Raw genomic sequence first — 57,671 nt, forward strand, 5'->3', positions numbered from 1 at the left:
AAACGGCCGAAAAACTCACCGGCGTTACTGCTAAATCGTGGGGCGCATTCTACACTGAACCGCCACCTTGTCAACTGCTTTTTGAAGAATCTTTAAAACGTTTTCTTCAAATCTTTCAAGCAGTTACCGCTTCGTTGCTGATCGTGTTTAGTGGCTAGCCCCTCAAGCGAGATGCGCATTCTACAGACACCCACCGAGGAGTCAACAGGCTTTCTGAAGAAAACTCATCACCCTTCGGTTTCCACCTACTCGCTCGCCCAAAACATGAACAGAACGATCAAATAACAGGCGATTTCAGGCCTTTTTTAACGGCAGCAGTGACGACACTCCAAACCAATACACCCGAGCCAGCAGCAATAGCATCAACACAACCCCGTAAATCACCATTTCCAATACATCACTTCTTGCTTGCCAGAGAAAGTGCAACCATACAAAGACAGACGACAAATAAATAAGTCGATGTAACGGCTTCCAGCTTCGCCCCATTCGCTTCATCATTTTTTGTGTCGAGGTCAACGCCAACGGCACCAGCAACAGGAATCCCGCAGCACCCATGATGATATAAGGGCGACGCGTAAAGGTAGCCCACAAATCCCCCCACCCTAAAATCAACTGTAAGAAAGCCACCACATGCAGGACGGCATAAAAGAAAACAAACAACCCCAGCATTCGCCGACACCGGATCCATCCCGACCAACCGGTCAGTTTTCGTAAAGGCGTTATCAACAAAGTTGCCAATAGCAACTGAAACGCCGCCTTACCCAAGCTTTCAGTAATCGCCTGAGCGGGATCTGGTCCCAAATCCCCAAGGACAATGCGCTGAGTTAACAAGAACAGCGGAACCAAAGCCGCAAGGAAAAGCGCTACCTTCACCGCACGAAGAGTGGTTGTTTTACTCCAATTAGCCAACATCAATAGAACTTCGCCAAATCCATACCCTTGTATAGGTGCGCTACCTGCTCGCCGTATCCGTTGAACTTTTCAGTTTCCCGCCAATTCGGGCTGAAGATACCTGACGGCAGTCTGCGCTCTCGCTTTTGGCTCCAGCGCGGATGATTAACCTCCGGATTTACATTTGCGTAGAAGCCATATTCATCCGGGGCGATCATTTCCCAACTGGTTTTTGGCCGCTGCTCCATAAAGCGGATCCGGACAATCGACTTAATACTTTTAAACCCATACTTCCAAGGCACCACCAAGCGAATGGGCGCGCCGTTCTGATTCGGAAGCTCTCGACCATACAAGCCAACCGCCAAGAACGGCAGTTCGTTCATAGCCTCATCCATTCGCAGGCCTTCCCGGTAGGGCCAATCGATCGTACTGAACAAAGATCGCTGTCCAGGCATTTGCTCCGGACGCTCAAGGGTTTCAAAATAAACGTACTTCGCTTTTGATGTTGGTTCTAATTGTTTCAGCACATCTGCCAGGGGAATTCCCACCCACGGGATCACCATCGACCAAGCCTCTACACACCGCAACCGGTAGATACGCTCCTGATAGCTGTGCGGTTTTAATAGATCTTCCAACCGGTAGCGGCCGGGCCGCGCGCACTCACCCTCAACATCAATAGACCAGGGATCAACCACCAACGGATCGGCATGACGAGACGGATCTTCCTTGCCCGGCCCAAACTCATAGAAGTTGTTATATCGAATAACATCTTTATACGGAGTGAGGTCTTCGTTCGGTGCGTAAGTGTCGGCCTTTCGATAATTCAGGGCGGGCAACTTCTCATGCGAGTCTGCCAAAACAAGTCCAGGGGCCGCCAATGCAACAGCGGATACGGCAACACCCGACATAAATTTACGACGATTCAGGTAGACAGATTCGGGCGTGACTTCGGATTCGGAGATAGCCCAGGATGGGCGTTTCTTGAAATGCATTTGCAGGCTCCAGATGTCGTGGTTCTATCAGTAGACCACACTTTTCCGGAGAAATTCCCGCCCAATGACAATGGGCGGGAATGATTGATCAATTAAGCGCGCTTGCCTTTGCGGCGAAACAGTGCCCTTACTGGCCCCGAGGCCGCATAGATCAAAAACGCAGAGAACAATACCGTAGCCGGATCAAGCGCAATCACTACGAAGATGAGCACGACCAGTAGAATGGCAGCAAAAGGCACCCTGCCCCGCAAATCCAAATCCTTAAAACTTCGGTATAGAATGTTACTGACCATCAGCACACCTGTCCCACCAACGACGATCATGGTCAACGCCGTCAACCAGGCCGCCGGCTCAAACGTGTGAAAGCTCCAAACCAGGCCTGCAACACAGGCAGCAGCGGCCGGGCTCGCCAAACCGACAAAGTATTTCTTGTCTACAGACCCTATCTGGGTGTTGAAACGCGCGAGTCGAAGCGCCGCGCCAGCTACATAGATGAAGGTAACGGCCCAGCCCAACTTGCCCATACCATTCAGCAACCAGAAAAACGCCACCAGCCCCGGCGCCACTCCGAAAGCGACCATATCGGCCAAGCTGTCGTACTCTTCACCGAATTTGCTTTGAGTATTAGTCATCCTCGCAACCCGACCATCGAGACCGTCCAGAATCATGGAAACGAAAATCGCGATAGCGGCATTATCGAACACCCCGTTCGAGGCAGAAACGATTGCGTAAAAACCCGAAAACAGCGATGCAGTTGTCAGGGCATTCGGCAGTAAAAAGATACCTTTCCGCCGCACCTTGGCCCCCTCTACTACTTCTTCTTCGATAACCTCCCCTGCTTCAATTTCTGCTTCGGCAGCGTGGTGAGGGTCAGTTTTGCTTGTCGATGTATTCTGTTCTGTCATTCCTTCAACTCCGGAAAGCATTTGTGCGGAGTATATACGAAAAACGCGGCCACTAGGGCCGCGCTTTCAAACCGTACCGGAAATTCCGGATCAGTTCTTATCTTTGTCCACGATTTTGTTCGCGGAAATCCACGGCATCATGGAACGCAGCTTTTCACCAACCACTTCAATTTCGTGAGCGGCGTTTTCACGACGACGAGCAGTCATTGACGGGTAGTTCAGAGCACCTTCAGAGATGAACATCTTGGCGTATTCGCCACTCTGGATGCGCTTCAGAGCGTTACGCATCGCTGCGCGGGACTCATCGTTGATCACCTCTGGGCCGGTTACGTACTCGCCGTACTCAGCGTTGTTAGAGATGGAGTAGTTCATGTTGGCGATGCCGCCCTCGTACATCAGGTCAACAATCAGCTTCAGCTCGTGCAGACACTCGAAGTACGCCATTTCCGGAGCGTAACCCGCTTCGGTCAGGGTTTCGAAACCGGCTTTAACCAATTCAACCGCACCACCACAAAGAACAGCTTGCTCACCGAACAGGTCGGTTTCAGTTTCATCTTTGAACGTGGTTTCGATGATACCGGTACGACCACCGCCCACACCGCTGGCGTAGGACAGAGCAACGTTCTTGGCGTTGCCAGATGCGTCCTGGAAGATCGCGATCAGATCAGGAATACCGCCGCCTTTGGTGAACTCGGTGCGTACGGTGTGGCCAGGCGCCTTCGGAGCAACCATGATCACGTCCAGATCTTTACGGGGAACGACCTGGTTGTAGTGGATCGCAAAACCATGCGCGAAGGCCAGAGTGGCGCCCTGCTTCAGGTTCGGCTCAATTTCGTCACGGTACAATTCAGCCTGGAATTCGTCTGGAGTCAGAACCATAACGACTTCAGCAGAAGCGACCGCAGAGGCCACGTCACTGGTCTTGAGACCGTAGGCTTCAGCTTTGGCAATTGAAGAAGAGCCTGGACGCAGACCAACAACAACGTCTACGCCAGAATCTTTCAGGTTGCACGCGTGGGCGTGGCCCTGTGAACCAAAACCAAGAATGGCAACTTTTTTGCCCTGGATGATGGAAAGATCACAATCTTTATCGTAATAAACCTGCATTTCAAACCTCAATTTTTAAAAGTATTGGCCACGAACGGCCATGGCATTCAATTTGTTTTCCAGCCTATCAGAGGCTGAGCACCTTTTCGCCTCGCGCGATACCGGATACACCGGTACGCACCACTTCCAGGATTCCAGACGTGCCAACAGCTTGAATAAAGCCGTCAAGCTTACTGCTATCACCCGCCAGTTGGACGGTATAGACCGAGCTGGTGACGTCAACGATCTGGCCACGGAAGATATCCACAGTGCGCTTGATCTCGGCACGCTGAGAGCCTGTCGCTTTCAGCTTAACCAACATCATTTCCCGCTCGATGTGGGCACCCTCGGTAAGGTCCACCAGCTTTACCACTTCAATCAACTTGTTCAGCTGCTTGGTGATTTGCTCGATAACCTTGTCGGAACCGGACGTGGTGACGGTCAGACGTGACAACGTAGGATCTTCAGTCGGCGCAACCGTGAGCGTCTCGATGTTGTAGTTTCGCTGTGAAAACAACCCAACCACTCGGGACAATGCGCCTGGCTCGTTTTCCAACAATACAGAAATGATTCGACGCATGATCACACCCTCTCCGTCTTGCTTAGCCACATGTCTTTCATTGAACCACGGGCAACTTGCATGGGGTACACATGCTCAAAACGATCGACATAAATATCTACGAACACCAGTTTGTCTTTCATCGCCAGAACTTCTTTCAGCTTGGGCTCAAGATCTTCTTTGCGATCAATGCGCACGCCGACATGGCCATAGGCTTCCGCCAGCTTGATGAAGTCCGGGAGCGATTCCATGTAGGACTGCGAATGGCGAGACTCGTAGTTCATATCCTGCCACTGCTTCACCATGCCCAGCGCCTGGTTGTTCAGGTTAATGATCTTGACCGGAAGATCGTACTGCTTACAGGTAGACAGTTCCTGAATGTTCATCTGGATACTGCCCTCACCGGTGAAGCACAAGACTTCTTCATCCGGGTGGGTCAGTTTGACACCCATCGCTGCTGGCAAACCAAAGCCCATCGTGCCCAGACCACCGGAGTTAATCCAACGATTCGGCTTATCGAACTTATAGTATTGCGCCGTAAACATCTGATGCTGGCCAACATCGGTCGTCACGTACGCGTCACCTTTGGTGAGCTTCCAGAGCATCTCAACGACTTCTTGCGGCTTGATGACATCCGGGCTGGTTTCGTACCGCATACCGTGGAAAGCGCGCCATTCGTCGATTTGCTTCCACCAGGACGCCAAGGCATCGGCTTCCGGCTTCTCTTTGGACTCTTTTACCAAAGACAGCATTTCTTTCAGCACGGCATCTACCGGACCAACGATCGGCACATCAACATCAATAGTTTTGGAAATCGATGCCGGATCGATATCGATGTGGATAATTCTCGCCCCCGGACAGAACTTCTCCGTCGCGTTGGTTACCCGGTCATCGAAACGGGCGCCTACGCAGAGGATCAGGTCGGAGTGGTGCATGGCCATGTTGGCCTCATAGGTCCCGTGCATGCCAAGCCAGCCCAAATGCTGCTTGTCTGTTGCCGGGTAACAGCCAATGCCCATCAAGGTGTTGGTAATCGGGAAGCCAAGCTTTCGGGTCAGTTCGGTAATCTGGTCGGAGGCCTTACCAAGAATGACACCACCGCCGGCATAGATCACCGGGCGCTTGGCAGCCATCAGCATATCAACGGCTTTCTTGATCTGCCCAGCGTGACCACGTACTGCCGGATTGTAAGAACGCAGCTTGACCTTTTTCGGATACGAATATTCGAAACGCTCGTTGGGCGCCGTCATATCCTTAGGAATATCGACAACAACCGGGCCGGGACGACCTGTTGAGGCAATGTAATAGGCCTTGCGGATAATTTCCGGGATTTCCTCCGGGTGCCTAACGCTGAGGTTGTGCTTCACCACAGGACGAGAGACACCGATCATGTCGGTTTCCTGAAAAGCATCCTCGCCGATCAATGTGGATGCAACCTGCCCACACAGAACCACCATCGGAATTGAATCCATAAATGCGGTGGCAATGCCAGTAATCGTGTTGGTAGCGCCAGGGCCAGAGGTCACCAGGACAGTTCCTGGTTTTCCGGTTGCACGGGCATAACCATCGGCCATATGGACCGCTGCTTGCTCATGTCGAACCAGAATGTGTTTGACTTTATCCTGCCTGAACAGCGCATCATAAATATGAAGGGCTGCGCCACCCGGATAGCCGTATACGTGCTCGATACCTTCATCTTCAAGGGACCGGATCAACATATCGGCACCAGACAATAACTCCACGTTTTCTACCCTCTTCTACAAGTGAATGAGCCGGGATTCGTCCCGGTTGCCTGGATCCACGGTTAACCAGCTTTTTGTGAAAGCGGTACCGGCGTACTCCTACACACCAATTCCTTAGAGGTTGTCTCTTGGCCAGCCGCACTCCTGAGGGTTGCGGAGAACGGCCGGCAACGGGTTGCAACGTTAGCAACAACCATCGCCCGCCTAGTAATGGCGCACTCGGTGTGGTGATTAACGGGGGATACTTGTTCGGGATTGCCGAGCCGTATTTATCCCTATCTTCAGGCAGATGGTAATTCTGACAGCGGGAAACTCGCTGTCAATAGCCGTTGTGGCTTAATTGGCACCATTTTATGCTCTTCTCTGCCATACTGCGCAAATATCCATGCTAGAGTTTTGAACCAGACGAAAGAAAAACCTTTGCACTGGTGGCACCATCTACAGGCGATAAACGAACAACGGGCAACGACATGAACCGAAAGATACTGATATTTTCTATTCTGATGGCCGCGACTCCCGGCCTGGCCGCTGATAGTTCAGTATACAAATGGACGGACGACAACGGCGTAACCCATTTTGGCGATCGACAACCAACCGGCAAGAAAGCCCAGCAGGTCAATGTTCGCTCGGGCACCAGCCGAAACACCAGTTCGAACCGAGTGACCCCGCAAGAACGCCTGAACCAGCTTGAAGAGCAACAGCAGGCAACCGCCGAACGAAAGAAAGAATCCGCGGTTGAAGAAGCCAATCGCAAGCAGCGCGAGGCCAACTGCGAAACCGCCAAAGCTAACCTGAAAGTGATCAGCAGCAACGCGCGCATTCGGGTTGAAGAGAATGGCGAGCAGCGTTACCTGAGCCCGGAAGAAATCGACGTGCAACGGGAAAAATTCGAAGCGTTTGCAGAAGAGAACTGCGGCCCAGCTCCGGATAACAACACGGACCAGTAACGTGCATCGATAAAAAAGCCAGAGGACTCACAGCCCCTGGCTTTTTTATTACGGTCAATTCTGGCTGACAGCTTATGCTTTCGTAAACGTTAGCTCACTTCCATCCACCTTGGCTTTGACTGTATCGCCAGACACAAACTCTCCTTGCAGCAGCTTCTGCGCCAACGGATTTTCGATTAAACGTTGAATCGCTCGCTTCAACGGACGTGCGCCATACACCGGGTCGTAACCCACCTCCGCCAGCAAATGCAGAGCCTCTTCACCCAGCTCCAGATTCATATCCTGTTCCTTCATACGTTTCGCCAGATTCTCAATCTGAATGCTCGCAATACCCTGAATCTGGCTCTCGGCCAACGGATGGAACACCACCACGTCGTCAACACGGTTGATAAATTCCGGCCGGAAGTGGGTGCCAACGACCTCCATGACCGCGGACTTCATGTCTTCATAGTTCTCTTCGCCGGCTTTCTCCTGAATGATGTGAGAGCCCAGGTTCGAGGTCATCACTACCACCGTATTGCGGAAGTCCACCGTACGCCCCTGACTATCCGTCAGACGACCATCGTCCAGCACTTGCAACAGAATGTTGAAGACATCCGGGTGCGCCTTTTCCACCTCATCCAACAAGAGCACAGAGTATGGCCGACGGCGAACCGCTTCGGTCAGGTAACCACCCTCTTCGTATCCTACGTACCCTGGAGGCGCACCAATCAAGCGAGCCACGGCGTGCTTCTCCATGAACTCGGACATATCAATGCGCACCATGGCGTCTTCGGTATCAAACAGGAACGCCGCCAAGGCTTTACACAGCTCGGTTTTACCGACACCGGTCGGCCCAAGGAACAAGAAAGAACCGTTGGGGCGGTTGGGATCAGACAAACCGGCACGGGAACGACGCACGGCGTTAGAAACCGCTTCCACCGCTTCGTTCTGACCAATCACCCGGCCATGCAGCGCCTCTTCCATACGCATCAGCTTGTCGCGCTCACCTTCCATCATTTTGGAAACGGGGATGCCGGTCCACTTCGACACAATCTCGGCAATTTCTTCCTCGGTGACGCGGTTGCGAAGCAGTGTCATCTCCATCATTTCAGCTTGGCTCGCCATATCCAGTTGCCGTTCAAGCTCTGGAATCTTGCCGTACTGCAGCTCCGACATTTTACCTAGGTCGCCACTACGGCGAGCATTTTCTAAATCAATTCGGGTTTGTTCCAGCTCGCTTTTGATTTTCTGAGAACCGTGTAGAGCGGCCTTTTCCGTGTTCCAAATTTCTTCCAGATCCGCGTACTCACGTTCGACATCGCCAATCACAGACGACAACTCTTCCAAACGCTTTTTGGAAGCCGCATCGGTTTCTTTTTTCAGCGCTTCGCGCTCAATTTTGAGCTGGATCAGGCGTCGCTCGAGCCGATCCAGCGCTTCCGGCTTGGAATCCATTTCCATACGGATCTGACTGGCGGCTTCGTCTACCAAATCAATGGCCTTATCCGGCAACTGACGATCGGTGATGTACCGGTGCGACAATTTAGCCGCGGCAATGATAGCCCCGTCTGTCACCTCCACCCCATGGTGAACCTCGTAACGCTCCTTAAGGCCCCGAAGAATGGCTATGCTGTCTTCTTCGGTCGGTTCAGTGACCAACACCTTCTGGAACCGACGCTCCAAGGCTGCGTCTTTCTCAATATTCTCTCGATACTCGTTCAGGGTGGTAGCACCAACGCAATGCAGCTCACCTCGCGCCAACGCGGGCTTGAGCATATTACCTGCATCCATCGACCCTTCCGCTTTACCGGCACCAACCATCGTGTGAAGCTCATCGATAAAGAGAATGATCTGACCTTCCTGTTTCGACAGTTCGTTCAGAACCGCTTTCAGACGCTCTTCAAATTCACCGCGAAACTTGGCTCCGGCGATCAACGCTCCCATATCGAGCGACAGTACTTTCTTCTCTTTCAGACTGTCCGGCACTTCACCATTCACAATACGCTGCGCCAAACCTTCGACAATGGCGGTTTTACCGACCCCCGGCTCACCGATGAGCACCGGGTTATTCTTACGGCGACGCTGCAATACTTGAATGGTGCGGCGAATTTCGTCGTCCCGGCCAATCACCGGGTCCAACTTGCCGGCAACGGCCTGTTCGGTCAGATCGATGGTGTACTTCGACAACGCCTGTCGATTTTCTTCCGCCCCGGGATCATTCACAGCTTCACCACCTCTCACGTCATCGATGGCCTTTTCCAAAGCCACTTTGTCTACACCGTGCTCACGCAGGATACGGCCGAGCGACCCTCGGTCTTCAACCGCTGCCAGCAAGATCAGTTCACTGGAAATAAACTGATCGCCACGCTTTTGGGCCAATTTGTCGGAAATGTTAAAAAGACGCCCCATGTCGTTGGACATGGAAACATCCCCGCCGTTACCTTGCACTTCTGGCAGGGTTTCAATTTCACTGGCAGCGGCCTGACGCACCCGGCTGGGCTCCACACCCACTTGCTGCAAGAGTGGTTTGACGGATCCGCCCTGCTGGTCGAGCAAAGCCAGCATCAAATGCACGGGCTCAATAAAGTTGTGGTCTTTTCCGACTGCAATCGACTGAGCGTCTGCGAGGGCGCCCTGTAACTTGCTGGTCAACTTATCAATTCTCATAGCCATTTTTCCCCGATTAGCTTCTGCGCGCCGAAATTTCCACACATAGATAGGGGCGCGGAACGAAAGGCATTCGCGATGTCTTGTTAACTAATGTAGGGGCTAGAAAAGAGACTTCAAGGAAGGCAAACGAAATAATGTCAGAAAATTGACGCCCGTCAGGCAAGCCAGACCAAAGTTGCCATACGGCCTGTCTGGCCGTCTCGGCGATAGGAATAAAATCGCTCAGGATCATCCACTGTGCACAATCCTCCCCCGGAGATATCGGAAACCCCTGCGCGGGAGAGACGCAAACGGGCTAATTCATAAATGTCTGCGATAAAATGCCCGGGGCGTGCACCTTGTTCGGAGAAGGCGTAGGCCGACTCGGACTGCTGCTCGACGAACGCCGCTCGCACCTCCGGGCCCACTTTGAAGTTCGCTGGCCCTATTGATGGCCCGAACCACGCGGTCAGCTTTGATGGCTCCACCGCCATGGCACGAATCAGATTTTCCAGCACACCGCCGCATAGGCTCCGCCAACCGGCATGGGCAGCACCAACCACCCTTCCATCACAGTCAGCCAAAATCACCGGCAGGCAATCCGCCGTTAGAATAGCGCAAACCACGCCTTGTTCACGGGTGAAGCTGGCGTCGGCATCGGGGCAGTTGTTCAAGTTATCGCGTGTGAGCTCTACCACCCGCGTGCCGTGCACCTGATTCAGCCACCCAAGCTGATCGGAGTTGACACCCATGAACGTGGCCAAGCATTGACGATTCCGGGCCACGTCAACCGGGTTATCGCCCACATGCACACCCAGGTTTAACGATTGCCAAGGCGATTGACTCACCCCACCTTTTCGGGTGGTACAGAGTGCCTGTACCCGCGCAGATACAGGCCAGTCAGGCCGGAGCAGATTGCTTTCAGAAATCATTTTCTTCCAGTTCTAGGGCGTGCTTACGCAATGCCGCTATGAGCTGAACCATATCTTCCGGCAACTCGACTTCCCAACTCAAGGTTTCACCGGTTTCCGGGTGCTCCAGCGTCAACTTGCGAGCGTGCAAAGCTTGACGATTGAACGCGGCCAGCTCAACCCGAAGCTCCTCGGTTGTGCCCTTGGGCAGGCGCAGGCGGCCGCCATACACCGGGTCACCCACCAGCGGGTGCCTTACATGAGTCATGTGCACACGGATCTGGTGCGTTCGGCCACTTTCCAGTTTACAGCGCACATGAGTATGGGCTGCAAAACGCTCGATCAAACGGTAGTGGGTTACCGCAGGTTTGCCGGATGACACCACCGCCATGCGCTTGCGATCTTGCGGGTGACGGCCAATGGGTGCGTCCACCGTGGCGCCACCGGTCAACGAACCCACCACTACTGCTTCGTATTCCCGACCCATGGTGCGTTCCTGGAGCTGGTTTACCAGCGAGGTGTGGGCAATCAAACTTCTGGCCACGACCATAATGCCCGACGTGTCTTTATCCAGACGGTGCACAATACCGGCACGAGGCAGGTTTTCGACCTCGGGCGCGTAGTTCAAAAGCGCGTTCACCAAAGTGCCGTCGGCATGACCCGCTGCCGGGTGCACTACCAAGCCAGCCGGCTTATTGATGACCAGCAAATGCTCGTCTTCATAAACGACATCGAGCGTGATGGGCTCTGCTTCCCACGTCACTTTGACTTCCGGCTCGGCATCCAGCTCAAGCACATCGTTGAGCATCACCTTGTCTCTGGGCTTGCAGGTTTTGCCATTAACCGTCAGTACGCCGCTTTTAATCCACGACTGCAAACGGGAGCGGGAATGCTCGGGCATCAACTCGGCCGCCGCCTGATCGAGTCGTTTATCGCTCAAACCCGGAGGGATTTTGAACTGGCCGGTGATTCTGTTTTCGGAAGACATCAAGCCTCGCTTCGCCACTATGCTTTCAAATGTAAGGACATCGGCTTAGTACCGATGTTACGTTTCAGTCAGATTAGCCGGAGATACTTGCGTTAACACTGCACATGGGCAGCCTTCCCCGTTACAATGGCCAATCCAATCATAAGTCTGACCATTATACGGGATTCCGGCATGAGATCAGTTGTCCGATTACTGCTACTTTCCACAATCATAGCGCTGGCTGCCGGCTGCGCCTCCAACAAAGACGTGGAAGTGCTACCGGAACAAACCTACTACGAGAACGCGCGTAAGGCCATGAACGCCGGCAACTTCAACGAAGCCGAGCAAAGCCTGGATGCCCTCGAAACGTATTACCCTTTCGGTCGTTATGCAGAACAGGCACAGCTGGACCTGATCTACGCCCGCTACCAGAACCTTGATCTTGAAGGCGCCCGGGCCGCAGCCGACCGCTTTATGCGCCTGAACCCGCAAAGCGAGCTACTGGACTACGCCCTTTATATGCGCGGTTTGGCTTCCTACAATCTGGATCTAGGCCTCGCCGCCCGCTACTTCCCGATCGATGCTTCCGCACGTAATCCGGGTGAACAACTTCAGGCGTTCCGCGATTTCTCGCAGTTGCTGAGCCGCTTCCCTGACAGCGAGTACGCCCCAGATGCCCGCCAACGCATGATCTCAATTCGCAACCGCATGGCCGAATTGGAAATACACGCTGCACGCTACTACATCAAACGAGAAGCCTATGTGGCAGCCAACAACCGCGCACGCTACGTTGTCGAGAATTACCCGTCTTCGCCGGCGGTTGAAGATGCACTGATCATTTTGGCAGACACCTTCCTGTTTATGGATCTGAGGAAAGGCGCCAGTGATGCCATTGCCACGCTGCGAAACAACTTCCCGGAAAGTGAAGCCTTCGACAGCAACGGCAAGTTTCAGGCAAACCAGTTCGAACGGCAAAACCGCTCGCTCCTGAACGTTGTCACCTTCGGGCTATTGGGCGGCAAGTAAGGCCTAACGCCTTACTTGCCGATTTTCCAGCCGTTGGTAATCGGATACCGGCGGTCTTTGCCAAAGCCGCGCTCGGTAATCCGCACGCCAATCGGCGCCTGCCGGCGCTTGTACTCGTTGATATCCACCAAGCGAGTCACCCTTTCCACATCGGCACGCTCATACCCTTCCGCCACGATCGCTTCAGCGCTGTAATCCCGCTCAACGTAGAGATGCAAAATAGCATCGAGCGTGTCGTAGCCGGGCAGACTGTCTTCGTCTTTTTGATCCGGAGCCAGCTCGGCCGAAGGCGGCCGGGTAATCACCCGCTCCGGAATCACCGGCGCCAAGGTGTTTCGATAACGGGACAAACGAAACACCAGCGTTTTCGGCACGTCTTTAAGCACATCAAAACCGCCAGCCATATCGCCGTATAAGGTGGAATAGCCCACCGCCAGCTCGCTCTTGTTGCCGGTCGTTAACACCAGCGAACCAAACTTGTTGGACAGCGACATCAACAATACTCCGCGCAAGCGGGCCTGCAGGTTTTCCTCGGTGGTATCCGGCTGAGTACCTTGGAACGGCGTTTCCAGAGTTTTCATGAACACGTCGTACATGGGTTCAATAGAAAAAACGTCATACTGTACGCCCATGGTAGTGGCCTGAGCTTCCGCGTCTTCCAAACTCGCACTTGAGGTGTAGCGGAACGGCATCATCACTGCCCTAACACGCTCTTTGCCTAGCGCATCCACCGCAATCGCCAGGGTCAGGGCCGAATCGATCCCCCCGGATAATCCCAGCACGACAGATTTAAAACCGTTCTTGTTCACGTAATCCCGCACGCCGATTACCAAGGCGTTGTATACATTAGCCTCGAGCGAAGGCTCGGGGCACGGCAGTTGCGACACAGGCTGGCAATGGTGCTCGCATAAGAACTCGACCGGAAACAAACCTTCTTTAAATTGTGGGACTTCAGCGGCAAGCGTGCCCGAATGGTCAACCACCATTGAACCGCCATCAAACACCAGCTCGTCTTGGCCACCCATCAGATTGACGTAAACAATGCTCACATTGTTATTGGCAGCCTTACGCTCCAGCAGCGCTTTACGACGGGCCTGTTTATCGATGTCGTACGGTGAGGCATTCAGGTTCAAAATGAGCTGAGCTCCCGCCGCCGCCGCATCTTCAACCGGGCCATCAGCCCAGATATCCTCACACACCGTCAGGCCAATCTGTACACCTTTGATGTTCAAGACTTGGGCATTCTGTCCTTCGGCGAAATAACGCTTTTCGTCGAACACCTGGTAATTGGGCGGGCACCGTTTGAAATACCTCCCTACTAAAGCACCATCTTCGATAACCAGAGCTGCGTTGTAGAGCAAACCACCCGAACGCACCGGCGCCCCAACAACAATCGCCGGCTCCAGCTTCGCCTGCTTAAGCTGCTCAATAGCCTCCGACACACGAATGCCCAAGCTTGGGCGCAGCAGGAGATCTTCCGGCGGGTAGCCGGTTATACACAGTTCCGGAAAGACCACGATATCGGCCTGATGCTCTTGCCAAGCTTCACGCGCGGCCTGAATAACCCGCTCGGTGTTACCTGGGATATCTCCTACCAGAAAATCCAATTGGGCCATTACCACCTGCAACTTTTTCACGGGGCTAGCTTCCTCGGATACTTTACCGGGTGCCGTCATGCAAAAAGGCTCCTGTAACTTATTGCCGTTAAAAGGCTATTATAACCACGCACCGACGAGGAATTCTCCTGACTGACAACAGATAACTTCCGATATGGCTTCAGACACCCTCACAAGCACTGCCCACTCGCCTTTCGGGCCCCATGCAAAATACCAACAAGTCAGATTATTTCGGGTCTATAACCACTATCGGCTCGTGATCAGCATTTTGCTGGCCGGCCTGCTGTTTGTTGAACCCTTCATGGCGGAAGCAAAGTTCCGCTGGCTGAACACCTACCAAATAGGCGCACTGTCCTACTTCGCCTTGAATGGCTTCCTTGCCCTGTTACTTTTAGCAGGGTTCCATCCCCGTCGACGGCACATCACCTTATCCGTTCTGGCCGACATACTGATCATTCACGGCTTATTGCTGGCCAGTTCCGGCATCACCAGCGGCTTGGCCAACTTAGTCATTGTATCGGTAGCGGCGGGCAATATCCTTGCCCCGAACCGCCTAGGCACCTTCTACGCGGCGCTTGCGACCATCAGTTCGCTGGGCATATCTATCTGGGCCACCCTGACCCTTAATGCCTCTGCTGACGACATTGTTCTCGCTGGTTCTTTAGGCATTCTGTATTTTGCCGCTGCTTTTGTCTTACAGGGTATTTCTAAACGAGTGATTCGCAGCGAAGCACTGGCTACCAGCCGCGCCAAGAGCATTGCCGAGCTTGAGCAAATTAACCAACAAATCATCCAGCGCATGCGCACCGGTATTCTCGTGCTGGATCAATTCGGACAAATTCGATTGGCGAATGCCGCTGCCGAAGAAATGTTATTCGAAGAAGCCGCTACGCATCCCTATGGCATGCGCCAAACCCGCGCGCTTCCTGCCCCCTTGAAAGACGGGCTGAACACTTGGCTAAACGATCACCACGCAAAAATTGAACCGTTCCAAGCCACCCCAACCTCCCCGCTTCTACAGGCCAAACTTACCCAGCTCGATCACGTCCGAGGTGATCTCATCCTCGTTTTTATTGAAGACATGAGCAAAATCACCCAACAGGCCCAGCAGATGAAACTGGCGTCTCTGGGACGGCTAACCGCAGGTATCGCTCATGAAATCCGAAACCCGCTAGGTGCCATCAGCCATGCGGCCCAGCTCATGGAAGAATCGCCACACATAGACCCCAGCGACCAGCAAATGCTCGACATCATTCGACGACACTCCAAGCGAGTTAACGGTATTATCGAGAACATTCTGGACCTGTCGCGGCGGCGTATCGCCAACACCGAACTGGTCGATGTTAGAGTGTGGTTAACCGGCTTTTGCAACGACTTCCAACAAACTCAGGCCGACAGTGCTCCAGCCTCGATTGAGCTGCAGATTGAAGAGGAGGTTCCCGGCGCACGCTTTGATAAAAGCCAGATTGAACAAGTGATGGTCAACCTTTGCGACAATGGATTGCGGTACAGTGAGCAGAATACCGGTGAAAAAAGGATACAATTACTGGTTGGCACAACCCCCGACGGAGAACGGGCCCAAGTTGATATTCGGGATTTTGGTGCGGGCATAGCCCCGGAGTATCGTAACTCAGTATTCGAACCGTTTTTCACCACGGATAAGAACGGGACCGGGCTTGGGCTTTATCTCGCAAGAGAACTATGCGAAGCAAATCAAGCGCACTTGTCGCTGGTTGAAGACGACGAGCCAGGGTGCCGCTTTCGCATCACATTCGCTCATCCGGGGCGAATGATTTAGGTAACAACGACCATCGGGCGTTAGCAATTCAACAGGGAACCGGTAGCACACCATGAGCAATCAAACAGCGCTGATCGTAGACGACGAACCAGATATCCGCAGCCTTCTTGAAATCACTCTGGGGCGTATGGGCATTACCACCTACACCGCCGCTGATCTGACCAGCGCGCGCGCTCTGTTAGAAGAATACAAACCTCAGTTGTGCCTGACAGACATGAACTTGCCAGACGGCAACGGCATTGAACTCGTGCACTGGATCCAAAAACACAGCCCCAGCACCCCCGTGGCCGTTATTACCGCTTATGGCAGCATGGATACCGCCATTGAATCGCTAAAAGCAGGCGCGTTTGATTTTGTATCCAAACCGGTAGAGCTGCCCCGGCTCCGTGAGCTGGTAAACAGTGCGCTAAAACTGTCGGAACCCAAAACCCAAATTACCGCAGAGGCTGACAACCCGGGCCTGTTGCTAGGCAACTCCCCCGAACTGCGCAAACTTCGCAATCAGACTCGCAAATTGGCTCGCAGCCAGGCACCGGTATTTATAAGTGGCGAATCCGGTAGCGGTAAAGAACTGGTCGCCCGAATGATCCACCTGCAGGGCCCACGCGAGGAAGCGCCGTTTATTGCTGTTAACTGTGGCGCGATCCCTTCAGAACTGATGGAAAGCGAATTCTTCGGCCATAAAAAGGGCAGTTTCACCGGAGCCGTTGAGAACAAAGACGGGCTGTTCCGAAGCGCCGATGGAGGCACCCTCTTCCTCGACGAAGTGGCAGATTTACCTCTCGCCATGCAAGTAAAACTGCTGAGGGCCATTCAGGAAAAAGCCGTGCGGCCGGTTGGGGACACAAAAGAGATCCCGGTAGACATTCGCGTGCTGAGCGCCACTCACAAGAACCTACCGGAATTGGTGCTGTCCGGAGACTTTCGCCAAGACTTGTTCTATCGCATCAACGTTATCGAACTGGCCGTACCGGCACTTCGCGAACGACGAGATGATATTCCTCTGCTGGCAGCGCACATACTTGAACGCATTGCCGGAGAGTATGAATGCGATCCAGCCACACTGACCTCTGCCGCTATCGATCGACTGAAAAGCTACGACTTCCCGGGCAACGTGCGAGAGCTTGAGAACATCTTGGAGCGGGCGTTTACGCTTTGTGATGAGGACCGAATTGATGCGGAAGACCTGCATCTTGGAAACGGCGTGGCGCACGGCAGCGCCGCGCGAGGGCCTGATAATGGTGACGAAGGGTTAGTGCCGGAAGGTGAAATTGATCTGGAAGACTATCTTGAGAGCATCGAACGGCAGGCCATTGAGAAGGCGCTTGAGGCTACGCGCTGGAATAAGACGGCGGCCGCCAAGAGGTTGGGAATTAGTTTTCGGGCGATGCGGTATCGGTTGAAGAAGTTGGGGATGGAGTGAGCAGCTCTAGCCACTCCATCGCTCCCGAAACATTACAGTAACGGGCATGTCCCGGCAAAATCAGCATGCTGCATTCGAACCCGGCCACTGATTGAAATAACGAGTTCACGCGCATTCGGAGCTATATCCCGCGCCACACACACCCTCAAGCGACCGGCACCAAAGGCTCCGCTGATTCGCTCAGCATGGCCTAGGGGTGAATACACCAACGCAGATCGAAGCGGCCCATTCCCGCTCATCGAGACATTGCGACCGGCACCAGGAATACGCCCATGCTGTAATACGGTTTCTCCGTTGTCGATATCACCGCTATGATTAGCATCGCGGAAGACAATCCACTCTCCGCTAGACCAGTCTCCACTACACCCCGTTGCTGGCTCACCTGCACACAATGAAACTGGCTGTCCTCGCATGACCGAGGCTTCTCTGGCAACCATCAGTGCACCTCGCGCAGCATTAGTCGCCACAGCCAGCTCGTTTCTCGCCATCATATTGGAAAATGCAGGAATAGCTGTTGCTAACAGGATGGACGCGACAGCTATGGCTAGCATCAGCTCAATTAGAGAAAAACCTACTGAAAGGCTATGTCCACGGTAAAAAGAAACAGCCCGAGCTCGGGCATTTCGCTCATCCTTGAGCATGAAGAACTCCCTGTTATTTCTGAAAATACGCAGCCCAATTCCTTTGGATATCCGCGCATCTAGTTAATCAATTAACAAACTCAAAAGTTAATCACCAGCACTCATCAACACTACCACCCGCACCGCGCGTGCCTTTCTGATCAAGCGTCAACGTGCCACATTTACCACTATCGTGACTGGATTGCGCGCCCTTAGGAGCCGCACTGATCGTATATGTGGTCCTTGTTAATGGATTGATTGTATAGCTGTAATCAGTTCCTGTTTGCGCCTGAGTCATGCAAGCAAGCTCCAAAGGGTTCTTGGCCGCTTTAAAGGGATTGTCTTTTCCTGCCTGATCTTTGTCATACCGCATATTAGTGGAGTAGAACCGCTCCATATAACTTGCTTGTTCTACCAAGCAAGCTGCCGCTGCCGCTCGCTTGGTTTTCACCACCTGACTGGTGTACGACGGGTAAGCGATCGCCGCAATAATCCCGATGATCGCTACCACAATCATTAATTCGATCAAGGTAAATCCGGACTCAGCGCCGCGGTGCCGAAGGTTCGGCATCGCGGCGACTTGGGCATTCAAACCCGAGCGAGCAGGAGTGGAGTTTTTTCTCATTTCATTCAACTGCATGTAATTCTCCATACCTGCTTTAATTGACTATTTCATGCCAGTTCAGGCGCTCAACATTGCCCGCAGAAGCCCCGCCGGTAGTACCGATATCCCTAAACCCGGCATCAAGCCCCTGACCGAACAGGCGAATATTGCCACTTCCGTCTCGTTTAGCAGTGAAAGTCCCCGAAACACCAACCTCATACCGCTGTGAATTAAAGAAATAGATCGTTCCCTTAATGTTTACAGAATCATCATTATCGACATCAGTATCACCATCGGCATCCAATAAGGCTTCTGCGGGGTTGGCTCCGGAGAATGGATCAACGATCAGAGTGGCTCCCTCTGGCGACGTATTACACGGGTTACTCGATTCAGGTATTAGGGTATTTACCATTAACCGTCCGGCAATCAACTGAGTCTGATAAACAATCCGCTCACCTTCCTCCCCTTTGCTTGCCACGGGAGAAACCAGATCCATGTACCATCCGACCTTACCATCATCGGTTAAATCCGAGAACTGGCCTGTACTTGTCACCCTAAAGACGCCTCCGCCTTGCACTTTTTCGTCTTCATAAATAATATCCCGCTTTTGCAGATTACCGCGCGAATGTGTTTTGACGACCTCTGCGTAACCTGAAGGCCCCGCCAAGGCCCGCAAGCCATACCAAGTTTGCACTCCTGAGTCGGCGAGGACATCGCTATTTTTAGACAAGAAACGCCCAGTTCCAAAAAACACCCAGATCGCCCCGGTCTCTTCATTCTTCGTAGCAAGCATATCGGCAGTGATGGGCTGGCGTTTGCCAGAACTATCCATCGCTATGTATATCGGATCGCTGACGTCTTTACCACTGGAGCTCAAATCAAACTGCCAAACATTCCCTTGAAGATCTCCAGCAAAGGCGTACTCACTCACACCGTCACTATCATCACTCTGGATAACATAGGGCGCTGCCAGACCATTAGAATTCATTGAGCCAGCCTTGTAGACCGACAATGTTCCGTCAGCAAGATCAAATTGCAGCAAAGCCGCCTTGCCCTTTGCACTATTAGGCCCGTTCCCAAGGTGAGCAACCCATTTTCCTTTGTTGCCACTTCCTTTAATTAACGAAATCGTCGGCTTACCCAACGCCATCCCTATCCAATCGGAGTTGGCCTCACCATCACCGGCTGAACGCTCCCATAGAATGGCATCCTCGGCTTTCGCCGGGTCTGCCAAAACAGCAGGGTCTGTTATATCCAGAGCATAAACGGTTCGAGACTGACCCCGGCCCGTTGTTCCGACTAAGATAGTTTTCCATTCATCGTCTAGGTATACATTCTGAATGGTCAACTTACCATCGTTGTAATATTGATGTGGCACAGGTTGTGAGCCATCTACAGGGTTAATAACGCCATACTCTGGATTTGCAAGTCGAGCCAATGACCCATCACCAGTTGCACGAAGAAGGGCTCGCGGAATATAGGCAAACTTCTCTACGCCCGTATCCGCATTGAAAGCGTGCAGCATGCCATCATTGGCTGCTACGTAAAGCATAGGTGTTCGGCTAGAGTTATCTGCAGCGAATTCGTTGTAAAGCTTCTTTTTGTTTTTCGTTAGGCCTTCGAAGTAAGTGTCGTCAATCACGTGTTCGTACAAATCTACCGTTGGACTTTCGATAACAACCGGTGTGGAATTCACAATATCTCCCAGTAGCGAATCTCGCTTGCGAAACACACCGGTATTCTCGTCGACCTTATCTCCGCGCAAATAGCTCACAATACGCTTACCCCAATCTGCGCCTTTTGCATCAGATGGGTAAATATTGTTACCTAGTGTTGACAGATAGTCGGTCAAGTTAGGGCTTTGGTCATCGTGCTTGAATTCGACTGCATCACCATTTACTTTCATCGTCCAAATGTTCCTCTGATCGGCACTGGGCAACATGGATGCAGCGTTCCATAGAGGCACATTAAACTCACCATCCGTTTTACTGTATTTGGTCGCTTTAAGCTCCCCACTCCACGAACCTGTCATATAACTCGCGGCATATTGCGTTGTTTCGTTAGTCAAGTATTCTCCGCCACCAACGAAAGGGGAGCTGCCTGCTCCTGGAGTGGCAGCTATGTCAGCCAACGCTTGCTTAATGCCATCAGCAAACTGCTTCGGGTCTCGGGCCGAGAAAAAATTCCCGTGGCCATTAATCGCGGCGTGGAGCATGTCGCTAACGTTTTCGGATTCTCCGCTACCGCCTCCGTTACCGGGAACCGGCCAGCCCCCCCAATTCTCAACGGATCTTCCGCCCCGAGCCCAATTGAATAATTCTGCCTGTGTCGCACCCAAACCACTTACTTCCAGCCCTAAGCCGACAGTGAAAGTAGTCATATGCTGCCAAGTAGCCGGATCGTTCGCTGTAGGTGAGACTTCATCACTGGCAGTACGCAAGTCTGTCTTCCAGTAGTAATTTGCCACATCCGCGAGCGTTGCATTTTCCACGTTCCTTGAGCAGCGCCAGCCGCATGATTCCCTATCTAAACTATTACCGCCCGTAAAAGGTGCAACAGCATCGTAGTTATCCGTCGACGTGTTATCCGCACGCTTTAGAGAGCTAGATGGTGCCGAACCACTCCAGTAACCATCAGAAACCAAGATAGTATAAGACGCTCGGCAGGCGTATTCTTTCCCCGACTCCGTCCAAGGCTGAGGCGTCTTATAATATTCACCCGCACTTTCCAAAGCTCTGCGCAACGGTGTCCCGCCATCGGAATCCACTCCGTTAAGCCACGACCAAAACTTGGCCTTATTTGTCCCGTTGGAGCCGTCGCCAAATGACTCTACCTTTTTAATTGTCATATGCTTGGTGTAAGAATTTGACTCGGTAAATCCCGTCAGATTGGAATTGTTTATCGAGCCATACCCAAATCGGAATTTTGGATCCAACTCAGAAAATGCGGCCATAATTCCGCTCTTCGCAGCCAATTTTCGTGTACGGTAGTAACTGTAATAATTTGCAACATTCTGGCCGTAGGTAGTCGAAATTGTTTCGCCATCAACCTCAAACTCTAAGGCATCACTTGCATGGTGGCAGTTACTTAAACCGGCGCAACTATCTCCGTCTTTCACTACATGATTTTTGGCGTTTCCATCGAAATAAACGAAATGGCCATTAACAAACTCACAATCATAATAATAATAACGGCCACGATGCTTGTAATACCTTGGTTTACCGCCATTATCTTCACAGCCATTAGCCGAATTATAACTATTGCTGTAGGTGATAGTAGTTTCCGAATAATCTGAATCGGAAATAATATTATTTTTGTTATTAGAATTGAATGGGTCTACGTATCCATCTGGGAATGTCGCTGCGCTGTAAAAACTACCGTCAGCTTTCGGTGGTGCGGCATATAGAGTTTCCGGGTTGTAGTACTGGCGATTCTTGCTGAATTTACGAAAATCATCGCCGGATGTGGAGGCAGTATCGGGAAGATAATTATACCCCATAGATCCCGAATCATCGTGCAAAAGCACAATATTCGGAGGCAAAGGTTCACTGACCGTTAACGGCGTTTGATCCACTTGAACCGCAGCCGAGACCGAAGCGTTCACCCCCAATAGGGACGCCAGAACAAAAACGGTCATAGCTACTGACGACCACCTCTGCCTTTGGAAACGAGATGGGCATGTAGAAGCGAGAAAACCGTTTCCTTCAGAACTAAAGCTTTTAAGTTTCATTTTGGTATATCTCATGGTGGAGATCTCCTACATCCGGTAGGTCGCTTGGAGAATAACCTGCGCCCGTTCCGCATTGTCATCTTCAGTGGGATCAATTGCCCGCGCCGTTATACGGTAGCAAGTACCTGGTGGGCGGCTTAGCTGTTGCCCTTTCGGGCCAGCTTCGTTTTGATCCGTCGTGCCGGTAAACCCGGAGCCGCGTATACCGCCAGATTCACAAGCTCCTAACAACTGCACTAAATACTGGGGAGCGTTGGCTGAATCTATCGCCGTAAATTTGTCGTTTGTGTTCCCTGATGGTACGTCGTTCCACAAACTATCAAGGGTCGTTTCGTTGCTAGGATTGGAAGCACAACTCTTATCCCTGCAATCCAGAGCGGAATTGTTGTCAATTCTTTGTAGCCATGTCGATTGATCAGCAATAAAGTCTCGTGCACCTAGGACCAAAGCAGCTTCTGCTGCTTGGAATGCCGTTTCACGGTCATACGCTCCGCCAGCCATGCGTTCCTGCATTATCGTGCCCCTCATGCCAGCAAGACCAACTAAAGTAACGACAACTAGCAAAACCAACGAAACGACAAGAGCGATACCTTGCTGGCGCCGCTGACAGCGAATATCGACTAGTCTTTTTTCCTGATTGAAGGCCATAATCTACTGCCCGATATTTAGTTAATGTTCAGCCGATTACGAATGGCCACTGTCGAAGTGAAGGTTCGTTGCAGTGGCTGATTATCAGTGCCCGCACCTGCAGCATTGCCAGGTTGCGTTCCCCCACTCTGCACCGTTAGCATAAGCCGAACTGCGTCCACATTGTCCCAATTACCTACGTTGGTCGCCGTAACATATGCGTTGCCACCTTGCTCGTGGTATCGAGCGGTCATATTCCATACTCCGCGCACCATTTCCATCGGCTCAGAACTAGCCCCCCCACCCCAGCCGAACCGGAACAGGGAACGCCCGCCGTCACTGTTTGTACCGATATACCAAATGTAGTTCACTGGAATTGCTAGATATGAAGTAGGGCTAAAAGAACTGCAGTCTACGCCCGAGCCCGGCTGCATAGGCACGGGGTGATCTAAACACTTCGTCTGGTTGCCAGGTCCGGTCTTCACTTGGCCGGTGCCATGTACCACCGTCCTGTTACTAGAGTTATAATTGGTTACCTGAAAAATCGTTGCTTTATCGATATCACACAACATCAAAATATCTTCTGCACTAATAGCCGTAGTAGAGGAATTAAGTTTCACGTTCGCTCTCGGCCCGGTTACAGCCTCAAGGTCCAGTCCGGAGCCTTTGGCAGAGGCCAAACGAATGGCATCGCCCCCTCCCGCTACTGGTAAGCCGGGAGCGCTGGGTGGCAGCGCAGCAACCGTCGTTGCATCGTCCCACCCTTGAATTGGCGCATTATCGTACAACATTGCGTTACCGCCAGGGTTTAACACGCTTGCAACATTAGAAGTACCACAAGGATTAGCCCCCGCAGCCCTAATCTCCCTTGCCAGAAACTCGAACGAAGTGCGAGCCCCCTCCTGCACTTCACCCAGAGCCACATTGCTGCGATAGGCGGTCTGATTGGCCAGAAACACACTGCCCACCCCAGCAACAACAAGCAAACCGAGCACAAGAGCGATCATTAACTCGACCAGAGTAAAGCCAGCAGCTCCTCGTGGCTGAACCGAAATCTGACTGTATGGTTTGCTCGTCATCATAATTTCGCTCGCGTGATCATGGTTTGGCCGGCTACTCCGCCTGTCGCCCGTTCGTCGTTAAAGGTAATGGTGATCGTGTAATTACCGCCTCCGTTAGCCGCAATCTCACCTGCCGTACCCGGCCCCATCAAACTTCCGAGGTCATCGCACCATTGATTCTGGTTCAATTTAGCCAATGCGCTTCCCTTCGTTGCCACAGAACAATCACCCGGAGCTGCCCAGTCTGAGGGAACAGTCACTTTCAATCCGTCGTAATCACCGTCTCGAACGCCTGTTAAATCAACCCTCATAGCATCTACAATCGAGTAACTCGCAATCGTTCCTATGCTGCGGACCATGGCGCTGTTGTTATTACTGAGCGCTTTTGACTGCAGTGCAGCCATGCCCAAAAAACCAATCGACAGCACAAGAACAGCAATCAACACTTCGATCAAGCCGACGCCTGTCTGCCGACCACGGCACTCCGCTCGATGTCGCACTAATGTATGATTGGCCATACGCAACACTCCACTCTGACGAACATCCTTCATAAACCAGCTCATTTGCAATCTGCTTTCGTTGACGTTGTCACCTGCACTGTGCTCCCAGCGATCAAACCAATACTGCGAACGTTGTCATTCGTGAGTGCGGAATTGCATAATTCCACTACTGAGGGATCCCCTCCGGAAGCTGTGTTGTACGGGGTCATCGTGTTATCGCCAAGATAACCTATCCCATCGCCCCGAAAGCGCACGGTTGTCGACGAAAGAACTTGCAAAGGCTGGTCAATCGAAGCGGCCAGCGCTGGGTGGAGCGCCTCAGCGGCTCCGCCATCTCGAGGCAAGTAGCGGACTTCTCCTGCGATAGCAGCCTTACAATTTGATCCAACCCCACTTTTTGGCGCGCTATCTTTACCACACAGGGCCACTGATTGATTACGTTTCACGGCTTCAGCACGCGCCGCAGCGATAGCGCCAACCCATGCATTGGTCGTCGTAATTAACTCGTTACGCGCAAGCGTATCCCGAAAACTCGGAATGGCAACGGTTATCAATATTGCTGCCACCGCCAAAGTAATCATCAACTCAACCAACGTAAAACCGCCGTCACTCCGGACACGCATAAAGCAAACCTCTTGTTATCTCAATTTCAGCCTACGAAACTCTGCGAAGAACACCCACCACTAAACGACAAACGGTGAGAAACCGGGCGTGAGCGGTATCCAGACAACAAAAAAGCGTGATCGAAATCACGCTTTTTTGTTGTCTGGGCAAGACGTTTGCCCTTAGTCGTCAATGCTCGCTATTGAACATTCACCGCATCAATCCGCAATTCCTTTGGCATAGAAAACACAATATTCTCTTCCCGCCCGGCAACCTCCTGCGGCTCTTCCCCACCTAATTCCTTCAAGCGGTTAATCACATCAGCCACCAGCACTTCAGGCGCCGAAGCCCCAGCCGTCACACCCACAGCGGTCTTACCTTCCAACCACTGCTTATCAATTTGCGCAGCTTCATCAATCAAAAAAGCTGGTGTTCCCATGCGTTCCGCCAGCTCGCGCAGGCGGTTGGAGTTGGAACTGTTCGGGGAGCCCACTACCAGCATCAAGTCGCAGTCGCCGGCTAGCTGCTTCACGGCATCCTGGCGATTCTGCGTGGCGTAGCAAATGTCGTCTTTACGCGGACCTTCAATTTTCGGGAACTTGGCGCGCAGTGCGTCAATCACCCGAGCGGTGTCGTCCATGGAGAGCGTGGTTTGAGTGACATAAGCTAGACGCTCAGCATCTTTCACTTCGAGCTTTTCAACATCGCCTTCGTCTTCAACCAGATAGATATTACCGCCGTTGCTATGGTCGTACTGGCCCATGGTACCTTCGACTTCCGGGTGACCATGGTGACCAATCAGGATGCATTCACGGCCGTCGCGACTGTTACGCATGACTTCCAAATGCACTTTGGTCACCAGCGGACAAGTCGCGTCAAAGACCTTCAAGCCCCGGCGAGCGGCTTCGTTTTGAACGGCCTGGGATACGCCGTGGGCGCTGAAGATCACTAAGGTGTCGTCAGGCACTTCATGCAATTCGTCAACAAACACTGCACCCCGATTGCGCAGGTTATCCACTACAAACTTGTTGTGAACAACTTCATGGCGCACGTAGATCGGCGCACCGAACACGTCGAGCGCGCGGTTTACGATTTCTATGGCACGATCTACACCGGCACAGAAGCCACGGGGATTTGCTAATCGGATTTGCATATCTTTACCCTTCAGTGTGTTTGCCCAGCGGGCTCCACATCGATGATCTGTACTTCAAAGCTCAGTGTACGCCCTGCCAACGGGTGGTTGAAGTCGACTTCCACTTCATCACCTTCCACTCGGCTGATCACGCCGGGTAGCTCCTGCTGCCGCGCATCGGCGAAGGAAATTACCACGCCCTTCTCCAAGACCATATCCGCGCTGAATTCGTGGCGTTTGAAGGTCTGAAGATTACTGGGATTGTGCTGCCCAAACGCTTTTTCGGGTGGCACTTCGAAGGTTTTGTGATCCCCGGCCTTCAGGCCCATCAAGTAGGCTTCAAAATTCGAAGGCAGGTTTTCATCGCCGATTGCCAGCGTAGCCGGCTCTTTGTCGAAAGTGGAATCCACAATTTCGCCATCTTCAAACTTGAGAGCGAAATGCAAGGTTACTCGGGTACCCTTGTCGATTGGCAGATCGTTCATAGGCTTAATTACTCCTGTCGGCATCCCCGCCGTCTTCAGCGGGTTTGCGGAATGCATCAAGTACCATCATAGCTGCGCCGATGGTGATGGCGGTGTCAGCCAGATTGAAAGCGGGGAAATGCCAGTCCTGCCAGTAAAAGTGCAGAAAATCGACCACGTAACCGTGAACCACACGGTCGTACACGTTGCCGATAGCGCCGCCCAAGATCAGCACGATGGCGATGGCGGTCCAGGTTTCGTTGGCTTTGAGTTTTTTCAGCCAACCCGTCAAAACCACACTGACCACCAAGGCCAAGGTTACGAAAAACCAACGCTGCCAACCGGCGGCCTCAGCCAGAAAACTGAAGGCCGCGCCGGTATTGTGCAGCAAGGTCAGATTAAAGCTGGGGATCACCGGAACCGGGTTGCCGTAGGTCAACATGGCGGTGGCGAGGTACTTGGTCCCCAAGTCCACCGCGATCACCAGCACGGCCAGCCATAACCATTTCAGTTTGCCGCCTTCTCGCTCATCAACCATGACCGCGTCCATCAAGCGTAGGCACGGGTTTCACCCGAGCCTTCCACGTTGCTAACACAGCGCCCACACAGGTCGGCATGATTTTCATGCTGGCCAACGTCTTCGCGGTGGTGCCAGCAACGCTCGCACTTGGCGTGAGTGGCCGGGGTCACCTTCACCAGCAAGCCTTCATGGCTGGTTTGTTCGGCACCGTCTGCTTCGCTGACCGGCTTCACCGTTGCTTCGGAGGTGATCAGCACGAAACGCAGCTCTTCCCCGAGGAAGTTCAGGCGCTCGGCCAAGCTGCCCTCGCAATACAAGGTAACTTCAGCGCTCAAAGAACCTTTGATATCACCGCGGGCACGAACGTCTTCGAGGCACTTGTTGACCGCTTCTTTCACACTGTAGATTTCACGCCAGTAGTCGCGACCCAGCTCGGCATCTTCCGGCATTGCGGTCAAACCTTCGTACCAGGTTTCGTAGAACACGGTTTCGCCACGCTTGCCAGGCAGATGCTGCCAGATCTCGTCAGCGGTAAAGCTGAGGATCGGCGCAATCCAACGCACCAGCGCTTCCGCCACATGATAAAGCGCAGTCTGGCACGAACGGCGCGCCAAGCTATCGGCCTGAGTGGTGTACTGGCGATCTTTGATGATATCCAGATAGAAGCCGCCCAGCGTCGCTTCACAGAAGCTGTACACCTTCTGATAGATACGAAGGAAGGCGTAGTTTTCGTAGTCTTCTTGCAGCTCGTTTTGCAACTGCAAAGCGCGATCAACCATCCAACGGTCGAGGGCGATCATGTCTTCCGACGCTACCATGTGCTGATCCGGCTCAAAACCGTTCAGGTTGCTGAGCAGGAAGCGCGCGGTGTTCCGGATACGACGGTAACCATCTGCTGTCTGGCGCAGGATGTCTTTGGATACCGACATCTCACCGCTGTAATCGGTGGCAGACACCCACAAACGCAGGATGTCCGCACCCAGTTCGTTCATGACTTCCTGCGGCGCGATCACGTTGCCCATAGACTTGGACATTTTGTAGCCTTTGGCATCCACAGTGAAGCCGTGAGTCAACACCTGCTTGTAAGGCGCTACGCCGTTCATCGCGATGGACGTTTTCAGGGAAGACTGGAACCAGCCTCGGTGCTGGTCAGAACCTTCCAGATAAAGATCTGCCGGGAACTGGCCCAGTTCTTCCCGTGCTCGCAGCACGGATTCGTGGGTCACACCGGAATCAAACCAAACGTCCAAGGTATCGAGCACCTTGTCGTACTGATCTGCATCGTCACCCAGCAATTCGTTTTGATCAATGTCGTACCACGCGTCGATACCACCAGCTTCCACCGCTTGCGCGACTTTTTCGATCAACTCTTGGGTGTTCGGGTGCAGGTCCTGAGTTTCCTTGTGAATAAACAAGGTAATGGGCACGCCCCAAGTGCGCTGACGGGAGATACACCAGTCCGGGCTCTGCTGGAACATGGCTTCAATACGGTTCTGGCCCCAGCCCGGCACCCAACGGATACCTTTGATGGCTTCCAGTGCATCGGCGCGCAAGTTGAGTTTGTCCATGCTAATGAACCATTGCGGCGTTGCACGGTAGATCAACGGCGTTTTGGTGCGCCAGCAATGCGGGTAGCTGTGACGGAACTTCTCGGCACGCACCAGTTTGCCTTCACGCTCCAGCGCGGCGCTGACCGGCTCGTCGGCTTTGTACACGTGAATACCGGCGAACTCGCCTGCTGCATCGGTATAGGTACCATCGGCTTTGACCAAATTGATGGTTTCGATACCGTAGGCTTTGCCCACTTCAAAGTCTTCCATACCGTGGTCTGGCGCGGTATGAACTGCACCGGTACCGGCATCCAGCGATACGTGATCACCAAGGATCGCGGGCACCTGCTTGTCGTAAACCGGGTGCTGCAGCAGCTGATTTTCAAGCGCGGAGCCGCTGACGTTGGCCAGCACGCGGAACTCTTCCACGCCCCAGCGAGCCATGATGCCTGCAACCATATCGGTGGCCAGAATCATCCGCTCTGGGCCGTTGCCGGTATCCACCTGCACCAAAGCGTATTCCAGATCTGCACCCAAAGAAACCGCTTGGTTGGCCGGAATGGTCCAAGGCGTGGTGGTCCAGATAACCACAGAAACGTCACCCTCACCTTCGTCGGTACCAAACAGCTTGAGCACAGCCGCCTGGTCAACAGCCGTAAAGCGCACGTCAATCTGGGTAGAGGTCTTGTCCTGATATTCCACTTCCGCCTCTGCCAGTGCGGACTGACCAACCACACTCCAGTAAACCGGCTTGAAGCCACGAACCAGGTGACCTTTGGCCACAATCTTGCCAAGGGCACGAACGATACCTGCTTCTACTTTCGGATCCATGGTCAGGTAGGGTTTATCCCACTCACCCATCACACCCAAGCGAATGAAGTCAGCCTTTTGCCCTTCAATCTGCTTGGCGGCGTAATCACGACAGGCCTGGCGAAAGGTTTTGTAGTCCACTTTCACACCGGCTTTGCCGATTTCCTGCTCGACCTTGTGCTCGATAGGCAGACCGTGACAGTCCCAGCCTGGCACGTAGGGCGCATCGTATCCCATGAAACTCCGGGATTTGACGATCATGTCTTTTAGAATTTTGTTTACCGCATGCCCGATATGAATGCTGCCGTTCGCATAAGGAGGGCCATCATGCAGGATGAATTTTTCCCGGCCTTCGCGCTGCTTGCGCAGGTTGCCGTAGACATCGAGATCCTGCCAGCGCTTGAGCATATCCGGCTCACGCTTGGCCAGGTTACCGCGCATCGGAAAGGCGGTTTCCGGCAGATTCAGGGTATGCTTGTAGTCGCTCATGTTTGTGTGCGCACTCTCTGGTTGGTCAGTTAAATCAGTTAAAGGGCTGAGCGGAATTGTCCGCCAGCCAGGCCCGGGCATGCCCGAAATCCCGAGCGATCTGTTGTCGCAACTCATCAACAGAATCGAATTTCACTTCGTCCCGCAAGCCGTGGCGGAACACAACGTTCAAATGCTGGCCGTAGAGTGTGCCAGCAAAGTCGAACAGGTGCACTTCCAGCGCCGGCCGCTTGCCGTCTACCGTTGGTCGAAGGCCAATATTTGCAATGCCGTCTTGCCATTCACCCGTCTCAAGACGGGCTCGAACTACATAAACACCGCGCAACGCGGGCATGCGATTCAGCAAAATGTTCGCAGTGGGCGCGCCCAGCTGGCGACCGAGCTGCCGGCCGTACACCACTCGGCCATGAATCCGGTAAGGGTGCCCCAAAAGACGCTCCGCTTCCTCTAGGCCGTTCACATTCAGAACCTTGCGAACCCGAGTGCTACTGACGCGTTCACCATCAACCGTCACGGTGCGGGTGTTCTCGACGGTGAAATCGTGTTCCTGCCCCACTTGCTCCAGCAGACGGAAGTCTCCCGCCCGGTCACAACCGAAACGGAAATCATCTCCCACAACCAGATGGCGCACGGCCAAGCCGTGAATCAGTACGTTTTCGATGAAATCCATCGCCGAGAAGCTGCGGAAGGTGTCATCGAAACCAATGCACAGCACTATGTCGATACCTTCAGCCAACAGCGCTTCGTACTTCTGCCGGAAAGGCATCAAACGGGGCGGTGCTTCACTGCCCTGAAAAAATTCCCGTGGCTGCGGTTCGAAAAACATCACCACCGAGGGCACACCCAGCTCGACAGCCTTTTGCCGTACCTGTTCGATAATCGTTTTGTGGCCTAGGTGTACACCATCAAAATTCCCAATGGTTGCGACACAGCCACCGGCGAGCGGCGAGTCCGCAGACGCGGACAAACGCTTAAGATTGGTGAGGCCTCGGATCAGACGCATCTACTGCGAACCTTTACTTGCCAGCTGGCTTTGGGTGCACACACCTACGGCATATGCACTGGTGAGAAAACGCGCGATTATACCCCAGTCGCGAGTGTGGTAAAAATCGTGAAGACGCTTACTTCTGCCGGAACTGGCGAAGGCGCACGCCACACAGCACCAAAGTCACGAAATACGCCGCTACACCAGCCGACACGATCACTGCCATATCGGCCGTTCTTTGCAGACCACCCGCGTTTAGCCAATCCGCCACCGGGGCGTTCAGCCAAAGCACCACAGCGGCCAACGCCGAGTTAGCCACTGCTAACTGAATTAGAAACTTAGGCCAGCCCGACTGACTCTGCCACGCCCCATCTTTGCGTAAGCCACGCCACAGGAGGTAACCGTTCAACCAAGCTGACATAGACGTCGCCAAGGCCAGCCCGGCGTGGGCTAGCGGCACAATCAAGGCCAGGTTAAACGCCATATTGGCGACCATCGCGATGATGCCTATCTTTACTGGGGTTTTGGTGTCCTGCCGAGCGAAAAAGCCCGGAGCCAGCACTTTTATCAACATAAACGCCAAAAGCCCGGCAGAATACGCCCTCAAGCTCTGGGCCGACATGGCCACATCACGGCCTGTCACCTCGCCGTAATGGAATAGCGTGGCAATCAAAGGCTCCGCCAGCAGCGCTAAAGCCAACGCCGCCGGCACCCCGATTAACAAAACCGCCCTAACCGCCCAATCCAGCGTCGCGGCAAACTGGTCTTTTGATTCTGCGGCATGCTTGCGAGACAGGCTGGGTAAAATCACCGTCGCAATCGCAATGCCAAACACCCCCAACGGCAATTCTGACAAACGATCGGAATAATACAGCCACGACACACTGCCGGTTTGCAGGAATGAAGCCAGCACGGTATCCAACAACAGGTTGATCTGACTCACCGACACCCCGAACAAGGCCGGCATCATCAGCTTCAAGATCCGGCTCACCCCTTCATGGCGATAATCCACCCTCGGCCGCGGCATCAAGCCCAGCCGCATCAGAAACGGAAGCTGGAAGAACAACTGCAACGCACCCGCAATAAACACCCCCCAAGCGAGCGCCATCACAGGCTCGCTCATCAGCGGCGCGAGGAAAATAGCGGCAACAATCATCGCCAGATTCAGCAGTACCGGCGTGAAGGCCGGCACAGCGAAACGATCGTAGCTGTTGAGAATGCCACCCGCGAACGCAGTGAGTGAGATCAGCAGAAGATAGGGAAAAGTAATGCGCAGCATGTCGCTGGCCAGCGCAAACTTCGCATCATCCTCAAGAAACCCGGGGGCAAAGATTGCGGTCAATACCGGCGCGCCTAGCATAGCCACCAGCGTCACCGCTAAAAGCACCAACCCCAGAGAGCCGGCCACTGCATCAACAAGACGCTTCACCTCAGAAATGTCGCCCTTTTGGCGATAAGACGACAACACCGGTACAAATGCCTGGGAGAAGGCCCCTTCGGCAAACAACCGACGCAGAAAATTCGGAATCTTAAAGGCGACAAAAAAGGCGTCCGCTGCGGTTCCGGCACCGAAATAACGGGCGATGACCATATCCCGCACCAAACCCAGCACCCGAGACAGCATGGTCATAACGCCAACCACGCCGGACGAACGCAACAAACCGGGCGGTTTAGGTGGCTGTTTTTGGGGCGACGGCGCGCGCGCTGGTTGCGGTTCGGCGGACATGTTGCGAGAATCCAATTTCAGAGTTCAAGCCTGAGCGGCGTTTCGGTATTCCACAGGGCGGGCCTAAGCGCCGCAGTATGCCCCGTGTAGCGATGCGCGAGTGTACCACAGGCCTGCAGCACGCGGGGATTACTGCGCCGACAACCTTGACATTTCAAGCGTACGGCGGCATAGTTCCGCGTCATTTATATCGACGCGCTCGTTATGGCGCGCCCGCGATCTAAACATATTCCGTTTTTATAGCAACGAATTCAGGAGTTTTACGGTGGCAAATTCCCCGCAAGCCAAAAAGCGCGCTCGTCAAAACGAGAAAAACCGCAAGCACAACGCTAGCCTGCGTTCTATGGCACGTACCTACATGAAAAAGGTTGAAGCCAAGATCAAGGCCGGTAACTACGAAGAAGCCCAAGCAGCCATGAAAGAAGCACAGCCCGTTCTGGACAGCATGGTCAACAAAGGCATCTTCGCCAAGAACAAAGTTGCTCGTCATAAGAGCCGTGTGAACACAAGAATCAAGGCTCTGAAAGCAGCCTAATTGTTGTGATCAATAAAAAAACCGGCTAACAAGCCGGTTTTTTTTATGTCTGAATTTTAAAGCATCTCGCTTAGAGCTATACAACCACTAGATTGTCTCGATGAATCATCTCTTCATCGGACACATACCCCAACAACTCAGTAATGCGATCACTGGAATGGCCAGCAATAACACCCGCCTCATCCGCATCGTAGTTGACCAACCCACGGGCAATCTCACGCCCGGCCAAATCCACGCACATAACCATTTCACCGCGGCGAAACTTTCCGCTGACGGCCTTTACACCAACCGATAGCAAGCTACGCCCACCCTGGCGCAACACCTTTACCGCCCCATCATCCAAAACCAGCGTGCCACGAGTCTGCAAATGACTGGCAATCCACTGCTTCCGAGCCGCCAACCTGCCGTGCTCCGGCAGCAGCAAGGTGCCAATGACATCTCCTTGCCGCAATCGATCAATCGCATTCTCGATGCGACCACCCACAATCACAGTAAATGCACCTGAACGCGCGGCCAACCGAGACGCCCGCAACTTGGTTAGCATGCCACCACGCCCCAACGCACCAGCACCGCCACCAGCCATCGCATCCAGATCTGGATCTTCCGCCTTACGCTCAGTGACCAGCTCAGCATCTTCGTGCTTACGCGGATCTTTGGTGAACAAGCCCAACTGATCAGTAAGAATAATCAGGCCATCCGCCTCGACCAGATTCGCAACCAACGCTCCCAGCGTGTCGTTATCACCAAAACGGATCTCATCGGTGACCACGGTATCGTTTTCGTTAACGATCGGCACCACTCCGTAATCCAGAAGCGTTCGCAGCGTACTACGTCCGTTCAGGTAACGTTTTCGATCGGAAAGATCATCGTGAGTCAGAAGAATTTGCGCTGTATGAATACCGTGACGCTTGAACTGAGCCTCCCAGGTTTGCACCAACCCCATTTGACCCACCGCAGCTGCCGCCTGAAGTTCGTGCAAATGTTGCGGCCGCGCACTCCAGCCCAGTCGACTCATACCCTCTGCCACAGATCCTGAAGACACAACCACAACTTCAACGCCACTGCGTATCAGCCCGGCAATCTGATCAACCCAATGACCCAGCGCGGTCACATCCAGCCCTTTACCATCATCGGTCAGCAAAGCACTGCCAATTTTCACCACCAATCGGCGGGCTTTCTTTAGCTGGATGCGTTCACTCATGACAGCAGCAATATCTCTTTGGCTTCTAGTTATTCGGGCGCGTAAACGACTTCGACATCATCATCGTCGTCGTCAAAATCGTCCTCGTCGCCTTCTTCACGAGAAGCTCGACGAGCATTGCGGTCCGCCTCAATTTTGGCGCGCGCCTCTTCATCCATCTGGCGACGACGAGCAGCTTCCTTCTCGGCAATCTCAGGATTTTCAGCCTCTTCTTCGGCCTGCTCTTCGATCCAACGCATTACGGCCTGAACCAACGGCTTAGTACCTTCGCCGGTAAGCGCGGACACAACAAAAACCGGACCATCCCAAGCGAGCTCATCGATGATCGCCTGACAATGCGCCTCTCGGTCTTCCTCCGGCACCATGTCAACTTTATTAAGCACCAGCCAACGCGGACGATTTGCCAGGGTTTCACTGAACTTTTCCAATTCGTACGCAATCGCTTTAACGGCTTCCACAGGAGACGAGCCGTCATAGGGCGCCACATCGACCAGGTGCAACAACAAACGGGTGCGAACCAAGTGCTTCAGGAAGCGAATGCCTAAGCCAGCACCTTCTGCCGCTCCCTCAATCAGCCCCGGAATATCCGCGATCACAAAGCTTTGGTGCGCCTGCACACTGACCACGCCCAAATTCGGAACCAACGTGGTAAAGGGATAGTCCGCCACTTTTGGCTGCGCCGCAGACACGGAACGGATAAACGTAGATTTACCGGCATTGGGCATACCCAGCAACCCAACATCCGCCAGAACTTTCAGCTCCAGGCGCAAATTTCGAGCTTCGCCTTCAGACCCTTTACTGGTTTGACGCGGGGCCCGATTGATTGATGATTTAAAACGGGTGTTCCCAAGACCATGAAAACCGCCCTGAGCCACTTTCAGACGCTGCCCTTCTTTGGTCAGATCACCCAAAACCTCATGGGTGTCCATATCCACCACCGTGGTACCAACAGGTACTGGCAACTCAAGATCATCACCTTTGATACCGGTACAGTTTCGACCCGAACCTGGCTGACCGTTCTGCGCTTTGTGTTTGCGCTGAAAGCGATAGTCGATCAGGGTATTCAGATTACCGTCCGCTACCAGATAGACGGAACCGCCATCCCCGCCGTCACCGCCGTCGGGACCACCCTTGGGTACGTATTTTTCACGCCGAAAACTCAGGCAACCATGGCCGCCTTTTCCCGCTTCAACAATGATGGTGGCTTCGTCTACAAATTTCATACGTCAAATGCCTTTGCATAAACTAAAAAGCCCCGCAGCCTCATGGAAGCTTTGCGGGGCTCCGGATTCGCCTGAAGACTGATTAAATCAGCATATCAGGAAATCCAAGGTTCGACAGAACCGGAGGATCGCCGCTGCTTACGCAGCCGGAACGATGCTCACGAACTTACGGTTCTGCGGGCCTTTAACTTCGAACTTCACCTGACCTTCCGCTTTCGCGAAAAGGGTGTGGTCCTTGCCAAGGCCTACGTTGTTGCCAGCGTGAAAACGAGTGCCGCGCTGACGAACGATGATGCTACCTGCAGATACAGTCTCGCCGCCGTAGCGCTTAACACCAAGTCGTTTCGACTCGGAATCGCGACCGTTACGGGTACTACCTGCTGCTTTTTTATGAGCCATTACCAGCCTCCTTCTTTAAGGGGAATGTTCAGAGCTTAGCCCTGAATACCCGTGATCTTAACTTCAGTAAACCACTGACGGTGGCCCTGACGCTTCATGGAATGCTTACGACGACGGAACTTGATGATGTTGATCTTGTCGTGACGACCGTGGCTAACCACTTCCGCAGTCACTTTAGCACCATCAACAACTGGAGCACCGACCTTAACGTCGTCGCCATTGGCTACCAGCAGAACACGATCAAACTCAACAGAGCCACCGGTTTCAACTTCAAGCTTTTCCAGCTTCAGTGTTTCGCCTTCTTTTACACGGTGCTGTTTACCACCGCTAACAATAACTGCGTACATTTTCTGTCTCCGCGATTGACCCATCCCTGCTCTTATCCGCCTGGTTCTAAGGGAAGCACTTTGGCAACCCTATTGCAGGGAGCGCAGGTTGGGATGAGTTGGGCGCGTGATTGTACGAAAAGCCGCCGGCCAATACAAGGGAGTTTACGACTCAAGTTGACACTCTAGGCAGCAATACCTAGCATTGCCGCGTCCTGCCCGAAAACTCAACGAACATACCAGTAAGGGACTTATCAGCCCCATGACAGCCCAGCGCATCCATGACACCGTAGCGGAAGACTTCAGCCGCGTGAACGATCTTATTATCCAGCGGCTTGCCTCGGATGTCCCGATGGTCGAGAAAATCGCCCAATACATTATCGAAAGCGGCGGTAAGCGCTTGAGACCGTTGCTGGTTTTGCTTTCCAGCCAGGCTGCGGGCTACAACAAAGACGACCACCTAAAACTGGCCGCAGTGATCGAATTCCTGCACACCGCCACCCTTCTGCATGACGACGTTGTCGACACCTCCGACATGCGCCGGGGCCGCAGCACTGCCAACGCTAAATGGGGCAACGCGCCAAGCGTGCTGGTAGGTGATTTCCTCTACGCCCGTGCGTTCGAGATGATGGTCGAGCTGCAAAGCCTTCCTATTATGAACGTTCTGTCGCACGCCACGGCAGTCATTGCCGAAGGCGAAGTCATGCAGCTGATGAATATAAAGAACCCGGATCTCACGGAGGACCAATATAGGGTTGTTATTCACAACAAAACCGCGATGTTGTTTGAAGCATCATCCCATTCGGGTGCTCTGCTCGCAGGCGCGAATACCGAGCAAGAAAACGCTCTGAAAGACTACGGCAAACATCTGGGTCTAGCATTTCAGCTGGTTGATGATGTGCTGGATTATCAAGGTGATACTGAAGCCATGGGGAAAAATGTGGGCGATGATCTGGCCGAAGGAAAAACCACACTGCCCCTCATCTACGCGATGAAGAACAGCAGCGAGGACGAGCGCCAACTCATTCGCCAGGCGATTCGCAAGGGCGGCCTGGACGATCTCCCCAAAGTTCTAAGCATTGTAAAATCATCCGGCGCTATTGAATACACCATGAACAAAGCACATGAAGAGGCTGAGACTGCCCGTAATCTGCTAAATTGCTTGCCGGAATCGGCGTATCGCGAAGCCCTGGAATTACTGACGGAAGCCGCCGTCGCTCGCGTAAGCTGACCCACAGAGCAGCGGAAAGTGGCCGGAAAACATGACACCCAAAGACCTTCCGGCCAACCAAGGTGTCATGTGTTCTAGGCTATACTGCGGCGACCAGGCCACCTACTCGTTATAGGGAACTATTCGCATGCACCAGCTGTCGGAACTGGACGCTTCGTTTCTGTACCTTGAATCAGAAACCACCCCAATGCACATTGGAGGCGTTTATCTTTTTGATGCCAGCAGCCTGGAAACGCCTGTCTCCTACGCCACCTTTATCAAATTTATTTGCAGCCGGTTGCACGTTTCGCCGATGTTTCGGCAGAAACTCAAAGAAATTCCGTTTCGGCTCGGGCGCCCCTACTGGGTAGACGATACCGAATTCACCATCGAGCGCCACCTGGCTTACGTATCCCTTGGAGAGAGCGGCAAACAACCCTGCGTCAATGCCCTTGCTGCCAAGATTCTCGAAGAACCGCTCAAACGGGACCGCCCCCTTTGGCACATCACTTTTGTGGATGGCTTCAAACTGGACACACCTCAGGGCGACAGAGACGGCTTCGCCCTGATCGTTAAGCTACACCATGCCTCCATCGATGCTTTCAGCGGTGAAGAAATCATGGGCAAGCTGCTGGAATATTCTCCGACCCCCCGAGCCATTAACCCGCCGCGCCCATGGCAACCCCGATCAGAGCCTTCAGAAGAGCGCGTTTTTCTGCAGGCCGGGGCAAATATGTTGAAAGCGCCAATGCAGTTCGCATCGCTGGCCTACAACACCGCCGAAGCAGCCACGCGCGGAATCGTTCAAAAGCAGATCCACAGACTCCCCCTGCCAGCATCACTCTTTACCGCACCGCATTGCCCGTTCAACCGGCAGATCACCGGCAATCGGTCTATTGTGTCTGCCACAGTGGACCTAGCTCGATTAAAGACAATCAAAGCGCAGTTGGGCGATGTCACACTAAACGATGTGGTGCTTGGCGTCTGTGCAGAAGCACTGAACAGATACCTGGTTACCCAAGGCACGAAAACCACCACGCCTCTGGTAGCAATGACCCCGATTTCGGTGCGGTCCAGCAGCCTGCGCCACGCCACGGGTAATCAAATGTCTGCGATGCTGTTGAATCTCGCGACAAATGAATCCGACCCGGCCCTAAGGATCCGTCACATCCATCGCAATGCGGTTGAAACCGAACCTTACCGGGAAGCCATTGCCGCAGAACGCTTGACTGAATTACTTCCGTCCACATTACTGGCGCTGTCCGCACGGCTTTATTCGGAACTTCGAGTCGCCCGTAGCAACCAGCCGCTGTTCAACCTGCCAATAACCAACGTACCCGGGCCGCAAATCCCCCTGTACCTGCAAGGCGCCAAGCTGGTGCAGCAGTACAACACTGCCCCCCTGTTCGACAGCATGGGGCTCGTTATTGTAGCCGTCAGCTATGAGGGGATGTTAACGCTCAACTTCACCTTATGCCCGGATGTAGTCCGCGATGGCGAGAGTCTGGAAGGTTTGGTGCACGACAGTCTTGAAGCGATTGAAATGCGGGCGGAAGCCGCTGGAGAAGCGGTTATTGACCAACTCGGGGGCACAAACCCGAAAACCTTATCGACTGAAATATACAGCTACCTGGAAGGCTTACTAAAAAAGCGTCCTCTGCGTTTTAGGCGCTAGCCCATTTGGCTAGCGCCAATATGCGAGCTACTCGAACGCCCAGCGAAGGAAGGTTTTCTTCTCCTCGTCTGTCGCTTCACCCCATAAACGCTTCATCTTTTCAAGTGTATTGCCAGCGCCGGCATCGTAGCCGCTTTCCCCTCCGGCAAACACGGGGGTGCGCGCTTCGGCACGACCTTGCCAAACAGATGCGTTCGCTACTGAATCACCATCGACACTCACAACAGTTGCAGAGAAGTCTTGGCTAAATGCCTCGGCTTCACGGCGGCTGGCAGGCTTTTCAAACGAGAACTGATAGGTCATACCCGGCTCTGCATCAAAACGCACCACTTGGGGCTCGGTTTTGATGACATGAACTTTTGACTCGCCATTTTCAACAATGCCCGACTTAGCCCAAATGGTCTTATAGGTGAACACCACTTCATTGCCGCCTGGCAGCAGCCCGTAATCCAACGCTAAATCGTCCATAAGGAAATTGGTCATGGCTTTCCCATTGACCTCGGTCACCTGAATGGTTCCCGGCGCTTTTAGCACGGCAGGCTCGGTTGCGGCCGGCAAACTGCCCTCCCAGGTATCGATTCTGGACAAGGAAGATGCACACCCTGCAACCAGCACAGTCAAAATAGCCAGCACTAATTTGTAAAAACCACCAACGTGACACATACTCATTTACACATCCTTTTTATGAAAAAATTTGAATTCGGCCGCATTTGAGCTAATTCTAAACAGGATACGCCAAACACTTCGATGCCCGAACCCCAACATAGCAGAAGGAGGATATATGGATACTCAACAGCGGGCCGGCGAAAATTCTCCCCCTCCCTTTCGTAGCAGTCGCTTCTTCTGTGTCGGGGGCAAATGGTACTTCACCACCCGTGAAGGTTTCGACAGCGGCCCCTTTGCCTCAAAAGAACGCGCCGAGATTGGCCTGAGACGCTTTCTTCACGTCGTTAAGCTATTACCCGAAGAACAGCTTCACTAAAAACACATTCTGCCATACTGCTAATGTAATGCCTCTCACACCATGAATGGCATTATCCAATGGTCAATTGCGGCAAGGCAGCCTAGTGCCATAAAACCCGCAACCACATCATCAAACATAATACCCATCCCACCGGGCATACGAGCATCCAGCCAACTGATCGGCCAAGGTTTGAGCACGTCAAACAGCCGGAACAACATAAACGCCATCAACACACCGTAAATCTGATCCGGAAACAGACCAAGAGCGATCCACATGCCCACAAATTCGTCCCAGACGATGCCACCGTGATCGTGTACCTTCAAATCGTCAGCGGTTTTGCCGCACAACCAGATACCGACAACAAAGGCTGCTAAGACAATCAGCCAGTACGCAATCGGAGGCACCCACGCAAAGGCGTACCACAATGGTATAGCAGCAAGGCTTCCCCAAGTACCAGGAGCCTTAGGCGCAGCCCCGCTGCCAAACCCGAAAGCCAGCAAATGCACCGGATTGCGAAGAAAACCCGGGGGTAGAATGGCTTTTACGTTGTCCGGCTCTTGCATCACGTTGTTATCCGTCAATCAGACCTCCTAAAATGATCAAACCCTTGGTGGGAGCCAGCATGCTCGGTATTGACCACTCTTAAACCGGGTTCAGAATGTATATGGCCAATAGTGATGAGCTGCTCACGAACATGCAAATCCAGCGCCGCCCGCCGGTGCTCGGCAATGGTCAGACACAACTGATAGTCATCACCCGCGCTTAATGCATAGGTTAGCGCCTCACTTCCCTTCAGGGCCACCAACGCATCCGATAATGGAATTTTTTCAGCATCGAGTTCAGCACCTACTCCGGACGCGTCCAGAATATGCTGCAAATCAGAGAGCAAGCCATCTGAAATATCGATAGCGGCGGAAGCCTTTCCAACCAACGCTCTACCCAGTTCCAAACGGGGCTCAGGATGATGGTAACGCGTAAGCACTGCCTGCTCGTTGCCTGTCGGAGCGGATAGCGCCAAAAAGTCCAGAGCAGCACCCGCATCACCTAATGGTCCGGTCACACACACAACATCACCTGCACGCGCGCCAGAACGATGCAGCGCCATGCCGTGCGGAACCGTGCCATGAACTTGAAGCGTAAGCGTTAGCGGGCCTCGCGTGGTGTCTCCGCCCGCAAGTGCGATGCCAAACGCATCACTCGCCCGAGCCAATCCACGGGAGTAGCCCGCCAGCCATTCCGGTTCAGCACTGGGTAACGCGAGCGCCAGCGTAAAACAGACAGGCTGGGCACCCATCGCAGCCAAGTCACTGACTGCTACGGCTAACGAACGCCAACCAAGGTATTCAGGGGGATAATTCGGAGGGAAGTGAACACCCTCCACAAGAGTGTCCACCGAAAACACTAAATCCTGCCCCAGTGGGACGCGTTGAATCGCGCAATCGTCACCGGGGCCAAGAATGAGCTGCCCCTGCCGTGCGTTATCAGCCAGGGGCTGAAAATACTGACGGATCAGCTCAAATTCGCCCATGGATCAGCGCGGACGGGTTTCAGCCAGCCGCAAGCGGCGGCTGAGTTTGTCCAGAATACTGTTCACGAACTTGTGCCCTTCGGTGCCGCCAAAACGCTTGGCCATTTCGACACCTTCGTTGATCACCACTTTATAGGGCACATCAATGCGGTACTTCAATTCATAAGCACCTAGGCGAACGATAGCCATCTCAACCGCGTCCACTTCTTTCATAGGGCGATCCAGGAACGGCTCCACAAGCCGGTCCAGTTCCGCCTGCTCGCGGTGCACACCCCTTAAAATGTCCCGGAAATACATGATATCCACTTTGCTCATGTCATTATCGACCATGAACTCGGCTTCAATATCCGAAATAGGGGTTTTGCTAAAATGCCGCTGGTACAACCCCTGCATTGCTAGTGCCCGGGCACGGCGACGGTCGCCGGCCTTGGGCTTATTCGTATTCCCCGGTTGGGGACTGCTATCGCCTGCTTCGCTCATTACTCACCCAACTTCTTGAACAAACTGACCATTTCCAGGGCAGTAATTGCTGCTTCCGCACCTTTGTTGCCAGCCTTCGTTCCTGAACGCTCAATTGCCTGTTCGATGGAATCCACGGTTAGTACCCCAAAGGTCACTGGCACGTCGGTTTCCAGGCTGACGGCACCCAAGCCACTGGACGCTTCACCAGCCACATATTCAAAGTGCGGCGTGCCACCACGGATGACAGCACCCAGCGCGATAATGGCATCGTAGTCAGAGGTTTCTGCTACGCGCTTAACCGCCAGCGGCATTTCATAAGCACCTGGTACGCGAATCACGGTGATATCGCTCTCGGCAATACCGTGACGACGCAGAGTGTCGATCGCGCCTTCCACCAGGCTTTCAACCACAAAACCGTTAAACCGGCCAACCACCAGCGCATAACGTCCGCTGCACTGGGTAAAATCACCTTCAATTACTTTGATATCTGCCATCTCGGGCTCCTTCGCGAGCTGCAGCACGTTCAAGCTGCAGCCAGATTTATCATTCGGGGGTATAAGGTACGTATTCCACAACTTCCAGGTCGAAACCGGAGATAGCCGAGAATTTAACGGGTGGGCTCAGCAAGCGCATTTTGCAAACACCAATGTCACGCAGAATTTGAGAGCCGGTACCTACGGTAAAGTACACACCGGAGCTGCCCTTGCCTGACGACTCACGACCTTCGTCAAAAAACTCCTGCATGCGATCTTCCAGATTACGGCTGTCTTCTGCACTGTTCAAAAGTACAACCACACCTTTGCCCTCATTGGCGACCTTCTCCAAGGCATGGTGCAACGGCCAGCTTCGGGAATCCTTTCGGCGCGCGCCCAACAGATCTCGCAAAGTGTCCGTAATATGAACACGAACGTGCACCGGCTCCTCAGAGCTGATGTCACCCATCACCATCGCGAGGTGGGTTGATCCCTGAATATTGTCCCGGTAGGTGCGCAATTTAAAGACACCGTATTCGGTATCCAGATCATTCTCTTCCACGCACTCGACGGTTTTTTCATTCATGGTGCGGTAGTGGATCAAATCGGCAATGGTGCCAATCTTGAGATCGTGTTCTTCCGCAAACTTCTCGAGGTCTTCACGGCGAGCCATCGAGCCGTCGTCGTTCATGATTTCGCAGATAACACCTGCGGGTTCACTGCCGGCCAGAGATGCCAGGTCACAGGAAGCTTCCGTATGGCCGGCCCGGCTCAAGACCCCACCGGGATCAGACATCAACGGGAAAATGTGTCCCGGTTGAACCAAATCGGCGGCTTTTGCGTCCCGTGCTACGGCGGCCTGCACTGTGCGGGCTCGGTCCGCTGCCGAAATACCGGTGGTCACACCCTCACGGGCTTCAATCGACAAGGTAAATTTGGTGCCAAAGCCTGACGCATTCTGCTGAACCATCAGCGGCAAACCAAGCTGTTCACAACGCTGCCGGGTCATCGGCATGCAGATAAGGCCCCGGCCAAAACGCGCCATAAAGTTGATCGCTTCCGGCGTGCAATGTTCTGCAGCCATTACCAGATCACCCTCGTTTTCGCGGTCTTCGTCATCCATCAGGATGACCATCTTTCCCTGTCGAATATCTTCGATGATGTCTTCAATGCTGTTCAGTGCCATACGCTTCTGCACCCTGTCACCCCGGCCATTCGCAATAACGGCCAAGAGGAATGAATTGAATGATTAACTGCGGGCGAGGATCAACCGTTGATCCTCACCCACCTGACGGCGATCCAGCACCTTCCATTGCACTTTGTCTGCCATAACATCTATGGGTAAATGAGCCGTTGGCCGCCCCGTACTCCCTAAAAATACCGGGGCTTGGTACAGCCAAAGCTCATCCACTAAATTCTCACTGATAAAGGTCCCCGCTAACGTTGGCCCGGCCTCTACCAGCAATTCGTTAATGCCTTTCTCTCCGAGGGCGTCCAGTAGTTCGACCACGTTCACCCCGTTGTCTCGCCAAGCGACGCCGGCAATACTCACACCCAGCGCAGCCAAATCTTGCGCCGGCGGCGTTGGCCGAGTAGAACTGGCGCAGAACACCTGAACATTGCCGCCTCGAAGAATGCGGGCCGACGTTGGCGTTCGCGCATCACGATCAGCAATCACTCGCAGCGGCTGACGTGATGGTGCCGCCGCTTCCCCCAACTCACCCATATCATCAAGGCGCACGGTCAGCGACGGATCATCGGCCAATACAGTGCCCACCCCCGTGAGAATGGCATCGCTCATGGCCCGCAGGCGCTGCACATCGCGGCGCGCCTCAGGGCCCGTAATCCACTGACTCTCCCCAGACGCCATAGCCGTTCGACCATCCAGACTGGCAGCCATTTTCAATCGAACCCAAGGGCGACCGGTATTCATGCGCTTCATAAAACCCGGATTCAGGCGAGCGGCTTCTTCACTCAACACGCCTTCGGTAACCCTGATGCCCGAATCGCGCAGCATATCAAGACCCCGGCCAGAAACCGTCGGATTCGGATCTTTCGTTGCCACGAACACTTGAGCCACACCCGCCTCCATCAACGCCTTCGCGCATGGCGGCGTCCGACCATAATGACTGCACGGCTCCAAAGTCACGTAGGCCGTTGCGCCTCGCGCTTCCTGCCCGGCCTGGCTCAATGCGTGCACTTCGGCATGCGCCTCACCGGCACGCTCGTGCCAGCCTTCACCCACGATACGATTGCCTCTGGCAATCACGCATCCCACACGTGGATTTGGGTGAGTGGAGTAACGACCACGCCAAGCCAACTGGATAGCCCGTGCCATCATTGCCCTGTCGCGGTCTGAAATCATGCCTTACCTTTCCCTGTAGGGGTTTCGGCCAACGCGCGCGCCACATCTGCGGCGTCGCCGTTGCCTTGGGACAAACGCTCAATCTCTTCTTTGAACTCGTTAATGTCCTGAAAACTGCGATAAACCGAGGCAAAACGAACGTACGCCACTTTATCCAGCTGGCGCAGCTCGGTCATCACCTCTTCGCCCAACTGCATCGATTTCACTTCACGCTCACCCGTCGCTCTCAGGCGGTACTTAATTCTGTTTAGCGCCGCCTCGATCGATTCAATACTGACCGGGCGTTTTTCCAGAGCTTTCATCAAACCAGCCCGCAACTTTTCTTCATCGAAAGGCTGTCGGGTACCGTCTTGCTTGACTACCCGCGGCATCACTAACTCAGCCGTTTCAAACGTGGTAAACCGCTCGCGGCAGGACAAGCACTCCCTGCGGCGGCGCACCTGATCGCCTTCGGCCACCAGACGCGAATCAATCACCTTGGTATCGGCTTCACCACAGAAAGGACAATGCATAGTTCAAACGCTCCGGAAAAAGGACCCGGGAAACCCTTCAGGGGCGCCCGGGCGGACTCACACAGTGCAAATCAAGCGTAAACCGGGAAACGTGCGCACACTGCTTCAACCTGCTCACGCACACGGCTGATGGTGGCTTCGTCTTCAAGGTTGTCGAGGATGTCACACATCCAACCAGCCAAATCACGACACTCCTGCTCACCGAAGCCACGAGTGGTAACCGCCGGCGTACCTACACGCAGACCAGACGTCACGAACGGAGAACGTGGATCATTCGGAACCGCGTTCTTGTTCACGGTGATGTGGGCACGGCCCAACGCTGCGTCCGCATCTTTACCGGTGATATCTTGCTTGATCAGGCTAACCAGGAACAGATGGTTCTTGGTGCCGCCGGAGATCACATCGTAGCCGCGCTCGATGAACACGTCAGCCATGGCCACAGCGTTCTTCACAACTTGCTGCTGGTAGGCTTTAAATTCGTCGCTCATGGCTTCTTTGAAGCAGATGGCCTTAGCGGCAATCACGTGCATCAAAGGACCACCCTGACCACCCGGGAATACCGCAGAGTTCAGTTTTTTCTGCAGAGCTTCATCGTCACACGCCAGAATCAGGCCGCCACGAGGGCCGCGCAAGGTTTTGTGAGTGGTGGTGGTCACGACATGAGCGTGAGGAACCGGATCCGGGTAAACCCCCGCGGCAACCAGACCCGCTACGTGCGCCATATCCACGAACAGGTAAGCACCAACCTTGTCAGCAATCTCGCGGAAACGGGCGAAATCCAGTTCCTGAGAGTAAGCAGAGAAACCGGCAATGATCATTTTCGGCTTGTGCTCAACCGCCAGCGCTTCCACTTCGTCGTAATCAATCAGGCCAGTTTCCGGGTTCAGGCCGTACTGTACGGCGTTGTAGATCTTACCGGAGAAGTTCACGCTGGCCCCGTGTGTCAAGTGACCGCCGTGGGCAAGGCTCATACCCAGAACGGTATCGCCCGGCTGAACCAACGCCATGAACACAGCGGAGTTAGCCTGAGACCCGGAGTGAGGCTGCACGTTAGCGTATGCAGCACCGAACAGCTCTTTGGCACGATCGATCGCCAGCTGCTCAGCCACGTCCACAAACTCGCAACCACCATAGTAACGCTTACCCGGATAGCCTTCCGCGTACTTGTTGGTCAGCACACTGCCCTGGGCTTCCATCACTCGAGGACTGGTGTAGTTTTCGGACGCGATCAGTTCGATGTGCGCTTCCTGACGCTTTTCTTCCGCTTGCATGGCGTTCAACAGTTCGTCATCGAAACCGGCGATTTTCATATCACGATTAAACATGGAGTGCTGCCCCTGTCTGAATGGCTGGTCCGGCTTAACGTTGTGTATGCCGCAACCCCTGAAAAATTGGGCCGTCATTCTATCGCGAATGCGGGTCAAAAATCATCCTTTATACCGTCCGCAGATACCGACACGCCGGCAATCCCGGTTTCCACTCAATTGCTATCCCCGACCGGTTTCGATACCTTACCGAATCAAAACTACGCAGTCAGATCGGCCGTGGGTGCACACACGCTCCCCACGCGACCGACTCCAGAATTCATAAACCTATTTCTTACCAGAGGTTTCAGCCGATATGGCCCAGTACGTATACAGCATGAACCGCGTGGGCAAAGTGGTGCCACCCAAGCGGGAAATCCTGAAAGACATTTCTCTTAGCTTCTTCCCGGGCGCCAAAATTGGCGTGCTTGGCCTGAACGGTTCCGGTAAATCCACTCTGCTCCGTATTATGGCCGGCGTCGACCAGGATTACATCGGTGAGGCCCGCCCGCAGCCCGGCATCAATGTTGGCTACCTGCCGCAGGAACCCGAGCTGGACGAAGAGAAAACCGTCAAAGAAATTGTGGACGAATCGGTTTCTCACGTTCACAACGCCTTGGCCGAGCTTGATCAGGTGTACGCCGCGTACGCCGAGCCCGACGCCGATTTTGACGAACTGGCCAAGAAACAAGGCAAACTGGAAGCCATCATTCAGGCTACCGACGGCCACGATATCGAACGAAAAATGGAAGTCGCCGCCGACGCACTGCGCCTTCCGGCCTGGGATCAGAAAGTCAAGGTTCTATCGGGTGGTGAACGCCGCCGAGTAGCCCTGTGCCGCCTGCTGCTGTCCGGCCCGGACATGCTGCTTCTGGACGAGCCGACCAACCACCTGGACGCAGAATCCGTCGCCTGGCTGGAGCGCTTCCTGCACGATTACGAAGGTACCGTGGTTGCCATCACCCACGACCGTTACTTCCTCGACAACGTAGCAGGCTGGATTCTCGAGCTAGACCGTGGCCAGGGCATTCCGTTTGAAGGCAACTACAGCCAGTGGTTGGAAAACAAAGAAAAGCGTCTGGAGATGGAATCCAAACAGGAAGCCGCTCACCAGAAGGCCGTTAAGCAAGAGCTGGAATGGGTTCGCTCCAATGCCAAGGGCCGACAGTCCAAGAGTAAGGCCCGCTTGTCTCGCTTTGAGGAAATGAGCTCTCAAGAATTCCAGAAGCGTAACGAAACCAACGAACTGTACATCCCACCCGGACCGCGTCTGGGCGACAAGGTGATTGAAGTTGAAGGCATCAGCAAAGCGTTCGACGACCGCCTGTTGTATGAAGACGTTTCACTAACCGTACCCCCTGGTGCCATTGTAGGCATCATCGGTGGTAACGGCGCCGGTAAGTCCACGCTGTTCAAAATGATCGCCGGCATGGACCAGCCGAACTCCGGCACCATTACTGTGGGCGAAACTGTTGAACTGGCGTATGTCGATCAGATGCGCGATCTGGATGGCAGCAAAACCGTTTGGGAAGAACTTTCAGACGGCAACGACATCATCAAAGTCGGCAACTACGAGACCCCGTCTCGGGCCTACGTAGGACGCTTCAACTTCAAAGGCACCGACCAGCAAAAACGCGTGGGCGACCTATCCGGTGGTGAGCGTAACCGCCTGCACCTTGCCAAGCTGCTAAAACAGGGCGGCAACGTGTTGCTGTTGGACGAACCCACCAACGATCTCGACGTAGAAACCTTGCGTGCACTGGAAGAAGCGCTGCTGAACTTCCCGGGCTCTGCTTTGGTGATCTCGCACGACCGCTGGTTCCTGGACCGTGTGGCTACACACATCCTGGCGTTCGAAGATGACGGCGAAGTGGTGTATTTCGATGGCAACTTCACGGAATACGACGCCGACTTCAAGAAGCGCAAGGGCGATTCTGCCATGCAGCCTAAACGCATGAAGTACAAGAAGTTAGCGTAATGGCAAAAACCAAAACCGCGTATGTCTGCACCGAGTGCGGCGCTGATTACTCCAAATGGCAGGGCCAATGCACCGCCTGCCAAGCCTGGAATACCGTCAGCGAAGTACGCGGCATTTCCGGCAACAACGCCAAAGGCGCTCGAGGCATTCGCTTCGAGGGCTACGCGGGCAGTTTGTCGGAGGTCAAAAGCCTTGATGAGGTCAGTCTGGCCGAGCAAGCCCGTATCAGCACCGGTATGCAGGAATTTGACCGTGTGCTCGGTGGTGGCCTGATCGAAGGCTCAGCGGTGTTAATGGGCGGCCATCCCGGCGCTGGCAAAAGTACTCTGTTGCTTCAAGCCGTGTGTCAGCTCGCAGCCCAGCACCCCGCTCTGTACGTGACCGGCGAGGAATCGCTGCAACAAGTCGCCATGCGCGCCAAACGCCTCGGCTTGCCCACCAAAGACTTGAAAATGCTGTCGGAAACCAGCGTCGAGCGGGTCATGCAAGTGGCCGAAGCGGAAAAACCGCGCATTCTGGTGGTGGACAGTATTCAGGTGATGCACGTTGCCGACATCGAATCGGCACCGGGCTCTGTTTCGCAAGTACGAGAAAGCGCCGCTTACCTGACCCGTTTCGCTAAGCAGACCGGCACCATTCTGTTTCTGGTAGGTCACGTCACCAAAGACGGCAGCCTGGCCGGCCCGAAAGTACTTGAACACATGATCGACTGCTCGATCCTGTTGGAAGGCTCAAGCGACAGCCGTTACCGCACTCTGCGGGGCATCAAGAACCGATTCGGCGCGGTGAACGAATTGGGCGTTTTCGCCATGCTGGAACAGGGCTTGAAAGAGGTGAAAAACCCCAGCGCCATCTTCCTGAATCGCGGCGAAGAGGCGGCTCCGGGCAGTGTGGTGATGGTCGTATGGGAAGGCACCCGCCCTATGCTGGTGGAGATCCAAGCATTGGTAGATATGGCCCAAGGCAGCTACCCAAGACGAGTTGCGGTTGGCTTGGACCAAAATCGACTGGCGATGCTGCTGGCAGTTCTGCACCGCCATGGTGGCATGCATGTGGCGGATCAGGATGTGTTCGTGAACGTGGTTGGCGGGGTGAAGGTGGCCGAAACCAGTGCGGATTTGGCATTGCTGGCTGCCGTTGTCTCGTCTTTCCGAAACCGCGCTCTGCCACAGGATTTGGTGATTTTCGGGGAAGTTGGCCTTTCAGGTGAAATTCGTCCAGTACCCAGTGGGCAGGAGCGGATTTACGAGGCATCCAAACATGGCTTCACCCGGGCACTGGTTCCAAAAGCTAATGCACCGCGTAAGCCTATCGAGGGGATGAAGGTTATTCCGGTGACCAAACTATCGGATGCACTTTCGGCATTGGAGGAGTTTTAACCTCGCTCCTAGCCTGCTGAGTTTCGTCCGAGGTTCGCACAGGGATAGCTTTCCAAAAACCGCTACGAGCACATCCATGTGCGCTTCTCTTCGGCCATCCATGGCCTACGACATTTTTGGAAAGCTATCCCTGCGCAAACCAACCTGACCTCGGAAATATACGCTCAAAAACATTCACCGAGCACCCACTAGTCAATTAGATGCGCCAACTCTCGCTCTAACAAATCCGGATCACCCAAATTCAACTCTACCAACCGTCGCAAATGCATCGCGCTTTCAATATCGATGTACTGGCACTTAAACCCCAGACGATGCCCTTCCACGTGCACCAGCTCCACCGCCATGACAATACCCGCCTCGTGACCGTTCAACTGCACAACAAGCTCACAGGGCTCACCTAAAGGAACACCCCAATCTTCTGGTCGCTCCACAAGCGCCCCTTTGAGTGATATATCCAACACCTCCGTTGACCACACCTGTTCCTGCCAATGCAGCTCACAGGGAGCGTCAAAGCTAATACGGTGGAAACGGCGATTTTCGGATTTTTGGGCAGCCAAGAGGTGTCTCCGAGTATTGAATAGTTCTGCTCTGACTATAGACCGGACACAAAGGGGAATCCATCCTACCGAATGGAGAGAAAACAAATCATTTATAAGCGGACAAAAATCGAGAGTTAAGAAGTGGCTTGGCGGGACGGCCTCCAAAAAATTTCGGAGGCCATGGATGGCCGAAGAGAAGCGCACATGGATGTGCTCGTAGCGTTTTTTTGGAGGCCGTCCCGCCGAGCCACTAACACCGAACTAGCAAGCTGGCGGACTACAACCTCCAAACCTCAATTACTGCTGATGGTACTTGCCACTTAGCTCAACGACAGCCTCAATGAACGCCCCAGCATGCTCCGGGTCCACTTCCGGTGTAATACCGTGACCCAGATTGAAGATGTGCCCGGTGCCCTGCCCGTAACGAGACAGAATATCTTCCACCTCTTCACGGATACGCTTCTTAGGCGCATACAACATCGTCGGATCCATATTGCCCTGAAGGGCTACTCGATCACCCACTCGTGCCCGAGCATTACCAATATCCGTAGTCCAATCCAGGCCCACAGCATCACAACCCGTATCGGCAATCGACTCCAGCCACTGGCCACCGTTCTTGGTAAACAGAATCACCGGCACACGGCGACCTTCGTTTTCACGGATCAACCCGTCGACAATCTTCTTCATGTAGCGCAGCGAGAACTCCTCATAGGCCCAACCACTCAGTACACCACCCCAAGTATCGAAGATCTGCACTGCTTGCGCGCCGGCTTTAATCTGGCCGTTCAGGTAGTCAATCACCGAATCAGCCAAGTGATCCAGCAAACGGTGCATCACTTCCGGCTGACCATAGGCCAGCTTCTTGGTTTCACGGAAGTCCTTGGAGGAACCGCCTTCAACCATGTAGGTGGCCAGTGTCCACGGGCTACCGGAGAAACCGATCAACGGAACGCGACCATTAAGTTCACGGCGAATGGTGGAGACCGCATTCATTACATAATCCAGATCAGACTCGGCCTTCATGTTCGGCAGTGCATCTACGTCGGCTTCAGAGCGGATCACTTTACGGAACTTGGGGCCTTCGCCCGTCTCGAAATACAGACCCAACCCCAACGCGTCCGGGATGGTCAGGATATCGGAGAACAAAATCGCCGCGTCCAACGGATAGCGCTCTAGTGGCTGCAGGGTTACTTCGCAGGCCAACGGCGTGTTCTTGCAAAGACTGAGGAAGTCACCCGCCTGGGCCCGGGTTGCACGGTACTCCGGCAGGTAACGGCCCGCCTGACGCATCATCCACACCGGGGTACGGTCCACAGGCTGCCGCATCAGGGCGCGCAAGAAGCGATCGTTCTTCAACTCAGTCATAGTTACAGTCTTCTCATCGTTTATGGGTCAGAGACAATGGGAGCCAATGATACCCCGTTTGCGCCAATAAAAAAGGACGGCTTTCCCCTAGGAAGCCGCCCTTCTGACACCAATCAAGATTTTACTCAGACATCCAGGTAGTCAAGAATGCCTTCTGCGGCCTGCCGGCCTTCCCAAATCGCAGTAACCACCAAGTCTGAACCACGAACCATATCACCACCGGCGAAGATCTTCGGGTTGCTGGTCTGGAACGGCAGCTCCGCTTCTTCTGGCGCGGTTACCCGACCGGAGTCATCGGTATTCACGCCAAGGTCCTCAAACCAGGGTGCCGGGCTCGGGCGGAAGCCGAAAGCGACCAGCACAGCATCGGCCGGAATCACTTCTTCACTGCCGGGGACCACTTCCGGGCGGCGACGTCCGTTTTCATCCGGCGCGCCAAGCTCCGTGGTTACCACTTTGACGCCTTCAACCTTGCCATCACCAACGATTTCTACTGGCTGACGATTGAACAGGAACTTCACACCCTCTTCTTTGGCATTGGACACCTCACGCCGAGAACCCGGCATGTTGGCCTCGTCCCGACGGTAGGCGCAGGTCACGCTTTCCGCCTGTTGACGAATCGAGGTGCGGTTGCAGTCCATGGCGGTGTCGCCACCACCCAGAACCACCACACGCTTGCCTTTCATATCAACAAAGTCGGCCGCTTTCTTTTCGAAGCCCAAACGACGATTAACGTTGGAGATCAGGTACGGAAGCGCATCGTGAACTCCGGGCAAATCCTCACCGGGGAAGCCGCCTTTCATGTAGGTGTAGGTGCCCATGCCCATGAACACGGCATCGAACTCTTCAAGAATGCTCTTCAACGAAACATCCTTGCCCACCTCGGTGTTTAGGCGGAATTCCATACCCATTTCTTCGAATACCTGACGACGGCGGGCCATGACGCCCTTTTCCAGCTTGAACTCTGGAATACCAAAGGTCAGCAGTCCACCGATTTCCGGGTAGATATCGAACACAACGGGCTTCACACCGTTGCGCACCAATACATCAGCACAACCAAGGCCGGCAGGACCAGCACCGATTACAGCAACCTTCTTATCTGTCCAGCTCACCTTGGACATGTCAGGCTTCCAGCCCAGCGCAAAGGCGGTGTCAGTGATGTACTTTTCCACCGAACCAATGGTCACCGCACCAAAACCGTCGTTCAGGGTGCAAGCGCCTTCGCACAAGCGGTCCTGAGGACATACGCGACCGCAGACTTCGGGCAGTGAGTTGGTCTGGTGACACAACTCTACGGCCTTCATGATGTTGCCTTCCGATACCAGCTTCAGCCAGTTCGGAATGTAGTTGTGCACCGGGCACTTCCACTCACAATATGGGTTACCGCACTCCAGACAACGGTGCGCCTGAGATCCCGCATGGGTTTCTGTAAACGGGTGATAAATCTCACCAAACTCTTTCTTCCGCTTTTTCGCCGGCACTTTCTTCGGGTCAACCCGCCCTACTTCGACGAACTGGAAGTCATTATGAAGTCGTTCTTTCATAGTGTTGCTCTCATACTTTCGATTTCGACGTAGGCTGCGCAAGCAGCGCAGCCCAACTCACAGTTTTCCCGGCGATTACTCCGGGCGGGCTCGAGTGCTGGCTAACAGGCTACGCAAATTTGCAGCCTTCGGTTTAACCAGCCAGAACCGATTGATGTAATCGTCGAAATCCTCCAGAAGATGTTCAGCCCAGGCACTTCCGGTTTCCGAAATGTGCTCCCGAATCACCCCGCGCAGGTGGTTCCGGTAGGCCTCCATGTCTTCCCGTGCAATACGCTGAATCTCAACCAACTCATGGTTGTACTTGTCGACAAAGGTGTTATCCATGTCCAGTACGTAGGCGAAACCACCGGTCATACCCGCACCGAAGTTGTAACCTGTTTCGCCCAGAACCGTCACCAAACCGCCGGTCATGTATTCACAGCAGTGATCGCCTGCGCCTTCCACAACCGCATGAGCGCCGGAATTACGAACCGCAAAGCGCTCGCCCGCTGTACCGGCAGCAAACAACTTGCCTCCGGTTGCGCCGTACAAACAGGTATTACCTACGATGGACGTTTCCTGGGTTTTGAAATCACTGCCACGAGGCGGCTTAACCACCAGCTTGCCACCGGTCATGCCTTTGCCCACGTAATCGTTGGCATCGCCGTGCAGGACCATGCTCAGGCCGCCGACGTTCCACACACCGAAACTCTGACCGGCCGTACCCGTCAGGTCGAGGGTGATCGGAGCGTCAGACATGCCTTTGTTCCCGTATCGAGCGGCGATTTCACCCGACAAACGGGCACCAATTGATCGGTCACAGTTGGTGACTTTGTAGGTCCAGGCGCCACCCGATTTTTCGTTAAGAGCGGCTGCCGTATCCTTCACAATCTGCTCAGCCAACTTACCTTGATCGAACGGCAGGTTCCGCTCTACCTGACAGGTCTGGGGCTTGTCTGCGGGGATAAGGTCGTTCTCCAGCAGGCGGGTCAGGTCAAGCTTCTTCTGGCGCTCGGTGTTACCCGGAAGGCGTTCGAGCAGATCCACGCGGCCCACCAGCTCCTCCATACTGCGAACACCCAGTTTGGCCATCCACTCGCGGGTTTCTTCAGCAACAAAGCGGAAGAAGTTCATCGCCATCTCGACGGTGCCCTTGAAGTGTTCTTCACGCAGGTAATCGTTCTGAGTCGCGACACCGGTCGCGCAGTTGTTCAGGTGACAAATACGCAGGTACTTACAACCCAGCGCGACCATTGGAGTGGTACCAAAGCCGAAGCTTTCCGCACCCAGAATGGCTGCTTTCACCACATCCAGACCGGTTTTGATTCCGCCGTCTGTTTGCAAACGAATCTTGCCCCGCAGATCGTTGGCTCGAAGAGCCTGCTGCGTTTCGGTCAAACCAAGCTCCCACGGAGAACCCGCATAACGAATCGAAGTCAACGGACTGGCCGCTGTACCGCCGTCGTAACCGGAAACCGTAATCAAATCGGCGTATGCCTTGGCCACACCCGCTGCAATGGTGCCGACACCCGGCTCGGATACCAGCTTCACCGACACCAACGCTTCGGGATTAACCTGCTTGAGATCAAAGATCAGCTGAGCCAAATCTTCAATCGAGTAGATGTCGTGGTGAGGCGGAGGCGAAATCAAGGTTACCCCCGGCACCGAGTAGCGCAAACGGGCAATCAGGTCGTTCACCTTGCCGCCCGGCAGCTGACCACCTTCACCCGGCTTGGCCCCCTGAGCAACTTTAATCTGCATAACGTCTGCGCTGCGCAGATACTCAGCAGTTACACCGAAACGACCGGAAGCCACCTGCTTGATCTTGGAACGCTTGTTCGTGCCGTAACGCGCAGGGTCTTCACCGCCCTCACCGGAGTTTGAGCGACCACCCAGGGTATTCATCGCCACCGCCAGAGCCTCGTGAGCTTCCGGAGACAGCGCCCCCAACGACATAGCAGCCGAGTCAAAACGCGGGAAGATGCTTTCCACAGGCTCGACGTCGGCAATATCGATCGCCTGAAGGCCTTCCTTGAACACCAGCAGATCACGCAACGTTGCTACTGGGCGCTCATTCACCAAACTTGCGTATTCCCGGTAATGACCGTAGTCACCACTGATCACCGCGTCTTGCAGCTTGCCCACTACATCCGGGTTGAAAGCATGGTATTCCTGACCATGGATATATTTCAGCACACCACCAGGCGAAAGTGGCTTACGAGGCTTCCATGCCACAGAAGCAAGCAGCTCCTGATCTTGCTGGAAATCACCGAAATCAGCACCCTGAATACGGCTAGGCACACCTCTGAAGCACAGATCCACCACGTTATCTGCCAGACCAATCGCCTCAAACAACTGGGCACCGCGGTAAGACACAATGGTGGAAATCCCCATCTTAGACAGGATTTTCAGCAGGCCTTTGTTGATGCCTTTACGATAATTGTTCTTCGCTTCGACCGGATCCATCATCAGCTCACCGGTGCGAATCAGATCGTTCATGACCTGATAGGCCAAGTACGGGTATACAGCTGTCGCGCCAAAGCCAAACAATACGGCGAAATGATGCGGGTCGCGTACCCAACCGCTTTCAACAATGAGGTTGGTATCGCAACGCAAGCCGTTCGCTGACAGGTGGTGATGAACCGCGGCGGTAGCCATCAGAGCGTTCACCGGAAGTTCACCTTCTACCAGATCCTTATCGCTCAGAATCAGCAGTACTTTGCCATCACGAACCGCCGCAGCGGATTCTTCGCATACGCGAATGATGGCCTGTTCCAAGCCTTCTTCCGGGCGGTAGCTCAAAGCCACCCGACCTACTTCAAAACCGGGGCGCTGGTTATTGGTTAGTCTGAGGAACTTAGCCGGCGACAGTACCGGCGTTGTCAAAATAATCCGATCGGCGTGTTCAGCCGTTTCTTCAAAGACGTTTCGCTCAGCGCCCAAACAGGTTTCGAGCGACATCACGATCGTTTCACGCAATGGGTCGATCGGCGGATTGGTAACCTGCGCGAATTTCTGGCGGAAGTAATCCGCTACGTGCCGCACCTTGCTTGAAAGCACCGCCATCGGCGTGTCGTCGCCCATAGAGCCAACGGCTTCCTGAGCCCCCTCAGCCAGAGGGCGAAGCACCTGATCACGCTCCTCAAAGGAGACGTTAAACATCTTCTGCTGCACCAACAGCTCATCCGGCTCCATCACCTTGAATTCCGGAGTCTCTTGGTAAAGTGTGGATTCCACACGCAGAGCGTTTTCTTTCAACCAACGCCGATACGGCTGTGCGCTTTTAAGTCGCTCGTCGATATCCGCTGTGTGCAGAACTTCGCCGGTTTCGGTATCGATGGCCAGCATTTGGCCCGGACCAACCCGGCCTTTAGCAACAACGTCCGACGGCGAGTAATCGTAAGTACCCACTTCCGACGCCAAAGTGATGAAATCATCCTTGGTGACCACCCAACGCGCCGGGCGCAAACCATTCCGATCCAACATACAAAGCGCGTAACGGCCGTCAGACATAACCAGGCCCGCAGGACCATCCCATGGTTCCATGTGCATGGAGTTGTACTCATAGAAAGCACGCAGATCCGAATCCATGGTATCAACGTTCTGCCAGGCAGGCGGAATCATCATGCGTACGGCACGGAACAGATCAACACCACCGGCCAGCAGGATTTCCAACATATTATCCATGCTGGAGGAGTCTGAGCCAGTCAGGTTGACCAACGGCTGCAAGGTTTGCAGGTCCGGCAGATCTGGCGAACTGAATTTCGCCGCACGGGCTATCGCCCAGTTCCG

Annotated in this window: 50 protein-coding genes (1 of these 50 running past the window's edge); 10 read left to right on the forward strand and 40 right to left on the reverse strand. The window is 54.0% G+C overall.

All coding sequences use genetic code 11. From position 1 onward, the window contains the following. Positions 1 to 294 precede the first annotated feature (294 nt). The 6 genes from K5L82_RS10000 to K5L82_RS10025 form a co-directional block, all read right to left on the reverse strand. Positions 295 to 912: a sulfite oxidase heme-binding subunit YedZ gene (locus K5L82_RS10000; RefSeq protein WP_223134044.1), complete on the reverse strand. Its 618-nt coding sequence runs from the start codon at positions 910 to 912 to the stop codon at positions 295 to 297. Then, entirely contained in the window at positions 912 to 1,883 is a 972-nt protein-coding gene (gene msrP, locus K5L82_RS10005) for a protein-methionine-sulfoxide reductase catalytic subunit MsrP (RefSeq protein WP_223134045.1), read from the reverse strand. The genes K5L82_RS10000 and msrP overlap by 1 nt, the downstream gene beginning before the upstream one ends. 92 nt (positions 1,884 to 1,975) lie before the next feature. After that, entirely contained in the window at positions 1,976 to 2,788 is an 813-nt protein-coding gene (pssA, locus tag K5L82_RS10010) for a CDP-diacylglycerol--serine O-phosphatidyltransferase (RefSeq protein WP_133006433.1), read from the reverse strand. Between the two features lie 90 nt (positions 2,789 to 2,878). Continuing rightward, on the reverse strand, positions 2,879 to 3,895 hold the full coding sequence (gene ilvC / locus K5L82_RS10015; protein ID WP_133006434.1) for a ketol-acid reductoisomerase: 1,017 nt from the start codon (positions 3,893 to 3,895) through the stop codon (positions 2,879 to 2,881). Between the two features lie 67 nt (positions 3,896 to 3,962). Further along, positions 3,963 to 4,454 (reverse strand): acetolactate synthase small subunit, encoded by a 492-nt coding sequence (ilvN, locus tag K5L82_RS10020; RefSeq protein ID WP_114335918.1) that lies wholly within the window; start codon positions 4,452 to 4,454, stop codon positions 3,963 to 3,965. A 2-nt stretch (positions 4,455 to 4,456) separates the two neighbouring features. Continuing rightward, positions 4,457 to 6,175 carry an acetolactate synthase 3 large subunit gene (locus tag K5L82_RS10025; protein ID WP_223134046.1) on the reverse strand — a complete coding sequence of 573 codons (1,719 nt, stop codon included), beginning with the start codon at positions 6,173 to 6,175 and terminating at the stop codon, positions 4,457 to 4,459. Between the two features lie 470 nt (positions 6,176 to 6,645). On the opposite strand from K5L82_RS10025, the gene K5L82_RS10030 reads away from it, so the two are divergent. Continuing rightward, on the forward strand, positions 6,646 to 7,122 hold the full coding sequence (locus K5L82_RS10030; RefSeq protein WP_223134047.1) for a DUF4124 domain-containing protein: 477 nt from the start codon (positions 6,646 to 6,648) through the stop codon (positions 7,120 to 7,122). 72 nt (positions 7,123 to 7,194) lie between these two features. On the opposite strand, the gene clpB is transcribed toward K5L82_RS10030, so the two are convergent. From clpB to rluD, 3 genes are all read right to left on the reverse strand, one after another. Next, positions 7,195 to 9,771, reverse strand: coding sequence for an ATP-dependent chaperone ClpB (clpB, locus tag K5L82_RS10035; protein ID WP_223134048.1), 2,577 nt, complete (start codon positions 9,769 to 9,771; stop codon positions 7,195 to 7,197). A 158-nt stretch (positions 9,772 to 9,929) separates the two neighbouring features. Further along, the gene (pgeF, locus tag K5L82_RS10040) at positions 9,930 to 10,685 is read right to left on the reverse strand and encodes a peptidoglycan editing factor PgeF (protein ID WP_223134049.1); all 756 of its coding nucleotides are present in this window, start codon (positions 10,683 to 10,685) and stop codon (positions 9,930 to 9,932) included. Beyond that, positions 10,675 to 11,652: a 23S rRNA pseudouridine(1911/1915/1917) synthase RluD gene (gene rluD / locus K5L82_RS10045; protein ID WP_223134050.1), complete on the reverse strand. Its 978-nt coding sequence runs from the start codon at positions 11,650 to 11,652 to the stop codon at positions 10,675 to 10,677. Before rluD ends, pgeF begins: the two co-directional genes overlap by 11 nt. A 171-nt stretch (positions 11,653 to 11,823) precedes the next feature. Between rluD and K5L82_RS10050 the strand changes: the two genes are divergently transcribed. Then, entirely contained in the window at positions 11,824 to 12,657 is an 834-nt protein-coding gene (locus tag K5L82_RS10050) for an outer membrane protein assembly factor BamD (RefSeq protein ID WP_223134051.1), read from the forward strand. A gap of 11 nt (positions 12,658 to 12,668) precedes the next feature. Here the strand turns inward: K5L82_RS10050 and K5L82_RS10055 are convergent, their stop codons facing one another. Further along, positions 12,669 to 14,333 carry an NAD+ synthase gene (locus tag K5L82_RS10055; protein ID WP_223134052.1) on the reverse strand — a complete coding sequence of 555 codons (1,665 nt, stop codon included), beginning with the start codon at positions 14,331 to 14,333 and terminating at the stop codon, positions 12,669 to 12,671. A 94-nt stretch (positions 14,334 to 14,427) separates the two neighbouring features. Here K5L82_RS10055 and K5L82_RS10060 point away from each other — a divergent pair, with 94 nt between their 5' ends. Both K5L82_RS10060 and K5L82_RS10065 read left to right on the forward strand, forming a co-directional pair. Further along, positions 14,428 to 16,071 (forward strand): sensor histidine kinase, encoded by a 1,644-nt coding sequence (locus K5L82_RS10060; protein ID WP_223134053.1) that lies wholly within the window; start codon positions 14,428 to 14,430, stop codon positions 16,069 to 16,071. A 52-nt stretch (positions 16,072 to 16,123) separates the two neighbouring features. After that, the gene (locus tag K5L82_RS10065) at positions 16,124 to 17,494 is read left to right on the forward strand and encodes a sigma-54-dependent transcriptional regulator (RefSeq protein WP_223134054.1); all 1,371 of its coding nucleotides are present in this window, start codon (positions 16,124 to 16,126) and stop codon (positions 17,492 to 17,494) included. A 32-nt stretch (positions 17,495 to 17,526) separates the two neighbouring features. Here the strand turns inward: K5L82_RS10065 and K5L82_RS10070 are convergent, their stop codons facing one another. The 13 genes from K5L82_RS10070 to murJ form a co-directional block, all read right to left on the reverse strand. Next, positions 17,527 to 18,135, reverse strand: coding sequence for a GspH/FimT family pseudopilin (locus tag K5L82_RS10070; RefSeq protein WP_223134055.1), 609 nt, complete (start codon positions 18,133 to 18,135; stop codon positions 17,527 to 17,529). Positions 18,136 to 18,226: 91 nt separating this feature from the next. After that, positions 18,227 to 18,754 (reverse strand): type IV pilin protein, encoded by a 528-nt coding sequence (locus K5L82_RS10075; protein WP_316933388.1) that lies wholly within the window; start codon positions 18,752 to 18,754, stop codon positions 18,227 to 18,229. A 19-nt stretch (positions 18,755 to 18,773) separates the two neighbouring features. After that, complete coding sequence (locus tag K5L82_RS10080) at positions 18,774 to 22,463, reverse strand: pilus assembly protein (RefSeq protein WP_223134056.1); 3,690 nt, start codon at positions 22,461 to 22,463, stop codon at positions 18,774 to 18,776. 12 nt (positions 22,464 to 22,475) lie between these two features. Beyond that, complete coding sequence (locus K5L82_RS10085; RefSeq protein ID WP_223134057.1) at positions 22,476 to 23,096, reverse strand: PilX N-terminal domain-containing pilus assembly protein; 621 nt, start codon at positions 23,094 to 23,096, stop codon at positions 22,476 to 22,478. A gap of 17 nt (positions 23,097 to 23,113) precedes the next feature. Continuing rightward, positions 23,114 to 24,157, reverse strand: coding sequence for a PilW family protein (locus tag K5L82_RS10090; protein ID WP_223134078.1), 1,044 nt, complete (start codon positions 24,155 to 24,157; stop codon positions 23,114 to 23,116). Next, positions 24,154 to 24,654 (reverse strand): type IV pilus modification protein PilV, encoded by a 501-nt coding sequence (gene pilV / locus K5L82_RS10095; protein WP_223134058.1) that lies wholly within the window; start codon positions 24,652 to 24,654, stop codon positions 24,154 to 24,156. Before pilV ends, K5L82_RS10090 begins: the two co-directional genes overlap by 4 nt. 41 nt (positions 24,655 to 24,695) lie before the next feature. Further along, complete coding sequence (locus K5L82_RS10100) at positions 24,696 to 25,259, reverse strand: Tfp pilus assembly protein FimT/FimU (RefSeq protein WP_223134079.1); 564 nt, start codon at positions 25,257 to 25,259, stop codon at positions 24,696 to 24,698. A gap of 179 nt (positions 25,260 to 25,438) precedes the next feature. Then, positions 25,439 to 26,392: a 4-hydroxy-3-methylbut-2-enyl diphosphate reductase gene (gene ispH / locus K5L82_RS10105; RefSeq protein WP_223134059.1), complete on the reverse strand. Its 954-nt coding sequence runs from the start codon at positions 26,390 to 26,392 to the stop codon at positions 25,439 to 25,441. A gap of 11 nt (positions 26,393 to 26,403) precedes the next feature. Beyond that, on the reverse strand, positions 26,404 to 26,856 hold the full coding sequence (gene fkpB, locus K5L82_RS10110) for an FKBP-type peptidyl-prolyl cis-trans isomerase (RefSeq protein WP_223134060.1): 453 nt from the start codon (positions 26,854 to 26,856) through the stop codon (positions 26,404 to 26,406). 4 nt (positions 26,857 to 26,860) lie between these two features. Beyond that, on the reverse strand, positions 26,861 to 27,385 hold the full coding sequence (lspA, locus tag K5L82_RS10115) for a signal peptidase II (RefSeq protein ID WP_223134080.1): 525 nt from the start codon (positions 27,383 to 27,385) through the stop codon (positions 26,861 to 26,863). Beyond that, complete coding sequence (gene ileS, locus K5L82_RS10120) at positions 27,385 to 30,204, reverse strand: isoleucine--tRNA ligase (protein WP_223134061.1); 2,820 nt, start codon at positions 30,202 to 30,204, stop codon at positions 27,385 to 27,387. The genes lspA and ileS overlap by 1 nt, the downstream gene beginning before the upstream one ends. 34 nt (positions 30,205 to 30,238) lie before the next feature. After that, entirely contained in the window at positions 30,239 to 31,207 is a 969-nt protein-coding gene (gene ribF / locus K5L82_RS10125; protein WP_223134062.1) for a bifunctional riboflavin kinase/FAD synthetase, read from the reverse strand. A 118-nt stretch (positions 31,208 to 31,325) separates the two neighbouring features. Continuing rightward, on the reverse strand, positions 31,326 to 32,915 hold the full coding sequence (gene murJ / locus K5L82_RS10130; RefSeq protein ID WP_223134063.1) for a murein biosynthesis integral membrane protein MurJ: 1,590 nt from the start codon (positions 32,913 to 32,915) through the stop codon (positions 31,326 to 31,328). A 265-nt stretch (positions 32,916 to 33,180) separates the two neighbouring features. Here murJ and rpsT point away from each other — a divergent pair, with 265 nt between their 5' ends. Continuing rightward, on the forward strand, positions 33,181 to 33,450 hold the full coding sequence (rpsT, locus tag K5L82_RS10135) for a 30S ribosomal protein S20 (protein WP_133006456.1): 270 nt from the start codon (positions 33,181 to 33,183) through the stop codon (positions 33,448 to 33,450). A 76-nt stretch (positions 33,451 to 33,526) separates the two neighbouring features. Here the strand turns inward: rpsT and proB are convergent, their stop codons facing one another. From proB to rplU, 4 genes are all read right to left on the reverse strand, one after another. Then, positions 33,527 to 34,651 carry a glutamate 5-kinase gene (gene proB / locus K5L82_RS10140; protein WP_223134064.1) on the reverse strand — a complete coding sequence of 375 codons (1,125 nt, stop codon included), beginning with the start codon at positions 34,649 to 34,651 and terminating at the stop codon, positions 33,527 to 33,529. Between the two features lie 29 nt (positions 34,652 to 34,680). Continuing rightward, entirely contained in the window at positions 34,681 to 35,874 is a 1,194-nt protein-coding gene (gene cgtA, locus K5L82_RS10145) for an Obg family GTPase CgtA (protein ID WP_133006458.1), read from the reverse strand. Between the two features lie 138 nt (positions 35,875 to 36,012). Continuing rightward, on the reverse strand, positions 36,013 to 36,273 hold the full coding sequence (gene rpmA, locus K5L82_RS10150; RefSeq protein WP_114335894.1) for a 50S ribosomal protein L27: 261 nt from the start codon (positions 36,271 to 36,273) through the stop codon (positions 36,013 to 36,015). A gap of 35 nt (positions 36,274 to 36,308) precedes the next feature. Continuing rightward, positions 36,309 to 36,620, reverse strand: a complete 312-nt coding sequence (rplU, locus tag K5L82_RS10155) for a 50S ribosomal protein L21 (protein ID WP_114335893.1) — start codon at positions 36,618 to 36,620, stop codon at positions 36,309 to 36,311. A 241-nt stretch (positions 36,621 to 36,861) separates the two neighbouring features. Here rplU and ispB point away from each other — a divergent pair, with 241 nt between their 5' ends. Both ispB and K5L82_RS10165 read left to right on the forward strand, forming a co-directional pair. After that, positions 36,862 to 37,830 carry an octaprenyl diphosphate synthase gene (gene ispB / locus K5L82_RS10160; protein WP_223134065.1) on the forward strand — a complete coding sequence of 323 codons (969 nt, stop codon included), beginning with the start codon at positions 36,862 to 36,864 and terminating at the stop codon, positions 37,828 to 37,830. Positions 37,831 to 37,957: 127 nt separating this feature from the next. Next, a complete protein-coding gene (locus K5L82_RS10165; RefSeq protein WP_223134066.1) occupies positions 37,958 to 39,484 on the forward strand; it encodes a WS/DGAT/MGAT family O-acyltransferase in 1,527 nt (508 codons plus the stop codon). Positions 39,485 to 39,511: 27 nt separating this feature from the next. Here K5L82_RS10165 and K5L82_RS10170 read toward each other — a convergent pair whose 3' ends face one another. After that, positions 39,512 to 40,153 (reverse strand): DUF2057 family protein, encoded by a 642-nt coding sequence (locus tag K5L82_RS10170; RefSeq protein WP_223134067.1) that lies wholly within the window; start codon positions 40,151 to 40,153, stop codon positions 39,512 to 39,514. 112 nt (positions 40,154 to 40,265) lie between these two features. Between K5L82_RS10170 and K5L82_RS10175 the strand changes: the two genes are divergently transcribed. Beyond that, a complete protein-coding gene (locus K5L82_RS10175) occupies positions 40,266 to 40,466 on the forward strand; it encodes a DUF6316 family protein (RefSeq protein WP_223134068.1) in 201 nt (66 codons plus the stop codon). 35 nt (positions 40,467 to 40,501) lie between these two features. Here the strand turns inward: K5L82_RS10175 and K5L82_RS10180 are convergent, their stop codons facing one another. From K5L82_RS10180 to glyA, 8 genes are all read right to left on the reverse strand, one after another. Beyond that, entirely contained in the window at positions 40,502 to 41,011 is a 510-nt protein-coding gene (locus K5L82_RS10180; RefSeq protein ID WP_223134081.1) for a phosphatidylglycerophosphatase A, read from the reverse strand. Between the two features lie 14 nt (positions 41,012 to 41,025). Then, positions 41,026 to 41,976, reverse strand: coding sequence for a thiamine-phosphate kinase (thiL, locus tag K5L82_RS10185; RefSeq protein ID WP_223134069.1), 951 nt, complete (start codon positions 41,974 to 41,976; stop codon positions 41,026 to 41,028). A gap of 3 nt (positions 41,977 to 41,979) precedes the next feature. Beyond that, positions 41,980 to 42,456 carry a transcription antitermination factor NusB gene (nusB, locus tag K5L82_RS10190; RefSeq protein ID WP_133006464.1) on the reverse strand — a complete coding sequence of 159 codons (477 nt, stop codon included), beginning with the start codon at positions 42,454 to 42,456 and terminating at the stop codon, positions 41,980 to 41,982. Beyond that, on the reverse strand, positions 42,456 to 42,932 hold the full coding sequence (ribE, locus tag K5L82_RS10195) for a 6,7-dimethyl-8-ribityllumazine synthase (protein ID WP_133006465.1): 477 nt from the start codon (positions 42,930 to 42,932) through the stop codon (positions 42,456 to 42,458). The genes nusB and ribE overlap by 1 nt, the downstream gene beginning before the upstream one ends. Positions 42,933 to 42,981: 49 nt before the next feature. After that, positions 42,982 to 44,097 (reverse strand): bifunctional 3,4-dihydroxy-2-butanone-4-phosphate synthase/GTP cyclohydrolase II, encoded by a 1,116-nt coding sequence (gene ribBA / locus K5L82_RS10200; protein WP_133006466.1) that lies wholly within the window; start codon positions 44,095 to 44,097, stop codon positions 42,982 to 42,984. A gap of 63 nt (positions 44,098 to 44,160) precedes the next feature. Beyond that, entirely contained in the window at positions 44,161 to 45,276 is a 1,116-nt protein-coding gene (ribD, locus tag K5L82_RS10205) for a bifunctional diaminohydroxyphosphoribosylaminopyrimidine deaminase/5-amino-6-(5-phosphoribosylamino)uracil reductase RibD (RefSeq protein WP_223134070.1), read from the reverse strand. Next, a complete protein-coding gene (nrdR, locus tag K5L82_RS10210; RefSeq protein ID WP_133006468.1) occupies positions 45,273 to 45,788 on the reverse strand; it encodes a transcriptional regulator NrdR in 516 nt (171 codons plus the stop codon). Before nrdR ends, ribD begins: the two co-directional genes overlap by 4 nt. A 71-nt stretch (positions 45,789 to 45,859) precedes the next feature. Further along, positions 45,860 to 47,113: a serine hydroxymethyltransferase gene (gene glyA / locus K5L82_RS10215; RefSeq protein WP_133006469.1), complete on the reverse strand. Its 1,254-nt coding sequence runs from the start codon at positions 47,111 to 47,113 to the stop codon at positions 45,860 to 45,862. Between the two features lie 295 nt (positions 47,114 to 47,408). On the opposite strand from glyA, the gene ettA reads away from it, so the two are divergent. Both ettA and radA read left to right on the forward strand, forming a co-directional pair. Beyond that, entirely contained in the window at positions 47,409 to 49,070 is a 1,662-nt protein-coding gene (gene ettA / locus K5L82_RS10220) for an energy-dependent translational throttle protein EttA (protein ID WP_223134071.1), read from the forward strand. Beyond that, positions 49,070 to 50,449, forward strand: coding sequence for a DNA repair protein RadA (gene radA, locus K5L82_RS10225; RefSeq protein WP_133006471.1), 1,380 nt, complete (start codon positions 49,070 to 49,072; stop codon positions 50,447 to 50,449). Before ettA ends, radA begins: the two co-directional genes overlap by 1 nt. A 188-nt stretch (positions 50,450 to 50,637) precedes the next feature. Here the strand turns inward: radA and K5L82_RS10230 are convergent, their stop codons facing one another. The 4 genes from K5L82_RS10230 to gltB form a co-directional block, all read right to left on the reverse strand. Then, a complete protein-coding gene (locus K5L82_RS10230; RefSeq protein ID WP_223134072.1) occupies positions 50,638 to 51,006 on the reverse strand; it encodes a PilZ domain-containing protein in 369 nt (122 codons plus the stop codon). A gap of 279 nt (positions 51,007 to 51,285) precedes the next feature. Continuing rightward, a complete protein-coding gene (gene hemE / locus K5L82_RS10235) occupies positions 51,286 to 52,353 on the reverse strand; it encodes a uroporphyrinogen decarboxylase (RefSeq protein ID WP_223134073.1) in 1,068 nt (355 codons plus the stop codon). Positions 52,354 to 52,478: 125 nt separating this feature from the next. After that, complete coding sequence (locus K5L82_RS10240; protein ID WP_223134074.1) at positions 52,479 to 53,897, reverse strand: FAD-dependent oxidoreductase; 1,419 nt, start codon at positions 53,895 to 53,897, stop codon at positions 52,479 to 52,481. A 75-nt stretch (positions 53,898 to 53,972) separates the two neighbouring features. Then, positions 53,973 to 57,671, reverse strand: the 3' portion of a protein-coding gene (gene gltB / locus K5L82_RS10245; protein ID WP_223134075.1) for a glutamate synthase large subunit. Its footprint extends 750 nt past the window's final position; only the last 3,699 of its 4,449 coding nucleotides appear in the window; its start codon lies off the right edge, out of view; the stop codon is at positions 53,973 to 53,975.

The sequence above is a fragment of the Marinobacter sp. AL4B genome, assembly GCF_019916045.1.
In the GTDB taxonomy this organism is placed as follows: Bacteria; Pseudomonadota; Gammaproteobacteria; order Pseudomonadales; family Oleiphilaceae; genus Marinobacter.

Coding starts and splice junctions, on each gene's coding strand:
- ribF (WP_223134062.1), bottom strand. CDS start 31,207: ATGCGTCTGATCCGAGGCCTCACCAATCTTAAGCGTTTGTCCGCGTCT.
- K5L82_RS10050 (WP_223134051.1), top strand. CDS start 11,824: ATGAGATCAGTTGTCCGATTACTGCTACTTTCCACAATCATAGCGCTG.
- nrdR (WP_133006468.1), bottom strand. CDS start 45,788: ATGCATTGTCCTTTCTGTGGTGAAGCCGATACCAAGGTGATTGATTCG.
- proB (WP_223134064.1), bottom strand. CDS start 34,651: ATGAGTGAACGCATCCAGCTAAAGAAAGCCCGCCGATTGGTGGTGAAA.
- murJ (WP_223134063.1), bottom strand. CDS start 32,915: ATGTCCGCCGAACCGCAACCAGCGCGCGCGCCGTCGCCCCAAAAACAG.
- ispB (WP_223134065.1), top strand. CDS start 36,862: ATGACAGCCCAGCGCATCCATGACACCGTAGCGGAAGACTTCAGCCGC.
- msrP (WP_223134045.1), bottom strand. CDS start 1,883: ATGCATTTCAAGAAACGCCCATCCTGGGCTATCTCCGAATCCGAAGTC.
- radA (WP_133006471.1), top strand. CDS start 49,070: ATGGCAAAAACCAAAACCGCGTATGTCTGCACCGAGTGCGGCGCTGAT.
- ribD (WP_223134070.1), bottom strand. CDS start 45,276: ATGATTTCAGACCGCGACAGGGCAATGATGGCACGGGCTATCCAGTTG.
- ilvC (WP_133006434.1), bottom strand. CDS start 3,895: ATGCAGGTTTATTACGATAAAGATTGTGATCTTTCCATCATCCAGGGC.
- rpmA (WP_114335894.1), bottom strand. CDS start 36,273: ATGGCTCATAAAAAAGCAGCAGGTAGTACCCGTAACGGTCGCGATTCC.
- nusB (WP_133006464.1), bottom strand. CDS start 42,456: ATGAGCGAAGCAGGCGATAGCAGTCCCCAACCGGGGAATACGAATAAG.
- K5L82_RS10030 (WP_223134047.1), top strand. CDS start 6,646: ATGAACCGAAAGATACTGATATTTTCTATTCTGATGGCCGCGACTCCC.
- K5L82_RS10080 (WP_223134056.1), bottom strand. CDS start 22,463: ATGAGATATACCAAAATGAAACTTAAAAGCTTTAGTTCTGAAGGAAAC.
- K5L82_RS10085 (WP_223134057.1), bottom strand. CDS start 23,096: ATGGCCTTCAATCAGGAAAAAAGACTAGTCGATATTCGCTGTCAGCGG.
- ilvN (WP_114335918.1), bottom strand. CDS start 4,454: ATGCGTCGAATCATTTCTGTATTGTTGGAAAACGAGCCAGGCGCATTG.
- K5L82_RS10240 (WP_223134074.1), bottom strand. CDS start 53,897: ATGAAAGAACGACTTCATAATGACTTCCAGTTCGTCGAAGTAGGGCGG.
- K5L82_RS10065 (WP_223134054.1), top strand. CDS start 16,124: ATGAGCAATCAAACAGCGCTGATCGTAGACGACGAACCAGATATCCGC.
- K5L82_RS10180 (WP_223134081.1), bottom strand. CDS start 41,011: ATGCAAGAGCCGGACAACGTAAAAGCCATTCTACCCCCGGGTTTTCTT.
- ispH (WP_223134059.1), bottom strand. CDS start 26,392: ATGCAAATCCGATTAGCAAATCCCCGTGGCTTCTGTGCCGGTGTAGAT.
- K5L82_RS10075 (WP_316933388.1), bottom strand. CDS start 18,754: ATGCAGTTGAATGAAATGAGAAAAAACTCCACTCCTGCTCGCTCGGGT.
- K5L82_RS10175 (WP_223134068.1), top strand. CDS start 40,266: ATGGATACTCAACAGCGGGCCGGCGAAAATTCTCCCCCTCCCTTTCGT.
- K5L82_RS10100 (WP_223134079.1), bottom strand. CDS start 25,259: ATGCGTGTCCGGAGTGACGGCGGTTTTACGTTGGTTGAGTTGATGATT.
- K5L82_RS10170 (WP_223134067.1), bottom strand. CDS start 40,153: ATGAGTATGTGTCACGTTGGTGGTTTTTACAAATTAGTGCTGGCTATT.
- K5L82_RS10060 (WP_223134053.1), top strand. CDS start 14,428: ATGGCTTCAGACACCCTCACAAGCACTGCCCACTCGCCTTTCGGGCCC.
- cgtA (WP_133006458.1), bottom strand. CDS start 35,874: ATGAAATTTGTAGACGAAGCCACCATCATTGTTGAAGCGGGAAAAGGC.
- ribBA (WP_133006466.1), bottom strand. CDS start 44,097: ATGGCACTGAACAGCATTGAAGACATCATCGAAGATATTCGACAGGGA.
- K5L82_RS10070 (WP_223134055.1), bottom strand. CDS start 18,135: ATGCTCAAGGATGAGCGAAATGCCCGAGCTCGGGCTGTTTCTTTTTAC.
- hemE (WP_223134073.1), bottom strand. CDS start 52,353: ATGACTGAGTTGAAGAACGATCGCTTCTTGCGCGCCCTGATGCGGCAG.
- K5L82_RS10055 (WP_223134052.1), bottom strand. CDS start 14,333: ATGACGGCACCCGGTAAAGTATCCGAGGAAGCTAGCCCCGTGAAAAAG.
- pssA (WP_133006433.1), bottom strand. CDS start 2,788: ATGACAGAACAGAATACATCGACAAGCAAAACTGACCCTCACCACGCT.
- lspA (WP_223134080.1), bottom strand. CDS start 27,385: ATGGACGCGGTCATGGTTGATGAGCGAGAAGGCGGCAAACTGAAATGG.
- pilV (WP_223134058.1), bottom strand. CDS start 24,654: ATGGCCAATCATACATTAGTGCGACATCGAGCGGAGTGCCGTGGTCGG.
- ribE (WP_133006465.1), bottom strand. CDS start 42,932: ATGGCAGATATCAAAGTAATTGAAGGTGATTTTACCCAGTGCAGCGGA.
- rplU (WP_114335893.1), bottom strand. CDS start 36,620: ATGTACGCAGTTATTGTTAGCGGTGGTAAACAGCACCGTGTAAAAGAA.
- rluD (WP_223134050.1), bottom strand. CDS start 11,652: ATGTCTTCCGAAAACAGAATCACCGGCCAGTTCAAAATCCCTCCGGGT.
- ileS (WP_223134061.1), bottom strand. CDS start 30,204: ATGAGCGACTACAAGCATACCCTGAATCTGCCGGAAACCGCCTTTCCG.
- clpB (WP_223134048.1), bottom strand. CDS start 9,771: ATGAGAATTGATAAGTTGACCAGCAAGTTACAGGGCGCCCTCGCAGAC.
- fkpB (WP_223134060.1), bottom strand. CDS start 26,856: ATGAACGATCTGCCAATCGACAAGGGTACCCGAGTAACCTTGCATTTC.
- pgeF (WP_223134049.1), bottom strand. CDS start 10,685: ATGATTTCTGAAAGCAATCTGCTCCGGCCTGACTGGCCTGTATCTGCG.
- K5L82_RS10090 (WP_223134078.1), bottom strand. CDS start 24,157: ATGATGACGAGCAAACCATACAGTCAGATTTCGGTTCAGCCACGAGGA.
- glyA (WP_133006469.1), bottom strand. CDS start 47,113: ATGTTTAATCGTGATATGAAAATCGCCGGTTTCGATGACGAACTGTTG.
- thiL (WP_223134069.1), bottom strand. CDS start 41,976: ATGGGCGAATTTGAGCTGATCCGTCAGTATTTTCAGCCCCTGGCTGAT.
- ettA (WP_223134071.1), top strand. CDS start 47,409: ATGGCCCAGTACGTATACAGCATGAACCGCGTGGGCAAAGTGGTGCCA.
- K5L82_RS10000 (WP_223134044.1), bottom strand. CDS start 912: ATGTTGGCTAATTGGAGTAAAACAACCACTCTTCGTGCGGTGAAGGTA.
- K5L82_RS10165 (WP_223134066.1), top strand. CDS start 37,958: ATGCACCAGCTGTCGGAACTGGACGCTTCGTTTCTGTACCTTGAATCA.